At 35.8% G+C, this 43,508-nt stretch carries 34 protein-coding genes, 3 tRNA genes and 4 pseudogenes; 10 read left to right on the top strand and 31 right to left on the bottom strand.

Annotated features, from left to right (window positions below; all coding sequences use genetic code 11):
• Positions 1-155 precede the first annotated feature (155 nt).
• The 7 genes and pseudogenes from FC46_RS05870 to FC46_RS05840 all read right to left on the bottom strand — a co-directional run bounded on the left by FC46_RS05870 (position 156) and on the right by FC46_RS05840 (position 7,011).
• Entirely contained in the window at positions 156-1,322 is a 1,167-nt protein-coding gene (locus FC46_RS05870) for an MFS transporter (RefSeq protein ID WP_057798779.1), read from the bottom strand.
• 267 nt (positions 1,323-1,589) lie between these two features.
• Complete coding sequence (locus tag FC46_RS05865; RefSeq protein WP_057798777.1) at positions 1,590-2,213, bottom strand: NUDIX hydrolase N-terminal domain-containing protein; 624 nt, start codon at positions 2,211-2,213, stop codon at positions 1,590-1,592.
• 23 nt (positions 2,214-2,236) lie between these two features.
• Positions 2,237-3,052 (bottom strand): Cof-type HAD-IIB family hydrolase, encoded by an 816-nt coding sequence (locus tag FC46_RS05860; RefSeq protein ID WP_057798775.1) that lies wholly within the window; start codon positions 3,050-3,052, stop codon positions 2,237-2,239.
• A gap of 215 nt (positions 3,053-3,267) precedes the next feature.
• The gene (locus FC46_RS05855) at positions 3,268-3,732 is read right to left on the bottom strand and encodes a hypothetical protein (protein WP_057798773.1); all 465 of its coding nucleotides are present in this window, start codon (positions 3,730-3,732) and stop codon (positions 3,268-3,270) included.
• Positions 3,733-3,929: 197 nt separating this feature from the next.
• Positions 3,930-4,790, bottom strand: coding sequence for an aldo/keto reductase (locus tag FC46_RS05850; RefSeq protein ID WP_057798771.1), 861 nt, complete (start codon positions 4,788-4,790; stop codon positions 3,930-3,932).
• Between the two features lie 181 nt (positions 4,791-4,971).
• Positions 4,972-5,415 (bottom strand): flavodoxin family protein, encoded by a 444-nt coding sequence (locus tag FC46_RS05845; RefSeq protein ID WP_057798769.1) that lies wholly within the window; start codon positions 5,413-5,415, stop codon positions 4,972-4,974.
• A 179-nt stretch (positions 5,416-5,594) separates the two neighbouring features.
• Positions 5,595-7,011 (bottom strand): annotated as a pseudogene (locus FC46_RS05840) (FAD-binding oxidoreductase).
• Between the two features lie 277 nt (positions 7,012-7,288).
• On the opposite strand from FC46_RS05840, the gene FC46_RS05835 reads away from it, so the two are divergent.
• Positions 7,289-9,148 carry a glycoside hydrolase family 68 protein gene (locus FC46_RS05835; protein ID WP_083478021.1) on the top strand — a complete coding sequence of 620 codons (1,860 nt, stop codon included), beginning with the start codon at positions 7,289-7,291 and terminating at the stop codon, positions 9,146-9,148.
• A gap of 154 nt (positions 9,149-9,302) precedes the next feature.
• The gene (locus FC46_RS05830) at positions 9,303-10,829 is read left to right on the top strand and encodes a YfcC family protein (protein WP_057798767.1); all 1,527 of its coding nucleotides are present in this window, start codon (positions 9,303-9,305) and stop codon (positions 10,827-10,829) included.
• Positions 10,830-10,872: 43 nt separating this feature from the next.
• On the opposite strand, the gene FC46_RS05825 is transcribed toward FC46_RS05830, so the two are convergent.
• Both FC46_RS05825 and FC46_RS05820 read right to left on the bottom strand, forming a co-directional pair.
• Positions 10,873-11,520 carry a Fic family protein gene (locus FC46_RS05825; protein WP_236702297.1) on the bottom strand — a complete coding sequence of 216 codons (648 nt, stop codon included), beginning with the start codon at positions 11,518-11,520 and terminating at the stop codon, positions 10,873-10,875.
• 159 nt (positions 11,521-11,679) lie between these two features.
• Positions 11,680-12,123 (bottom strand): MerR family transcriptional regulator, encoded by a 444-nt coding sequence (locus FC46_RS05820; RefSeq protein ID WP_057798766.1) that lies wholly within the window; start codon positions 12,121-12,123, stop codon positions 11,680-11,682.
• A gap of 164 nt (positions 12,124-12,287) precedes the next feature.
• Here FC46_RS05820 and FC46_RS05815 point away from each other — a divergent pair, with 164 nt between their 5' ends.
• On the top strand, positions 12,288-13,760 hold the full coding sequence (locus FC46_RS05815) for an MDR family MFS transporter (protein ID WP_057798764.1): 1,473 nt from the start codon (positions 12,288-12,290) through the stop codon (positions 13,758-13,760).
• The gene (locus FC46_RS05810) at positions 13,760-14,341 is read left to right on the top strand and encodes a DUF4811 domain-containing protein (protein ID WP_057798763.1); all 582 of its coding nucleotides are present in this window, start codon (positions 13,760-13,762) and stop codon (positions 14,339-14,341) included. Before FC46_RS05815 ends, FC46_RS05810 begins: the two co-directional genes overlap by 1 nt.
• A 41-nt stretch (positions 14,342-14,382) precedes the next feature.
• Here FC46_RS05810 and FC46_RS05805 read toward each other — a convergent pair whose 3' ends face one another.
• On the bottom strand, positions 14,383-15,837 hold the full coding sequence (locus FC46_RS05805) for an SLAP domain-containing protein (RefSeq protein WP_236702296.1): 1,455 nt from the start codon (positions 15,835-15,837) through the stop codon (positions 14,383-14,385).
• A gap of 181 nt (positions 15,838-16,018) precedes the next feature.
• On the opposite strand from FC46_RS05805, the gene FC46_RS05800 reads away from it, so the two are divergent.
• Positions 16,019-17,959, top strand: a complete 1,941-nt coding sequence (locus tag FC46_RS05800; RefSeq protein ID WP_057798761.1) for a M13 family metallopeptidase — start codon at positions 16,019-16,021, stop codon at positions 17,957-17,959.
• Positions 17,960-18,033: 74 nt separating this feature from the next.
• Here the strand turns inward: FC46_RS05800 and FC46_RS05795 are convergent.
• The 9 genes and pseudogenes from FC46_RS05795 to FC46_RS05755 all read right to left on the bottom strand — a co-directional run bounded on the left by FC46_RS05795 (position 18,034) and on the right by FC46_RS05755 (position 28,743).
• Positions 18,034-18,833, bottom strand: a pseudogene (locus FC46_RS05795) (Cof-type HAD-IIB family hydrolase).
• Between the two features lie 249 nt (positions 18,834-19,082).
• A complete protein-coding gene (locus FC46_RS05790) occupies positions 19,083-20,066 on the bottom strand; it encodes an aldose epimerase family protein (RefSeq protein WP_057798759.1) in 984 nt (327 codons plus the stop codon).
• A 1-nt stretch (position 20,067) separates the two neighbouring features.
• On the bottom strand, positions 20,068-21,531 hold the full coding sequence (locus tag FC46_RS05785) for a UDP-glucose--hexose-1-phosphate uridylyltransferase (protein ID WP_057798757.1): 1,464 nt from the start codon (positions 21,529-21,531) through the stop codon (positions 20,068-20,070).
• A gap of 18 nt (positions 21,532-21,549) precedes the next feature.
• On the bottom strand, positions 21,550-22,713 hold the full coding sequence (locus FC46_RS05780) for a galactokinase (protein ID WP_057798755.1): 1,164 nt from the start codon (positions 22,711-22,713) through the stop codon (positions 21,550-21,552).
• 178 nt (positions 22,714-22,891) lie between these two features.
• Positions 22,892-23,156: pseudogene (locus FC46_RS05775) on the bottom strand (Txe/YoeB family addiction module toxin).
• On the bottom strand, positions 23,153-23,428 hold the full coding sequence (locus FC46_RS05770; RefSeq protein WP_057798753.1) for a type II toxin-antitoxin system Phd/YefM family antitoxin: 276 nt from the start codon (positions 23,426-23,428) through the stop codon (positions 23,153-23,155). The pseudogene FC46_RS05775 and the gene FC46_RS05770 overlap by 4 nt, the downstream one beginning before the upstream one ends.
• A 134-nt stretch (positions 23,429-23,562) precedes the next feature.
• On the bottom strand, positions 23,563-25,566 hold the full coding sequence (locus tag FC46_RS05765) for a beta-galactosidase (RefSeq protein ID WP_057798751.1): 2,004 nt from the start codon (positions 25,564-25,566) through the stop codon (positions 23,563-23,565).
• Positions 25,567-25,578: 12 nt separating this feature from the next.
• Positions 25,579-27,552, bottom strand: coding sequence for a sugar MFS transporter (locus tag FC46_RS05760; RefSeq protein ID WP_057798749.1), 1,974 nt, complete (start codon positions 27,550-27,552; stop codon positions 25,579-25,581).
• Positions 27,553-27,735: 183 nt separating this feature from the next.
• The gene (locus FC46_RS05755; protein WP_057798747.1) at positions 27,736-28,743 is read right to left on the bottom strand and encodes a LacI family DNA-binding transcriptional regulator; all 1,008 of its coding nucleotides are present in this window, start codon (positions 28,741-28,743) and stop codon (positions 27,736-27,738) included.
• A 175-nt stretch (positions 28,744-28,918) separates the two neighbouring features.
• On the opposite strand from FC46_RS05755, the gene FC46_RS05750 reads away from it, so the two are divergent.
• The 3 genes from FC46_RS05750 (at position 28,919) to galE (ending at position 32,812) form a co-directional block, all read left to right on the top strand.
• The gene (locus FC46_RS05750; RefSeq protein WP_057798745.1) at positions 28,919-30,802 is read left to right on the top strand and encodes a glycoside hydrolase family 2 TIM barrel-domain containing protein; all 1,884 of its coding nucleotides are present in this window, start codon (positions 28,919-28,921) and stop codon (positions 30,800-30,802) included.
• Entirely contained in the window at positions 30,786-31,745 is a 960-nt protein-coding gene (locus FC46_RS05745) for a beta-galactosidase small subunit (protein ID WP_057798743.1), read from the top strand. Before FC46_RS05750 ends, FC46_RS05745 begins: the two co-directional genes overlap by 17 nt.
• A 74-nt stretch (positions 31,746-31,819) precedes the next feature.
• Positions 31,820-32,812, top strand: coding sequence for a UDP-glucose 4-epimerase GalE (gene galE, locus FC46_RS05740; protein ID WP_057798741.1), 993 nt, complete (start codon positions 31,820-31,822; stop codon positions 32,810-32,812).
• A gap of 81 nt (positions 32,813-32,893) precedes the next feature.
• Here the strand turns inward: galE and FC46_RS05735 are convergent, their stop codons facing one another.
• The 6 genes from FC46_RS05735 to FC46_RS05710 all read right to left on the bottom strand — a co-directional run bounded on the left by FC46_RS05735 (position 32,894) and on the right by FC46_RS05710 (position 36,900).
• Positions 32,894-33,976, bottom strand: coding sequence for a M42 family metallopeptidase (locus FC46_RS05735; RefSeq protein WP_057798739.1), 1,083 nt, complete (start codon positions 33,974-33,976; stop codon positions 32,894-32,896).
• Between the two features lie 92 nt (positions 33,977-34,068).
• Positions 34,069-34,141, bottom strand: a tRNA-Val gene (locus FC46_RS05730).
• Between the two features lie 12 nt (positions 34,142-34,153).
• Positions 34,154-34,227: transfer RNA gene (locus tag FC46_RS05725), tRNA-Asp, on the bottom strand.
• 5 nt (positions 34,228-34,232) lie between these two features.
• Positions 34,233-34,319, bottom strand: a tRNA-Ser gene (locus FC46_RS05720).
• 212 nt (positions 34,320-34,531) lie between these two features.
• Positions 34,532-35,509, bottom strand: a complete 978-nt coding sequence (bsh, locus tag FC46_RS05715) for a choloylglycine hydrolase (RefSeq protein ID WP_057798736.1) — start codon at positions 35,507-35,509, stop codon at positions 34,532-34,534.
• 107 nt (positions 35,510-35,616) lie between these two features.
• Complete coding sequence (locus tag FC46_RS05710) at positions 35,617-36,900, bottom strand: ATP-binding protein (RefSeq protein ID WP_236702295.1); 1,284 nt, start codon at positions 36,898-36,900, stop codon at positions 35,617-35,619.
• Positions 36,901-37,334: 434 nt separating this feature from the next.
• On the opposite strand from FC46_RS05710, the pseudogene FC46_RS10025 reads away from it, so the two are divergent.
• Positions 37,335-37,520 (top strand): annotated as a pseudogene (locus FC46_RS10025) (IS110 family RNA-guided transposase); the annotation flags it as partial.
• 187 nt (positions 37,521-37,707) lie between these two features.
• Here FC46_RS10025 and FC46_RS05705 read toward each other — a convergent pair.
• The 3 genes from FC46_RS05705 to FC46_RS05695 all read right to left on the bottom strand — a co-directional run bounded on the left by FC46_RS05705 (position 37,708) and on the right by FC46_RS05695 (position 40,583).
• Positions 37,708-38,355: a CPBP family intramembrane glutamic endopeptidase gene (locus tag FC46_RS05705; RefSeq protein ID WP_057798734.1), complete on the bottom strand. Its 648-nt coding sequence runs from the start codon at positions 38,353-38,355 to the stop codon at positions 37,708-37,710.
• Positions 38,356-38,374: 19 nt separating this feature from the next.
• Positions 38,375-38,608, bottom strand: coding sequence for a hypothetical protein (locus tag FC46_RS05700; RefSeq protein WP_057798732.1), 234 nt, complete (start codon positions 38,606-38,608; stop codon positions 38,375-38,377).
• A gap of 202 nt (positions 38,609-38,810) precedes the next feature.
• Positions 38,811-40,583 carry an oleate hydratase gene (locus FC46_RS05695; protein ID WP_057798730.1) on the bottom strand — a complete coding sequence of 591 codons (1,773 nt, stop codon included), beginning with the start codon at positions 40,581-40,583 and terminating at the stop codon, positions 38,811-38,813.
• A 109-nt stretch (positions 40,584-40,692) separates the two neighbouring features.
• Here FC46_RS05695 and FC46_RS05690 point away from each other — a divergent pair, with 109 nt between their 5' ends.
• Positions 40,693-41,217 (top strand): TetR/AcrR family transcriptional regulator, encoded by a 525-nt coding sequence (locus tag FC46_RS05690; protein ID WP_057798728.1) that lies wholly within the window; start codon positions 40,693-40,695, stop codon positions 41,215-41,217.
• Between the two features lie 33 nt (positions 41,218-41,250).
• On the opposite strand, the gene FC46_RS05685 is transcribed toward FC46_RS05690, so the two are convergent.
• From FC46_RS05685 to FC46_RS05675, 3 genes are all read right to left on the bottom strand, one after another.
• Positions 41,251-42,630, bottom strand: coding sequence for an MFS transporter (locus FC46_RS05685; RefSeq protein WP_057798726.1), 1,380 nt, complete (start codon positions 42,628-42,630; stop codon positions 41,251-41,253).
• Positions 42,623-43,051: a MarR family winged helix-turn-helix transcriptional regulator gene (locus FC46_RS05680; protein WP_057798724.1), complete on the bottom strand. Its 429-nt coding sequence runs from the start codon at positions 43,049-43,051 to the stop codon at positions 42,623-42,625. Before FC46_RS05680 ends, FC46_RS05685 begins: the two co-directional genes overlap by 8 nt.
• A gap of 113 nt (positions 43,052-43,164) precedes the next feature.
• Positions 43,165-43,508, bottom strand: a 344-nt coding sequence (locus FC46_RS05675; protein WP_162253139.1) for an LPXTG cell wall anchor domain-containing protein, incomplete at its 5' end; no start/stop codon positions are given.

Raw genomic sequence — 43,508 nt, 5'->3', positions numbered from 1 at the left:
AGCACATATCATTGCCGAGCTACTTTTTCAATAGTACTTCAGTTTTTGACGCTTACACTTCACTTCTGAAGACATCGAAAATCATTAAGATAAAAAAAATGTTGATATTTCAATGCATGAAAGCACTGATATATCAACATTTTTCTTTTTATAAATTATTCTACAGAAGCAGTAACTTCTTGTCTTTTTTCTCTAAGAGTAACAAAGATAGCAGCAAAACTCACTACATAAGCGATAATGTTAATCATCCAACCCAGGTTGTAAGAACCAGTCTGGTCAAAGAACATGCCAACAAGATAGACAGATAATGACATTGCGAAGGCACCTAACATATTAATAATTGAGAGGATGTTACTGTAATCGCGGTTGCCGAACTGCTGACGGATTAAGTATGGTAATGCTACTAAGCAGAACCCTTGGCCAAGTCCTAAAATGAATGCGGAAGCAACTAATAACCCGCTAGTCTTAAATACAATGAGTCCGCCCCATCCTAATGCACCAAAAATGGTAAAAGCAAGTAAGACGATTTTTGCATTCAATTTATCCAATAAATAACCGATTGAAATCTTACCAACCGCTGCACCGATCATAACGCCGGAAACTACAGTTGCAGCTTGGACTGGAGAAATACCGATGTTGGTTACGTGACCAGAAATGTGTTGAACACTTCCTGAAACAAATTGCAAAAGAATCATTGCCAATACTAATGCATAGAAGATTGGCTGACGAATTGCTTGTTTCAAAGTTAAACCGGTGATTGCTGCTTCAGCTTTGTCTTCCTTAACTCCGTATGCAGGATGTTTTTCATCAGGTTCTGATTTAATTGAAAGAGCCATTGGAATCAAGAAAATTGCCAAGATAAGACTTTCAGCGATAAATCCTGATCTCCATCCGTTTCTAGTAATAATACCAGCAATAATTGGATTGAAGATTGTTCCACCAAACGCTGATAAACCTAATGAAATACCCATTACAGTACCCAACTTTTGATTAAACCATTTGCTGAGTAGAACAGGAATTGAAATTGTAATTGCGATTGGTTGGCAAATTCCGATCAAAGCCCAAGCTAAATAGAAATGAGTTAAGCTGTTTGCATATGTCATGCTAAACATACTTGCTGCAATAATGATGAAGCAGCCTGTTAATAGCCAGCGCAAGTTAACTTTTTCCATTATTTTTCCTGCGAAAATTAATGAAATTGCGGCCATTAAATTCTGTAAAGTTGTCATCAAAGCAACGCTTGATCTACCAACATGAAATTCATTACTAATTGGACCAAAGAAAAGACCGACTGTATTAACTAGTAAGCCAAACCCAATCATTGAAATGAAACAACAAACAACAAATACCCACCAGGGATAAACTGATTTTTTACTAAACACTTCTTTTCCAACTTTCTAATTTTTTACCTTACTAATTATATTTGAAAAAGTTCGGGAAAAAGATTAAGAAAGTTTAAATGTTAAAAAGTTAACAAAGTGTTATTAAAGATTTACTTCTTGAGCTATTTGGTAGTTCCGCGAATATAAGTATAAATCCTGCAAAAAGAAAAAGATAATCAACATTTTACGCCAATTATCTTCTTATAATTAATCAAAAATAGTTTGCCAGTTAGGATCTTTTGAAGCACGATAACACATTTCAATCTGTTCAGGAGTGTTACGATCAATTGATAGCTTTGGAAGATTATCTAAAGCAAAATAACGACAATCGCTAGTTTCATCATTTGCTTCAAATTCTCCACCAAAAACTTTGCATAAGTAGATAGCCTTCATAATCCCTGTGGCTAAAATAGGTTTGTTGTGTTTGTTACGGTCTTGCAAAGCAACTAACTTGATGGGCTCCACATCGCGGCCAGACTCTTCTTTTGCTTCTTTGATACAGTTTTCTTTAGTTGATAAGTTGGCATCACACCAGCCACCTGGCATTGACCAATCATCCGTTAACTTTTCATGAACTAAGAGAATCTTATCATTCTTAAAGATAGCAGCCCGAGTTTCAATCTTGGGTGTTTGATAACCTTCGTCGCCGCAAAATAAAGTCTTGATCTGTTCTTCTGGAATTCCGGTTCTTGCTGCCATCATTTGGGCCGCGATTTCACGAATCTGCTGATAGCGTTCCTTATCAAAAACATCATGACCGTACTTCAACCCATTTTGTGCAATACTTTGTAATTCCACTGCCCAATCAGTAAATTGATCGTTAGTTTTCATATTTTACACCCTTCACAAGAGAATTATTTATCTTCAGCCAAGTACTTTTGCAAAACCTTGAAGACACCATTTTCAGTATTTGCAGGTGCAACAAATTTGGCATGTTTCTTAACTTCTTCCATACCATTAGCCATGGCGTATGAATACTTAGCAAACTGCAACATTGCAATATCATTACCACCATCACCAAAAGCGATTAAATCATCGCCGGTCATGTTCATCTGTTCAAGTAGGCGTTTAAGGCCAGCACCTTTATTAATACCTTGAACATTGACATCGATAGCAGTATTTGCTGAACCAAATGCAGAAATCTTGTTTTCGTACTTATTGTTAAAATCATCTTCAATTGCCTTAGCATATTTTCTATCTAAGTCAAAGGTGATTTGAAAGATGTCTTCTTCTGGCATGTCGTTCCAGTTATCAACTTCAGCACTACGACCAGCAAAATAGGCTAAAAAGTCACGTTCCTCTTTTGGTACATCAGTCTTTAAGTAAGCAATATCTTTTTCAAAGACCATAGTTGCACGTGTTCCATATTTTTCACGAACGTCTTTGATTAAATTCAAGACATCTTGGCGCTCCATTGGATAACCAGCTGCATCTTTACCTTTAATAATTAATCTTGATCCATTTAAAGATACAAAGTCAATTCTGTTGGCAAATTCACCAAAATCCTGTTCTAAACGAGCATATGGTCTACCCGAAGCAACAATGAATTGTACATTTCTTTTTTCGAATTCTGTTAAGATCTGATCAAATTCTTCGTGATTAAATTGCTTTCTATCGTCTAAAAATGTACCGTCCATATCAACGGCAACTGCTTTAAATGGTAATGTCATTCCTAAATTTTCTCCTAACAAAAATATTCAATATATCTATTTTATCCTAAAAATAAAAGAATGCCTGGAGAAATTTTCTTCAAGCATTCTTTATTTAGATTATTGTTTTGTATTTATTTGAGGGGGATGAAATAGAGAATATTATGAAAACTAAGTTTGAGATTAATGTTTATTTTTGAGCATCAAAGTCCATGATTGCTGAAGCATAACCTTCTTCACTCGTTTTTACTCGGCTCTTTTTCTACTTTAATTTCTAAATACTTGTGACTACTGTCAAAATCAGGTCTAAATAATTCTTTTGCTGACAAAATTTTAGTTTTCATCCATTCATTACTTTCAAATTCTTCACCAGAATATGGCAGATAGATATCATAACTTTCACCGTTAATGGTTAAATTGATGTCAACAATATCGTTATAAGTTATGATACGCTCACCTAACATCATTGGCTTGCCATCTTTAGTAATCTGCATAGTTTCTATTTTATTGATTTGGTCATAGTCCAAAAGCATATAGAATGAATCACATGTCTGTGTTGTTTCAATGCCGTAATCACTTTGATACCTAATATCCGTTTTTATACCTTTAAAATTAAAAGTCTTGATATCATCCATTGGCAATTCAATTGCTTCACAGGTTTCAAAAACTAAATGAACTTTCTGAGTTTGGTATTGGTTCATGATTTTTTCTTTCTAAATTCATTTTTTAATTATCTACCAAAACCATATCTTATTTTTGTGAAAAATGCTATTAAAAATGCTTGATCTATGTTAAATAAATCAAGCATTTTTTCAATCAGATAAATTTTAATAAAAGCTAGGCTTTTCCCATGTAGTTGCTACTAAAATTGTAAACTTTATTCTTCTTCCTATAAAAATTAGTTACGTAAAGCCTTTAAACTTGCGCCAAAAATATTTTCAATTGCATTTGGATCACGGTGATCGAAGAATTGGCTTTCGTTTCTGTCTAATTCTGCCATCTTTTTCATGTCATCATCACTTAATTCAAAATCAAAAACATCGAAATTTTCTTCCATTCTATTTTTGTGAACTGATTTCGGAATTACAACAATGTCTCTTTGCATTAACCAACGTAAAATAACTTGACCATTAGCCTTACCATATTTCTTACCAATTTCAGCAATAGTTTCGTTGGTAAAGAGGTTGTGTTTACCTTCAGCGAATGGTGCCCATGCTTCAGTCACAATGTCTTCCTTATCATTAAATTTAACTTCGCTCTTTTCTTGGAACCAAGGTGAAACTTCAATTTGGTTAACAGCAGGCTTAACGTTGCTCATTAATTCAAGATTCTTAAGTTGATCTGGAGCAAAGTTTGAAACACCGATTGATTTAATCTTTCCTTCCTTTTGAGCTTCTTCAAGTGCACGCCAAGCACCTGCCACATCACCGTAAGGTTGGTGTAATAAGTAAAGATCGATGTAGCCGGTATTAAGTTTCTTCAATGAATCTTCGATACCTTCTTTTGCTTTTTCATAAGTAAAATGATCAACCCAGAGCTTTGAAGTTACGAAGAACTCTTTACGATTAATACCAGATTTGTTAATTGCCTTACCTACTGCTTCCTCGTTTGCGTAAGCGGCTGCGGTGTCAAACAAACGGTAGCCAACTTCAATTGCATCGCTCACAGCTTGTTCAGCGACTTTCAAATCTGGAACTTGGAACACACCAAATCCAAGTTGTGGCATCTTATTTCCGTCATTTAAAATTTTGTATTGCATAGATTTCCTCCTAAAAATAATGCTTAATTTCTCGTTTCTCTACAGTTATTAATATAATACTGAAATTAGATTGAAAGAATTACCAAACGAGTATGCTGTAATACGCTTCCCGTATAGTACTAATGTCGTGATTTACCCAACAAAAAAAGATAGAACTTTTTCATTTAAGTTGATTTTTAAATTATTTTCTAATTAAATCCGATACATCAGAAACACGATTGAAGACCTTAACAACATTTAGATCTTTTGCCCATTTCTTAAAGACGTTGGCATAATCACCTGCGGTCCCTGCATCAGTGTAAAAGCTTGCTACTTCACCTTTGAAGTCTTGAATTTGATTTAAGAAAGTATATATAGGTGTTGCGGGTTTACCTCCCCAGACAGGACTACCTACTAAGATTAAATCATAATCATTTGGATCAAAATCCATCTTGTTAATCTCTGGATAATTATTTTCAGCAATTTGTTTCTTAGAAATGTCAAATGTTCCATACATGTCTTCACTAAATGTGCCTGCTGGAACTTTAATTTCAATTTCGGTATTTGCTGGAATTTCTCTTGCGATTTCATCAGCTAAGCGTTTAGTATTGCCTGACCATGAGTAATAAGTGATTAAAACCTTCATTTTTTCTCCTTTCAAATTATGTTTTTTTCTTAAGCCACCTAATACTATAAGCGGGTTTGATCCAGATTGAAATTGAAAAAAAGGTATAGGCTTATACATCAGACGTATACTAACTAAAAAATCTTATTACAGCAGTAAAAAGCCACGCAAGAAAGCGTGGCTTGGAGTTTTATTCAAAATTATTTTTCTGGAAAAATCTTATCTGGATTAATGACATAATTTGCGGACATAATTTGGATCAAATAGTTCTTTCACTTTTCTGAGTAATTCAGTGTAATCTTCACCATAGAAATCTTCGTAAAAGTCTTTTCTGGCGTAGCCAATCCCGTGCTCACCTGACATATTACCGTCCAATTCCTTAGCGGTCTTGTAAAGTTCAGAAATAACCTTCTGCCCCTTCTTTTCAAATTCTTCCTTGCTATCACTATCTGAGCAAAGGTAAATATGCAAATTACCATCTCCTGCATGACCGAAGTTAGGAATTCTCATGCCAACTTCCTTTTCAAGCTCTTCAATACGATCAAGAACAATAGGAATCTTATTAATTGGCACACAAATATCAACTTCATCCATCATTGGGGTTGATTTTTGAATTGCTAGCAGAAGTTCTTCTCTTGCTTTCCAAATAAGTTCTGCGGTGTCACTATCTGCATCAAGTACAATTGCATCTGAAGCATCTAGTTTCTTTGTTTCTTCAATAATCTGATCAAGTTCGGCTTGAATTTCACTCTTAGTAAAGGCGTCAAGACCCAGAATGATAAAACCGTTCCCTTCTTTAATTGGGAATTCTTGGTTAGCGTACTTTTCCCACAAGTTCAATACTTCGCGTCCCATGAATTCTACCGTAGTTGGAACAACACCAGAGGCTAAGATCACTGGTACTGATTTGATTGCATGTTTTAAATCTGGAAATGGGATAATAGCGTTGATACTTTCTTTTGGCTTTGGATATAATCGTACCATTACTTCGGTGACAACACCTAAGGTGCCTTCTGATCCGATAATTAAATCTTTAATTGAATAACCAGATGAAGATTTAACTGCTTTTGAGCCAAATTTGTAGAGCCTACCATTTGTTAAAACAACTTTCAATTCGCGAATATGTTCACGAGTCACACCATATTTAATTGCTTTAAGTCCACCAGCATTGGTATTAACGTTACCGCCAATTGTTGCCCAATGCATGGCTGGTGCTGGCATGTAAACAAATGGCTTATCAGCTAAAAATTCTTGAATATCTTTTAATCTGATTCCTGCTTGAACTGTCATAGTTAAACTATCTGGATCATATTCAAGAATCTTGTTCATTTTAACCATATCAAGTGAGATTCCACCGTCAATAGTTAAGTTTGCGCCCATTAATCCAGTTGAGTTTCCTCTTGGAGTTAATGGAATATGGTGATCACTAGCATATTTCACCACATTTTGTACTTCTTCATTAGTTACGGGTTGAATAACTAGATCTGGCATTGCACGAACAGTTTTGAATTGATCATGATCCCAGTGCTCGGTTGGGTGAGTGATAAAACGCTCATCATCTGGGATAAATTTATGAAGTTCTTTGAGGTCTTCTTTACTAATTTTATTGTAATTCATGGTACGTCCTTTCTTTTTGAAAGCGTTATTTTGATAATTTAATTATATTCTTGCGTTTTAATACTTGTCAAATATAGTAATATTAAATAACTGGTATCATAATATCTATTAGACAAATGGCTTAATAATAATAATTTTTTGTTACGAGCTAATTTATGGCTATTCTTTTAATTACATTGTTTATTTTTTCTGAAAAAAATCTTGACAATGACTATTTAGGCTGGTATTGTAGGAATATTTAGAAAAAATCAAAAATAGAAACAGAGAATATACAATTATGAATAAGAAGAAAACCTTAGTCACCCTGTTATCAGCAAGTACATTGCTTGCCTTGTCTTTAACGTTAACTAACTCTACTGTTCACGCTGCAGATACTACTGAACAGAATTCTCAAGTTAACAATGTAAATCAAACTACTAGCAACATTGATTCAAATTCTACTAACTCTTCAAACAATATTAATCAAAATAATGACCTTGAATTAAGAACTGAAAATGCACTTCGCGCTGCCAATATTGCTCGCAGTTCTTTAACTCAAGAACAAATTTCAAACTTAAGTAAGATCAATTACGATACAAATAGTAAAAGTAAGACTGGTACTATTTTTACTTATGATCAATACCGTCAAGTTGCCCAAAACACGATCAACCGCGATTCTAGATACAGTGTTCCCTTCTTCAATGCTAAGAAGATGAAGAACATGCCAGCTACGTACACTCGTGATGCGCAAACCGGCAAGAAAGCTAAACTAGATATCTGGGATACTTGGGTTGTTCAAGATGAAAAAACTGGCCAAGTTGTTAACTACAACGGCTATCAACTTGCTATCGCTATGATGGGTATTCCAAGAAAGAACGATTCTCACATCTACCTTTTATACAACAAGTACGGTGATAACGAGCTCAAGAATTGGAAAACTGCCGGTCCAATTTTCGGCTTTGGTGCTAGTCCACTTGATCAAGAATGGTCTGGCTCAGCTACTGTAAACAAAGATGGCAGTATTCAACTATTCTATACTGACGTTGATACTCGTGAAGGTACAAACCACCAGAAGATTTCTACTGTAAATCTTGGTTTAGAAATTAAAGATGGTAAAGTTAGAATTGCTCGCCGTTCAAATCGTCACGTAATTTTTGAAGGTGATGGCTACTACTACCAAACTTACAGCCAATGGAAGTCAACAAATAAAGGTGCTGACAATATTGCCATGCGTGATGCTCATGTCATTCAAGTTGATGGCAAGCGCTACTTAGTCTTCGAAGCTTCAACTGGTACTCAAAACTACCAAGGTAAAGATCAAATTTACAACTGGCAAAATTATGGCGGTACTGATGCCCAAGCAATTAAGGACTTCCTTGATATTACCGGTGATGAAGATATGACCAGTCGTGCATCATGGGGTAACGCTGCAATTGGTGTTATTAGTTTGACTGATGATGAAAATAATCCTCAGCTTGACGATGTTTACACTCCATTAGTTACTTCTCCAATGGTTAGTGACGAAATCGAAAGACCAAATGTAATCAAGTTAAATGGTAAGTACTACTTATTTGCTACAACCAGATTGAACCGTGGTACTGGTAATGACTTATGGCTTGAAGCTAACAAGAAGATTGGTGACAATGTTGGTCTCCTTGGCTGGGTTTCAGATGATTTGCTATCTGGATACAAACCATTGAATGGTAATGCTGATGTTTTGAATTGTAGTGTTCCATTCAATTGGAGAACTGCAACTTATTCATACTACCCAGTTCCTGTTCCTGGACGTGATGATCTTGTTTTAGTAACTTCATACATGACTAACCGTGGTTATGCGGCTGGTTCTGGCAAGCGTTCTACCCTTGCCCCATCATTCTTAGTAAGAATCAATTCCGATGATACTACTGAAGTATTGGATGTTGTTACTAACCAAGGCGATTGGATTTATGATGAAACAAGTAGCAATCAAGATTTACTTGCAAGTAATATTAATGAGGCTCGTTTAAAGGGCGAACCTGATGCTCCTAAAGATGGCGTACTCAGAAAGCTCTTCAAAAAACAAAATAAGGCTAAGAAAAACGTCAAGAAACTAACTAAAAAACAAAAGAATAAAAAGTCAGTCAATAAAGTAAAAAAGCCTGCTAAGAGACATCATTAAACTAAGTAATCCCTCCTCTATTTTGAGTTGGGATTATTTTTTGTTTTAATTTCAGAAAACAATGTCAAAATAATTATTAATATGAAAAGAATTAACTTATAGGGCTATAATAAAAGTATAGAAATCGTTTTCATCAGTTAGGGGTGTGATCTAAATGAAAACGAAGAAGAAACATCAATTTCCGACAGCCTATACTGTTATTATCATCGTTTTGTTGTTAGTTCAGCTATTATCTTTTCTAATTCCTGCTGGTAATTATGCCACATTAGCTTATAACAGCTCTGATAAAGAGTTCGTAATCACCGAACCGAGTGGCAAAACCAAAAAAGAGCCTGCAACTCAACAGACTTTGAAAAAATATGATGTTCATATTTCGGTTAATAAATTCAAAAATGGAACAATTTACAAGCCAGTTGCGATTCCAAATTCTTACCAAAGGATCGATCAAAAAAAGCCAAACTTGTATCAAGCCGTTGTTCAATTTTTCACTGCTCAAATTCAAGGAATTGCACAAAGTATTGATATCATCGCCTTTGTTTTGATTCTTGGTGGATGTATCGGTGTAGTTCACGCTAACGGTGCAATTAACTCAGGGATGCAAGCTCTATCAAAGAAAATCCAAGGTAAACAAGTTTTATTAATCGTACTCGTGATGGGATTAATTTCTCTGGGTGGTACTACCTTTGGACTTGCTGAAGAAACAATGGCTATGTACCCAATCCTTATTCCAGTCTTCTTGATGGCAGGATACGACACGATGACAGTTCTCGGAACGATCTTTTTGGGAACCAGTATCGGTTCGATGATTTCAACAATTAATCCTTTCTCAACGATTATTGCTTCTAATACTGCCGGTGTTAACTTTGCTCATGCACTTCCTTTCAGAGCAACGTTATGGGCAATTGGCACAATCATTGGCATGATTTATGTAATTGTTTATGCCGAAAAAGTTCGTAAGGATCCAACAAAATCAGTAGTTTATGATCAATATGAATCGGATAGAAAGAAATTTTTGGATGAAGCAGATTTGAATAAGCCAGCTAACTTTACTTGGCAACAAAAATTAACCTTAATTATTTTCGCAGTTGCCTTCATTGTTATGATCTGGGGTGTTCAACAAAAAGGTTGGTACTTCACAGAAATTTCCGTTGTCTTCCTGGCAGCTGGATACCTAATGGCTATCTTTTCAGGTTTGTCAGAACATAAGGTGGTTCAAGCATTTGTTGGCGGAGCAGCTGACCTATTAGGCGTTGCTTTGACAATTGGCTTAGCTAGAGCAGTTTCAATTGTTATGGAAGAAAGTCATACAAGTGACACAATTATGCACTTCTTTAGTCAACAAGTTGCAGGAATGCCGCCACTTCTATTCATTTGGTTCTTATTCATTGTCTACATTATTTTAGGCTTTTTCATTCAGTCATCATCCGGTTTGGCCGTACTTTCAATGCCAATTATGGCGCCATTAGCTAACGTTGTTGGAATTGATCGGGCGAGTGTGATTGATGCATATAATTTAGGCCAAGGTTTCATTTCATTAATTGCACCAACTGGATTAATTTTAATGAGTTTGATGATGGTTGGTATTGATTTTGACAAGTGGTTTAAATGGTGTTGGAAACTCCTGGTCATCGAATTTGTCATGATTCTTATTGCATTGGGAGTTGGCTTGGTGATTTATTAGAAGAGTTTAGATATTTAAAAAGATCTCGAAATCGAGGTCTTTTTTATTTAAAATCATCTAGTCTGGTTAATTTTTCTGCATTCTTTCGTTCATTTTCTATACGTTTTAACAATTGTAGTCGTTCTTGCAACTCCGCAGTTTCATATTCAACCACTAAATTAATAAACTCTTTGTCATTCCCAGTTGTCTGTGCAACTTGTAAATCGTTCATATAAGCATTTCTGCAATCCTTGTCAGGCTGAATATTAATGATTAAATAGCCATGTTTAATCAACTCAAAATCCATTAACAAACGAGCTGTTCTACCGTTTCCATCTCTAAAGGGATGAATTGTAACAAACTTCAAATGTAAAAGGGCAGCAATTTTGACCGGATGATCTTTCCCTTCAACTGATTTATACCAGGTAATCAAATCATGCATTTTTTCAGGAATTTCTGCTGGTTCAGCATAATGAACATCGGGAACTCCATTTGGCCAGACGGGAATCTGACGATATTGTCCTGCAATAGCTCGTTTATTAGGATCATCTGAATAAGTTACTAAACGGTTAATATCACGAATTGCAATTTCATCAAGTGGGATTTTTCCTAAAGCTAACTCTTGGATATAATCATATGCCCTGCTCAAATCTAGTGCAGCAAGATAATCAGCAAATGGTTTGCCATGAACGGTTAATCCTGTTTCTAACAACTCCGCAGTTTCATATTTTGTTAAAGAGCTACCTTCTATTGCGTTTGACGATCAAATATGATCATATTTCTTTTTCAATTGCTTGAACTTCTTCTTTAGATAAAGTACGAAAAGTATTTATTTCGTCAAGTAATTTAGATAAATCGTCAAAATTCATTTTTATTTTTCTTTCACTTCAAAGTGCCGACCATTTTCATCAATAATTCCTAGAATGCGAAGCGCTGGATGATTTTCAGATTCCTTTAGATCTAATTCAATCTTTCCGTAGCCTTTATCAGCATCAATAATTTCAATGTCATCAAATGCACTACCAATCAATTCGCGAGCAATTCTTGATCTTGCGCGAGCTTCTTTAGAATTCTTCACTGCTGCATCCAGTGTATAACCTTTATCAAGTTGGTCTTTAATAAAAGCAATCAAATAAACTGTTGCCAAACTATAATGGCGAACACCAGATTTTTCATCAATTGGTTTAATGTAGCCTTTTTGTTCCCAATATCTAAGCTGACGTTGAGAAACGCCTAAACTACTACTTACTCCACCAATTCCAATTTCTAGATTTTGAAAAAGTTGACGAAGTCGTTCATCTCTTCTTGGTTCCATGGTTAATTTACCTCACTATTTGTTATCTAAATTATATTAGGTGATGTCATATTTTTCAACTTGCATGTAAAATTATATATCACCTTTGTAAGATTATTTGACATCGATGAAAATGAGGTTTATATTAGTTACCGATCTAAAAAATTGAAAAAGGAGGCCCGCACATGAATAAACAACCAATTGATATTCATGGCAAACAATACAATCGTAATCTATTAGTACTAGTATTGATCATCGGTTCATTTTGTACTGTTTTAAACGGTACACTCTTATCCACCGCCTTACCTTCAATTATGAAGGATTTCAACATTAGTACTGCCACAGCAGAATGGCTTTCAACTGCTTTTTTATTAGTTAACGGGGTAATGATTCCTATTTCTGCTTGGTTAATTAACCGTTTTGGCTCAAGAAAGATGTACCTAACAGCAATGTCGACGTTCTTCATTGGAACTGTCACTGCAGCTGTTGCGCCTAACTTCCAAGTGCTGTTAACAGGAAGAATCATTCAAGGATTAGGTGTTGGAGTTACCATGCCGCTACTTCAGACAATCATGTTGTCAATCTTCCCTGCTGATAAACGTGGTGCAGCCATGGGAACTGTCGGTATTGTTATTGGACTGGCGCCTGCAATCGGACCTACTTTATCTGGTTGGGTAGTTGATAATCTATCCTGGCGCTACCTCTTCAGCATTATCGCGCCTATTGCAGGAATTGTAATTTTAATGGCGTTCTTCTTAGTAAAAGACGTTCTGCCAACCAAAGACGAAAAGATCGATGTCTTTTCAGTTGCTACTTCAACCATCGGATTTGGGTCCCTTCTATATGGTTTTTCAGAAGCTGGTAACAAAGGTTGGACTAATCCTGAAATTTTGGCTTTCATCTTCGTCGGAATTGTCTTTGTAATTTTATTTGGAATTCGTCAATTGAAGATGGATGATCCATTTCTTGATATTTCTGTTTTTAAACATTTTGAATTCACACTTGCGGCAGTTCTTTCAGGTGTAACCAACCTTGCAATGGTTGGGATTGAAATGGTGTTGCCACTTTATATTCAAAATTTGCGCGGTGAGTCGGCTTTCCACTCAGGATTAATCCTTTTGCCTGGGGCTTTGATGATCGGGATCATGTCTCCAATAACTGGCCGCCTGTTTGACCGCTATGGTGCAAGACAAATGGCTATTACTGGGATGACTCTTCTTACTTTGGGAACCGTCCCATTCATGTTCTTAACTGAAAACAGTTCATTCTTGATGATCATCATCTTGTACGCAATCAGAATGGTTGGGGTCGCATTAGTTATGATGAACGTTACTACTTCAGGGATGAATTCACTGCCACTTGATAAAATTTCTCACGGTACTGCTGTTAACAATACTTTCAGACAAGTTTTATCATCAATCGGTACTGCGATCCTGGTTTCAGTCTTAACCACAACCACTAATAACAATATGCCAACTAAGTCCTTGCTTAAGACCATGCCACTTCAATACAGAGATGGAGCAATTAACGCAACACTTGACGGTTTCCATGCCGCATTTGCAATTAGTGTTCTCTTTGCATTCGTTGCCTTAATCCTTTCATTCTTCTTGAAGAAAGGCAACCGTGCTCGTGAAGCTTCAGAGGGGGTAGATCGTTAATGATTTTAATTATATTAATTTTGGCTGTTATTGCCTTCATTTACTTCAATGTTATCCCTAAAAAAGGCCACAGACCTCTTGCCCTCATTTCATTAATCATCGCTTCACTAAGTGTAGCTGGAATAGTTGCTCATGATTACAATCATTTTGGGATGAAAACTGAGACGACAACGGTAAGAAAAAATCTTGTTTCTTCTGCCGCTCCACAATTCCCCGTTCTTCTATATCAGCCTCTTGGAAATGGTACAGAAAAGATTTACTTATATAAGACAAATAACGCTGCCAAAAAGCCAACGCCTATCAAGACTGATAAATCTCATACTAGTGTTAAAACTGCTACTAAAGCTTCAGTAAAGATTAGTACTGAACGTTATGTATTCAGTAATGAATTTGATCACTTTTTGTTCGGCTGGTTTGGTCACAATAATGAATTGAAACATCGTGAATATACCTTTAATGTGCCAAAGAATTGGAAAGTTTTGTCAATCAAAGAAGCTAAGGCACTTCAGAAGAAAATGGCTAAGCAAGCTGCAATGATGAAACGAATGCAACAGCAAAGAAAAGCAGAAATGAATAAATAAATTGAAAAACGTGATGCGCTTCTAAAATGCATCACGTTTTTTTATCTATTTTCGGCAAAATCACTGGTCTTCATTGTTTCTGAAGAAATGATTTTATTATTTTCAAGTGTATTTGTGATAGTCAAGGTAAAGCTATTATCATTACCCTTTTCAAATCTAGCACTACCATACAGACTCTCTGTATCAGTGTACTTCGAATATACATTAATTACGAGCAGATTAATTGCCAACTTTTCGTTTGAAGTCAACTTATTTATGTTGTTTACCTTAACTTTGGCACCATCGAGTTCATTTTCATAAGTCTTAAGATTCCAGATTAAGTATTTTGCTTCAGCAGTAGACATTAACTTACGCGAATTTGTTTCTGTTTGTGCAAGCTTGACTGCTTGATCATAATTAAATCTCTTGTTAAAACTGGACAACTTATATTTAACCGAATCCTGGACTGTAGCTGCTTTATTGATTAAATCTTTCAAATCTGCTTCTTCCAATTCGGTAAGTGCAATCTTATTATTGTTTTCTGCTTCGTCTGCAGTGTTGATTGGTTTTAATCTTTCACCACCTGCAAAATCAACGTCGCTTGCCTTTACAAAGCTATCTCCAACGTTAACAGTATTTATTTTAATTACCTCAGGAAAACCAGGTGAAGTCTTCAAATTAGCCATCTTTTGATAGTGATCAGTCAAGTGATAATATAATTCACTCTTTTGTGTCTTATCATTATATAAGTACATCGCACCATTAACACTTAAATCTGTTTTATCACCCCAAGCATAATTACTTGGAGTGGACTCTTCACCATCAAACGAATAAGTTGGAATACTATTCTTATTTGTTTGAACGATCATTTGATTGCGTTCACAATAATTGATATCAGCAATATTTTGTCTTGGAGTTACATCTTTTGCCCAAATATAGTAGTCAGTTCCTTTAATATGGTAGGCAGATGGAAAACTGTTGGCCAGCACATCCATGCCACCTAATTGATCCACCGTTAATTTAGTACTTTTTTGATAAAATTTACCAGTAGTTAAAGCTCGGTTCTTAGAAGCCATGAACAATTGTTGCGTTTTTCTCTTCACAACAACAGTTGTTTGTTTAACAAATAGACTGCTTCCATCAATTGTATCGACGTTTGCTGTCTTAATATATTGGTTTTTACCAATTTGGAAGTAGTTATTGCCTTTAATACGGATCGTCTTTAATTGGAGTTTATCACTGGTTGAGTATTTTTGATAAAAATAAAGGTTATCTGCATCATTGTTGACAGTAGGCTTACCTACATACTTAACTGATGCGCCTTCACGCAGAAGCTGACCAGTACGCTTACCGGTTTTTGTATAAACATATGAATTATGGTTGAGTGTTAGTTTACCCTTCATGCTTTTCTTCACTACATAACTAGTTGCAGCTGAAACATTGTTACTTAAGCCTACTATTGGGGTAAGAAGCAATAAAGAAGTAGCCGAAATCATCAAAATTTTCTTGTATTTCATTTTTATCCTCTTTTTCTATGTTGAACACGTTTTCATTATATCAGAAGCACGTTGGGCAAAAAAGTTAGATGACTTGCTATGATTTTGCTTTAAATAATATTTCCAACTTAGTCATTTACTCATATTTTTAACAATAGTATAATTTCATTGACGGATTTTAATAGACAGAAAGGCATAATTTATGAACCAAGTTAAAAAAGTACGTGGTGGCATTGGTGATATTACTAAAGCCGATCCAAATGCTCGTATTCAAGATAATCTTTATTTAGCAGTCAACTCAGATTGGATCCTAAAATCAAAAATTCCGGCTGATCGTCCTGCAATCAGTGTTTTCTCAGATATTGATATTAAAATCGAAAAAGATTTGATGCGCGACTTAGCTAATTTTGCTGATAATAAAGAGCAATTGCCAGATATTCCTAACTTTGATAAAGCAGTTGCAATTTATCGATTAGCCAGAGATTTTGATAAAAGAAATTCGGATGGCGCAAACCCAATTAAAGATGATTTAAGTATTCTAACAGCCTTGAAGGATTTAAATGAGTTAAATTGGAAGCTTCCATTTTTATATCTACGCTTTACTCTCCCATTCAATTTCTTCGTTGAAGCAGATCGAAAAAATACCAAAGTAAATGTGCTCCACTTTGACCGTCCTGATCTTATCTTGCCAGATACTACTTCATACCAGAACGATGGCGCTGAAAAGTTATTAGACATTTGGAAAGAGCAAAGTATCGATTTATTAACTAAAGCTGGTCTTGAACAAGATCAAGCTGAAAAATACGCCATCGACGCTATCAACTTTGACGCTAAAATTGTTAAAGTTGCTAAATCGGCTGAAGAGCGTGCTGATGATGTTGCTTTGTACAACCCTGTCGCAATTTCAGACTTTGAAGAAAAGACTAAAACTGTTGATTTTGACCAATTCTTTGACAAGAGTTTTGAAAAGAAACCTGAACGTGTAATTGTTTACGAACCACGCTTCTTAGATAATTTTATAGATTTATTTAATGAAGATAACTTTGGCGAAATTAAAGCTTGGATTATTACAAACTTTATTAACGCTAACGCTGGTTACTTGTCACAGGAATTCCGTGAAGCTGCCTTCCCGTTCATACAAGCTTTATATGGTCAAAAAGAACTCCCTTCTCAAGAAAGGTCTGCATATTTAATTGCTAACCAGGCTATGTCAGAAATAGTTGGAATTTACTATGGTAAGACCTACTTTGGTGAAACTGCTAAAGCTGACGTTGAAGACATGATCAGAAAGATGATCGCAGTTTATGAAAAGCGGATTAAGTCCAATGATTGGTTATCTGAAGAAACTAAAAAGAAGGCTATTACAAAATTAAATGCACTTATTTTGAAGATTGGCTATCCCGAAAAAGCTGATCATATTTATGACTTAATAAAGTTTAATGAAGACACAAGTTTATATGTCAACCTCGCTGCTCAAAAAGCAATTGCTGTACAATATGAATTTGCAAAATTATTTAAGCCAGTTGATCGCGGCGAATGGGCAATGCCAGGTAATTTGATTAATGCCTGCTACGATCCACAAAGAAACGATATCACCTTCCCTGCCGCAATTTTACAAAAACCGTTCTACAGTGTTGATCAAGATCGCTCATCTAACTATGGTGGGATTGGTGTTGTTATCGCTCACGAAATTTCGCACGCTTTTGACAACAACGGTGCTAACTATGATGAATTCGGTAATATGAAGAATTGGTGGACCAAGCAAGATTATGCCGAATTCAAGAAGAGAATTAAGCAAGAAGCCGAATTATTCGACGGCATTGTTTATGGGCCAGTTAAGTTGAACGGTAAGCAAACAGTTAGTGAAAACATTGCTGATCAAGGTGGTGTTACTGCGGCTGTTGAAGCAAACAAGGGTGAAAATGGTGATATGCAAGACTTGTTCAAAAACTATGCACGAATTTGGGCAAGTAAAGAAACACCTGAAATTATCAAAACAGTTTTAGCTTTTGATGTTCACGCCCCAGGTCCTGAACGTGTAAATGTTCAAGCTCAATGTCAAGAAGAATTTTACAAGGCGTTTAATGTTAAGCCAACTGACGGAATGTGGCTTGATCCTGATAAGCGCGTTATTATTTGGTAGAAATTGAATATATGCAAAAAAAATCGCCAAACGGCGATTTTTCTTTTATTCAAATTTCCAATCAACTACAGATCCTAATACCTATTTTCCCAATCTTGATTAAGAACCGCAACGATTCCGTCATGATCATTATCTAGAGTTGTGGTGAAGCGATTCTTCATATCAGCTGGGGCATTGCCCATCAAAAATGGGTGACCTACTTCTTCTAACATCTCGGCGTCATTGTAATTGTCACCGAATGCAATGCAATCCTTTAATTTAACTTGGTAGTAAGCGGCGATTTTTTTAACTCCCCAACTTTTTGAAACATTCTTTTTCATTACTTCTAATAAATGTGGTGATGATTTTACAAAGCTCAGATCACGATATATTGAGGCTAATTCAAGACTTAATCGATCCAGCTCTTGGCAGTCACCGATAATTAAGACTTTATGTACACCGGCTAGTTTAGATATTTTTTCTAAATTAGTCTCTATAGCATCTACTTCAACAATTTTTCTTCATTGACAATATATTTGCTCTTTCTATCTTTACAGTACCAATTGTTATTGCTATATACATTCCAGACAAAAGCATCTTTTTTATCAACGTCATGACATAAATTGACTACTTCATTAGTATTAATGCGTGTTGAACTAATTGTTTTTCCAGCTTCATTCAAAACTAGCGCCCCATTATAAGCTACCATTGGACAGATTTTTGCGATTTGACCAGCTGCGGTTTTAATCGCTTGCGGCATTCTAGCAGACACCGGAACAAAGGCATTCCCCTTTACAACTTGTCCAAGTATTGCCTTACGAGTGTTTAAGGTTACCTTTAGATCAGAATTAATTAACGTTCCATCAATATCGGTAAAAATTATTCGAACAGGCATTTAATCTACCCCCTTTAATAAAAAAAGTGCCTACTACCCTCTGATGGGTAGCTGGGCACAATTTTTAAAATAATCCTGTTTTTCATATCATCAATTTTCTAGCGGTCTTATATGAATCAATGATAGGTATATATTAATGTTCAACTAAATTATATTCTTTTATTGAAAGCGGAGTCAAAGATAATGCCTGCAAATAATCAAAGCTATGGAACAAAAAAAGCCGCGAGAACGATCGCGGCTTTTAATTTATTATTCAAATTTCCAATCAACTACTCGCTCGAACTTCTCAAACGGTAGTAACGTAATCTGTCCTAAGTCATTGCCTTCAGTTGGTGGACATTGTGCTTCAAAAGTTATTCCATCATACTGACCAATATTATTTGCGACACCAGTATGATCAAAGTGATTTCCTGCATAAAGAACCAAAGCTGGCGCATTTGTTATAACTGTCAGCTTATGATCTTCTGAACTCAGGACTGCTGCAGGATTATTTCCGTTTAGGATAAACGGATGATCTAACCCATTTCTTAACTTAATCTGTTCATCTTCACTATGCAAGCTATCTCCGATTCGCTTATTCTTTCTAAAGTCAAAAGCAGTCCCAGCAACTTCTGCTATTCCGCGATTAGGCAATCCTTCTTGATCAACTGGCAAATAATAATCCGCATTCATTTGTAAAGTCAAATTTTCTGCGCGCTCACCCAGATTAAAGTAAGTATGGTTAACCGGGTTAAAAATAGTCAATTGATCACTAGTTGCATCAAGTCTGTAATGCAAAATATTGTCATTATCTAGTTCATAGCGAACGTGAAGCCTAAGATTGCCAGGATAACCATTATGACCATCTGGATCAAACAAGGTTAAATCAACTCTAGCAGTTTTACCGCAAAATGGTCTAAAATCCCATACCTGCATGTCAGTTCCAACACCACCATGAATGTGATTTTCACCATCATTCAAAGGCAATTGATGAATTTCGTTCCCATGCTTCCATTGGCCGCGGCGAACACGACCAGCAATTCTGCCGACAGTTCCACCTAAGAAGTTACGCTGCTTAGAATAATCTTCTGGCGTTTTTAATGACAGAACCATGTTTTTACCATCCAGTAGAACTTTCTCCAAGGTGGCTCCATAGTTTAATACTTTAACGGTCATACCGGCATCATTTTCAAGTGTAATCTCGCACAAATCTTTGTCGTCTTTACGACCATATTTTTCAAAGTTTGTCTTCATTTTAATCCACGTTTTCTAGCAATGAATCGATAAACTTGTTCCAACCTTTTTCGCCATCTGCATCATTCTTGAAAACCCCGGCATCTTGCAAAACTTGTTCGAATATTTCGACTAAAGCTTGTTGCATTACCGCTTCAACATTTTCAGCGGTAATCTTCTGACTAGCCTTGATTTCATCAGCCCATTCTTTATGACTATCAACCACTTCATTATCTTGATCAAGCCAGTACTTCTTCACTTCTTCAAGTTCGCTCTTAAGACGACCTGGCAGAATTGCACGACCCATAACTTCAATTAAGCCGATATTTTCCTTCTTAATGTGCCACAACTTCTTGTGTGGGTGGAAAATTCCAAGTGGATACTTGTCACTAGTGTTGTTATCACGCAAAACCAGATCAAGAACGAACTTCTTGCCTTCGCGGTGCATGATTGGAGTTACCGTGTGGTGACGAGTTGAACCTTCATAAGCATTAATTTGGCGTTCAGGATCTGAATAGTGGTCCCAGAACTTAATGATTTTTGCACCAAGATCGATTAAATCAAGTGAGTTTTCACTAATTAAACGCAAATCACTCATTGGCCAATCCACAATTCCAGCTTCAACTTCAGGATAAGAGTCGAACTTAACTTCTTTCTTAATCTTAGCCTTCATCATTGGAAATGTGTGGCGCCCACCTTGATAGTGTTCATGAGAAAGCATTGATCCGCCGACGATCGGTAAATCCGCATTGGAACCAACGAAGTATTGTGGCAGCATCTTTTCAATTTCAATCAAGTTAATCAAAGTTTGCTGGTTAATTTCCATTGGGACGTGCTTTTGGTCCAAGAAAATGCAGTGTTCATTGAAGTATGCATATGGTGAATATTGGAAGCCCCATGGACGACCAGCAATATTCATCCGAATAATTCTTAAATTACTACGAGCATTCTTGCCATAGCCACCAAGGTAGCCTTCGTTTTCTAGACAAAGTGCACATTGAGGATACTTCTTACCGGTAGCATGAGCAGCAGCGGCAATTGCCTTTGGATCTTTTTCAGGCTTTGACAAATTAATTGTAATTTCTAGGCCGTGGCCTTTCGAACTTGTTCCATCAAAGGCAATATTTTTAGCAATTGCTTCTTTCTTTACATAATTATTATTAACGCATAATTTGTAGAACCAATCAGTTGCTTTTTCTGGAGATCTCTCCATTTTCTGCCAAAAGATACTGTTAGTATTTGAAGGCGTTGGTGTTGTCAAATCGTACAATTGATCATTTAACACTTCTCTAGAAGTTACATCGTCAGGAATTTGATCATTTGCGATGGCTAAATCAATCAATTGCTTAACGGTCTCTGTGCCATTGTCTTCTTCATCATGATCTCCGACTAATGCACGAATGCGGTTGATTACATAAACTCGATCAAGGGGTTCATAAGTGCCGCTATTGATTACTTCCTCAGCAAATTTTTCAATTACTCTCATTATCTTGCCCTTCAAAAACTAAATCATCTTGCTACCATCAACGATTTCTGCATCGTAGAAGCTTGCATCATAGCCAATCTTGTCACGGTAAGTCTTACCGACATTCTTCTTGAATTCTTCAGCCTTGTCCTTCTTAACGATCGCAATTGCGCTACCACCGAAACCGCCACCGATCATTCTTGCGCCAAGAACGCCGTCTTGCTTCCATGAAGCTTCTGCCAAAGTATCAAGTTCCTTACCAGTTACTTCGTAATCATAATGAAGTGAAATGTGAGAAGCATTGATTAAGCGACCGATCTTTTCAAGGTCACCATCTTTCATTGCCTTAGTTGCACGGATTGCTCTTTGATTTTCACTTACCGCATGACGTGCACGCTTTAATTCTGTTTTATCATTAATTAAGTATGAATATTCATCGAAAGTATCGTTATCAAGTTCACCTAGTGCCTTAATGTCGAGCTTTTCTTGCAATTTGGTTAATGCATCATGACATTCACGAACGCGATCATTGTAAGCAGAGTCAGCTAAAGTGTGTGGTTTGTTAGTGGCCATGATAATGATTTCGTAATTGCCCAATTCAAGTGGTAAGTATTCATACTCTAAAGTGTTGCAGTCAAGGAAAATTGCACTGTCTTTTTTACCCATAATGCAAGCAAATTGGTCCATGATTCCTGAATTTAAACCAACAAATTCATTTTCAGTTCTTTGCCCCATTTTTGCCAAATTAACGCGATCAACATCAAGCTTGAATTCATCTTTGAGAATGATACCCATAAGCATTTCGATAGCAGCACTTGATGAAAGGCCTGAACCTGATGGTAAATTAGCTTTGATATATAAGTTGAAACCGTGATCGATATTATCGTATTTTTCACGTAAGTAGGTGATCATCCCTTTGAAGTAGTTAGCCCAGAAGCGTTCCCCTTTTTCAACAGTGGTATCGTCAATATCGAATTCTACGATATTGCCATTGACGTTGCCTGAGAACAAGCGAACCTTCTTGTCATCTCGTGGACCGTAGACACCATAGACACCCAAGCTGATTGCTGCTGGGAAAACGTGACCACCGTTGTAGTCGGTGTGTTCACCGATCACATTAATTCTACCTGGTGAGAAAAATACGTCTTGCCCCTTTTCGCCGAAAGTTTCTACATATTCTTTAAGTAATTCATCTTTATTCATTTTATGTACCTCAAAAATTGTTCTGTAATCGTTTTCAGTTTCTAGTATATACTTATTACCCTTTTTAGTAAATAGTTTACTACAATAAATAAATTATTTAATTGCGAACAAAAAATATAGTCCCAACAATATTGTCAGAACTATATAACAAATACATATTAAATTTAATCTTTCTAGTCTAATGATCTCCGTAATTATCTTTGCATGAATAGGCGATTATACTACCGTCAGAAACTGCATAAATAATCCTATCTTTACTATCAATTTTTCTTGACCACAAACCTGATAAATTATCCAGTAACCTTTCTGGTTTACCAATTCCTTCAAATGGATGGCGTTTCATATCTTTAATTAATTTATTGATCTTCTTTTTTTTTCTTATCACCTTGTTTTTGCCAATAAATATAATCATCCCAACCTTCATCTGTCCAACTTAAAATCATGATTTAGTAACCTCGTTGGGATCAATTAAATCATGTTGACTTATTTTTCCCTCTTTCACTTGTTTGCGACCGCGATTTATTTTATCCATCAAGTAATTATTAGACTGGATTGTTAGTGTTTCAATCAATGAATCATAATCATCTTTGCTCAGTATAACAACATTATCCTCAGGATCTTTATTTGTGACAATTAGCGGTTCACTATCTTCATTAACTTTTTTAAAATAATCTTTTAAATTCCTTCTAAAATTACTGTAATTCACTGCATCCATTTTGCTCACCTCTTAAATTGTACAACATATTGTACACGATTATTAAAACTGACGCAAATTCTTTGCCTTAAAAAAATAAAGCCAGACATTTGTCTGACTTCATTTCATTCATCTTAGAGGGGGAGAGTTTCATTTTATCTGCTTAAGACCTGGACATCCCAACCTTTCATATCTTTGCGAGCTTTCTCGCCTGTCAAAATATCCTGATATTCAACAAATTTACCAGGCAAGCTGCGCTTTTCGTTACTCAAATTCAAAACAAAGTAAAGTTCCTTGCCATCTTCAGTAATACGTTTAGTAACTTCAAGTTTATTGCTGTCAGCAACCAATGATTCAGCGCCAGTTTCCATAATAATATGGTTGAATAATTGCGTTAACCCTTCGTGATTCAGCTTTGTGCCAACGTACCAAGCTTTACCTTGTCCAAATTTTTTTTCAGTAACAGCGGCAGTTCCGGTATAGAACTCACTTGAATATTTTGCCAAAACTTTGGCATCATTGGGATGAATCAAGTCGCACATCAAACTAGTTTCATAGTTTTTACCATTCATTTCAACGGTAATCTTTTGACCAGGAACTACTGCATCGCTTTCTTCAACCCAAATTCCAGTAACTTCCTTAAGTGGACCCGGATAGCCGCCTAAATATACGTTGTCACTAGAGTCAACCATCCCTGACATATAAGTAGTTACAAAGTTGCCACCTTTTTCAACATAATGATTAATCTTCTCATCAAGACCTGACTTAACCATGTAAAGAACTGGTGCAACAACTAAATCGTATTGACTAAAGTCATCATCTACACTAATGACATCTGTCGGAATATTACGCTCATAGAATTGGCGGTAGTAATCCAAAATTGAATCTACATAATTCAGATCTTGCGTGATTCCGTCAACAAATTCATAAGACCAAAAGTTGCTCCAATCAAAGACAATCGCAACTTTCGCGTTAACCTTTGATCCTAGAATCGTTGGGCCAGCCTGCTTCAACTTCTTACCCAAATCTTCAAGTTCATGGAAAACTCTTGTGTCAGTTCTTTGAGAATGGGCAATGACTGCACTGTGGAATTTCTCTGACCCGCCAACTGCTTGCTTTAATTGGAAAAATTGAACTGTGTCAGCACCATGTGCTACTGCTTGAAGTTCAGTTGCTTCCATTTGACCAGGACGTTTAAGTGGACTATATGGTTGCCAGTTAACTGATGAAGGTGCAGATTCCATGAGCATAAATGGTTGATGCTTCAAGCTTCTCATCAAGTCATATAAGAATGCTGGCAAATATTTTGGAGCGTCATAAGTTGGATAACTATCATAAGAAATAATATCTTGATCCTTGGCCCACTTCTGATAATCAATCATCTTATTAGGCAAACTGTGAAAGTTAGTTGTTACCAAGACATCTGGAAGTGCCTTCTTGATGATTTCTTTTTCCATCTTATAGAGATTTTGTAAGCTTTCTGATTGGAAACGAAGATAATCAATTGAAAGGCCAGCTACGATAGTTTCTGTTCCTTCTGGACCCCAAGTATCACCTAATTCATTTGGAACTACAATTTCATCCCAATCATAAATTGTGTGGCTCCAAACATTCATGTTCCAAGCTTTGTTCAGAGCATCTAAAGTCTTGTACTTATTTTTCAACCAATCACGAAAAGTATTTTGACAATTTTCACAGTAGCAATTGCCGCCATATTCGTTGTTCACGTGCCAAACTGTAATGTGTTTATTATTCTTATAGCGTTCAACTAACTGTTCGACTAAGTTACTAGCAAGTTTTTGATAATTTTTGCTATTAGGACAGAAGTTATGTCTTTGACCAAAAACATGGCGTCTTCCTTGATAATCAACCCGCGCTACGTCAGGATATTTCTTAAACATCCATGCTGGCATTGCGGCAGTTGAAGTACCCATGACAATATCAAAATCAGCATCTGACAATTCTTGAACAATCTTGTCTAATTTTGAAAAGTCATACTTCCCTTCTTCTGGCTCAAGCAATGCCCAAGAAAAAATATTGATCGTGGCAGAATTAAGGTCCGCCTTTTTGAAAACTTGAATATCTTTAGACCAAGTATCTTCTGGCCATTGATCGGGATTGTAGTCCCCACCATAAAGAAATCTTGATAATTTATTCATTTTAATTCCCCATTATGCTAAAGCACCATTGCTATTTGTGACTTCATTAACTGCATTTTTATTAGTTGCAGATTTTTGCTCAACATCAACTATCTTATCACCATGCTTTACATCTTCACCCGCATTAATCGATGATACAGAATTAATTAACTTTGGCTGAGTGTAAAATACAACAACAGTATCTTTATAACCATTCTTCAAAGCTAAATCTCGATCGAATTGGAGAAGTAAGTCACCTTGCTTAACATTTTGACCATCGTCGTAGAAAGTTTCAAAGCCTTCGCCGCGCAGGTTTACTGTTCCAAGACCGACGTGAACTACCACTTGTAACCCGTCCTTTGAAACAATTTCAAAAGCGTGTTTTGTTCCGAAAGTGAATTTAATTTGACCATCAAATGGTGCGTAAATATTACCTGTACTTGGATCAATTGCGAAACCTTTACCAGGGAATGGCTTACCATCTTCATCGATAACTGAAGAAATCTTCATCAACTTACCATCTGCTGGTGAATAGATCGTTTCGCTCTTTGTTTCTACTGCAGGAGCAGATTGTTCAAGCTCACCTTCAGCAAGCTTAGTCTTTAATTCTTCAACAACTTCAGCGTGTTTCTTTTCACTCAAAGTTACTTTAGTTGAGAAGACAACAATTGATAAGATGGCCAAGATCATAGGGATATACAAAGCCATCATGTTGAAAGTACTGATGTCATGGCTGGTCATATCAGCTGCAGTTGCTGAACCGGTCATACCAGCAGCAATTGCAACATAACCAACTAAAGCATTAGATACAGCACCTGTAAACTTATCGATCATTGGACGAACTGCTAGAACAACAGCTTCATTTCTTTGACCATTATTAAGTTGCCCATATTCAATCGCATCAGTTAAAGTTAAAACAGTTACTAATTGAGCAAAGTTGATATTTAGAAGAATTAAACCTAGATCCATCAAAACAATATTATTACGACCAAAGATGAACAAAATGTATGCAAGTACCATGCTAGTTTGACCTACAATAAATAGCCATCTTCTAGGAATATATTTATTCAAAATTGGAAACAATGGACTGATAAATAATCCTGTAATCGTTGCAATAATTCCCACTACCCAAAACTCATTTGGCTTACCTATAACAAATTTGTACATATAGAACATAACTCCGTTGGTAATTGTGTTAGCAAGTGAGAAAGTTAAATATGATAAACTTGGCCAAAGGATTTGATCATTATGGAAAATAGCTCCAAATACTTGTCTTAATGTAGTCTTTTGATTAGCAGAGTTTCTGATGATGTTGTTCTTTTCTTTAGTGCCAAAGCAAACGATTAAGGCACAAATAATAGCAAGAGCTGAAATCACGGCTGCAAATGCCAACCAACCTGGTGCTCCCTCTTCGTGTTTACCAGTTACCGCATAAGTTACAGCTGTCACTAATGGAACAACAATGATTGTTAAACCATTCCAACCAATCGTTCCTGAGAAAGCTCCAAGAGAAGTATAGAGTCCACGTTCATGTGAATCTTCGCTTAACGCGGGGACCATTCCCCAATATGATACATCTGATAAAGAATAGAAAATATCAAAACTTATGTAAATAATTACAAAAAGGATTGCGAATAAAATCCAGTTTGCTTGAGCTAATCCAAAAATACCTGTAAACAATACTAGCAATAATACTGCACTAACAACGGTACCAATCAAAATCCACGGTTTAAACTTACCCCATTTTGTCTTCGTATTATCAACGATATTACCCAAAACAGGATCAATAACTAATTCAACAATTCTAATTAAAACCATCAAGCCAGTAATTAAACCGATAAGTTTATCAGCAACTGATTGTTCTAATCCACTAAACATTCCACTAGTAATGAAAATAATAAAATACGTACTCATTACTCCGTAAAAAGCTGCGTGTCCTAAATTGCCTAAACAGAAAGATATGTAAGAAATAGCTTGTCTTCCTGAAGACTTACTTGCGTTATTCATAATATTTCCTCCCAACGCACTGAAACCGTTTACAAATATAGTATAAATTATTTAGTGATTTTAGTAAATCAATTTATCAATGCACACTTGGAAATTTACTAAATATAAAAATAAAGAAGAATGCTATAAATAAGCATTCTTCTTTCAAAATTTAAAAAATAAAAAAGTTATTTACTAATTTTTTTACTCGGGCTCGGGAATAAAACTTTTACGAGTAACTAACTTAGTATTCATTTTCACATCAATTCTAGCGCGCTTAGGATTAATAATTAGGTGATTTAAAGTATCTAAAGCTAATTCAATCATCTCATGTTGATCAATATTGTAAGACGACAATGGGGGTGAAACATATTTAGCAACACTGCTATTATTGATGCTTAGTATTGCTGTATCATCAGGAACATTGATCTGTTCTTCATTAAATGCTTGGAGTACCCCTACACTCAAAGTATCTGACGCTATTAAAAATGCATCTGGTAAATCATCATTAAGTTCTCTAACTACTTTTTTTCCTAAATCATAACCATTTTTAACACTAAAAGGACCCGAAACAAACAGATAGCTTGGATCTAGTTGTAACATCTTTATGTAATTTTCAAAAGCGACAGCTCTGGGATCCTTTTCCTGAATATGATCGTGCTTTGGGCCAAAACCACCAATAAAGCCAATCTTTTTATATTTATTTTTGACAAAAAGATCAATTGCTTTTCTAACAGTTAATTCTAAATTAGGTCGAATTGAGTCAAACAATTCCGGATTAGGATTAGTATCAATAAAAACACCATTTGGAAGAACTTTATAAAGTTCTTCATATTTCTTATTCTCTATTGGTTCAGAACCAACCCCAATGAAGCCTTGATACAAATGTGCTTTGTTAATCAATTCATCAACTTCATAAAAAGTCTCCATTTTCATTGATCGTTCTTTAATTGTTTCAGTTAAAGAATGTTTTAAAGAAGTAAAGTATTCATCTTGAAGTTGTTCTTCATGTTTAGCACGATAAAGTAGTGCAATTGTTGGCTTAATTTGCTTTTGTTGATGATTTTTCCAATAACCTAGTCTGTTAGCAATTTCCAAAATCTTATTTTTAGTTTCTGCGGTAATTGAGAGATCTGGATCATTATTTAGCAAGCGGGAAACAGTTGCTGAGGAATATCCAGACTCCAAAGCGATTTCTTTTATAGTTGTCATATTAGTCGCCTTTTCTAATTAATCAATCTTTAAATATTTTGATTATATTATCTCACAGATTCTAATTATTTTGTCTTTTAAAATAAATAATTTACTTTTAATTGGTAAATGTTTTATTTAAGTGATATAATAAAAGCGTTTTCAATATAAGAGATTTATAGAAACTAGGTTCAATATGAAAGCAGATCTTAAATGGCTTGATGACCCTGAAGTTTTCAGAGTTAATCAACTCCCCGCTCACAGCGATCATCCCTTCTACAAGAATTATCGCGAGTGGCAACAAAGAAAAAGCAGTTTGGTTCAAAACTTGGACGGCAATTGGCAGTTTAAATTCTCCAAGAATCCACAAAGTCGACCAAAAAATTTCTTCAAAGAAGATTTCGATTCTTCTGATTTTAACAAAATCGAAGTTCCAAGTGAGATTGAATTAAGCAATTATGCGCAAATTCAATATATTAATACTCTCTATCCTTGGGAAGGTAAGATTTATCGTCGCCCTGCTTATGCTCTAGACAAAAAAGATAAGCAACTCGGCTCCTTTAGTGAAGGCGAAGACAATACTGTTGGCTCCTACATCAGACACTTTGATTTAAATCCTGAACTAAAAGATAAAGACGTTCATATTAAATTCGATGGTGTTGAACGTGCAATGTATGTCTGGCTTAATGGTCATTTTGTCGGTTACGCTGAAGATAGCTTCACCCCTTCAGAATTTGATCTGACGCCTTTTATTAAGGAACAAGATAATGTCTTAGCTGTTGAAGTTTTCAAGCACAGCACAGCTTCATATCTTGAAGATCAAGACATGTTTAGATTCTCTGGAATTTTTCGCTCAGTAGAATTACTCGGTATCCCTTCTCCTCATCTCGAAGATTTAGACTTACAGCCTACTGTTAAAGATAATTTTCAAGATGGAATCTTTAACGTAAAGATGTCTTTTCTTAAACCAACCGGGTCACTCCATTTGATGGTAAAGGATATTGACGGTAAAACATTGCTTGATAAGACTGCTGAAATTGATGAATCAGTTTCTATCAATAATGAAGAATTCAAAAATATTAATCTTTGGGATAATCATGATCCTTACCTTTACCAGTTATTGATCGAAATTTATGACCGAGATGGCAATCTTGTTGAATTCGTACCATACCAATTTGGCTTTAGACGAATTGAAATTAGTGATGACAAAGTTATTTTACTTAACGGCAAGCGCCTTATTATCAACGGTGTTAACCGTCACGAGTGGGATGCCAAACGCGGTCGCAGCGTAACCTTCTCAGACATGAAGCAAGATATCGCAATATTTAAAGAAAACAACATTAACGCTGTTAGAACTTGCCACTACCCAAACCAAATTCCTTGGTACTACTTGTGTGATCAAAATGGTATTTACATGATGGCTGAAAATAATCTTGAGTCCCACGGAACTTGGCAAAAGATGGGACAAGTTGAACCATCAGATAACGTTCCAGGGGATGTGCCTCAATGGCGCGAAGCAGTAATTGATCGAGCTCGTAATAACTACGAGACCTTCAAGAATCATACATCAATCCTCTTCTGGTCACTCGGTAACGAATCCTATGCTGGTGAAAACATCGCTGCGATGAATGATTTTTATAAAGAGCATGATCCTTTTCGCCTAGTTCACTACGAAGGTGTTGTTCATCGCCCTGACTTAAAAGATCGCATCTCGGATATTGAAAGTTGGATGTATTTACCACCTAAAGAAGTTGAAGAATACTTAAAAAGCAACCCAGCTAAGCCATTCATGGAATGCGAATACATGCATGATATGGGGAATTCAGATGGTGGAATGGACTCTTACATCAAGCTGATTGATAAGTACCCACAATACGCCGGTGGCTTTATTTGGGACTTTATTGATCAAGCAATTTTGGTTCATGACCCAATTACCAATCAAGAAGTTCTTCGATACGGCGGTGATTTCGATGATCGCCACTCAGATTATGAGTTCTCTGGTGATGGTTTAATATTTGCTGATAGACAGCCAAAGCCAGCAATGCAGGAGGTTAGATACTACTATGGTTTACACAAATAAATTACAAATCATCTACGGCGATGCGACTTTTGGCGTTAGAGGTGCAAATTTTCACTACATCTTCAGTTATGAAAAAGGCAGCTTGGAATCTTTAAACATTGACGATAAAGAATGGCTCTACCGCTGCCCTACTCCTACATTTTGGCAAGCAACAACAGATAATGATCGCGGTAATCAATTTAACTTGAAAGCAGCCCAATGGCTGGGCGCTGACATGTTTACTAAATGCACTAAGATTGAAGTGTCGGTAGACGACTACAAATTTGATGACCTGCCAATCGCTCCATTTAATAATCAATTCAGCAATCATGAAGAAGCAGACAAGGTCGAAGTTACTTTTTACTACGAAACTTTAACTTCTCCAAGTACTGAAGTAAGAGTGATCTACAGTATCGATCATGATGGCGAAATTACAATAACCATGCACTATTCTGGTAAAAAAGGCCTGCCACCATTACCCGTAATTGGATTACGTTTGGTGATGCCAACTAAAGCAACTGGATTTGACTATACCGGCTTATCAGGAGAAACTTATCCTGACAGAATGGCTGGTGCAAAGCGCGGCAAATTCCACATCGATGGCTTGCCAGTTACTAGATATCTTGTCCCACAAGAAAACGGAATGCATATGGAAACTGAACAAGTTGAAATTCATGCAAATTCTTCCTTGAACAATGCCCATCAAACTGGTAACTTTAATTTATTGATACGTCAAAACAATCAACCATTTAACTTTAGTTGTTTACCTTATACTGCTGAAGAATTAGAAAATGCCACTCATATTGAAGAATTGCCTCCAGCAAGAAGAACAGTTTTAGTAATTGCTGGTGCAGTCCGCGGAGTTGGCGGAATTGACAGTTGGGGTGCTGACGTTGAAGAAGAATATCATATCGATCCAGAAAAAGATTATGAATTTTCGTTCAAAATAACCAATCATAAATAATTTATCTATTTAGTAAATATTTTACTAAATTATGTGTTATACTTAACTTGGTTCGAAAAGCAAAGGAGAACAATATGAAAGTTTTAGTAATTGGTGGTGCGGGTTATATCGGCTCACACGCTGTACGTGAATTAGTTAAGGAAGGTAACGATGTTGTAGTTCTTGACTCACTTTACACCGGTCACAGAAAAGCAGTTGACCCTAAAGCCAAGTTCTACCAAGGTGATATCGAAGATACTTTCTTGGTTTCTAAAATCTTGCGTGATGAGAAAATTGACGCAATAATGCACTTTGCTGCTTACTCATTAGTTGGTGAATCAGTTAAGAAGCCACTTAAGTATTATGATAATAACGTAAGTGGGATGATTTCACTTCTTGAAGCTATGAATGATGCTGGTGTTAAGTACTTAGTATTCTCTTCAAGTGCCGCTACTTATGGTATTCCTGACAAGTTGCCAATCACTGAAGAAACTCCACTTAACCCAATTAACCCATATGGTGAAACCAAGATGATGATGGAAAAGATCATGGCTTGGGCTGATAAAGCAGATGGCATTAAGTACACTGCCCTTCGTTACTTCAACGTAGCTGGCGCTTCAAGTGATGGTACCATTGGTGAAGACCACGGTCCCGAAACTCACCTTATTCCAAACATTTTGAAGAGTGCCCTTTCTGGCGATGGTAAGTTTACTATTTTCGGTGATGACTACAACACTAAAGATGGTACTAACGTCCGTGACTATGTTCAAGTAGAAGACTTAATCGATGCCCACATCTTAGCTTTGAAACACATGATGGAAACAAACAAGTCAGATGTCTTCAACTTAGGGACTGCACATGGTTTCTCAAACCTTGAAATTTTGGAAAGTGCTAAGAAAGTTACCGGCATTGATATTCCTTATACTATGGGTCCACGCCGCGGCGGTGATCCTGACAGCTTGGTTGCTGATTCAACTAAGGCTAGAGAAGTTTTAGGCTGGAAGCCAAAGCATGAAAATGTAGACGATGTTATCGCAACTGCTTGGAAGTGGCACAAGAGTCACCCAAAGGGTTACGAAGATAAGTAAGAATAAACAAATAATCTAAAATTGCAAATGATACAAAAAAGGAAGATCTCGAATTTGAGGTCTTCCCTTTTTGCTTTTAAATTAAAACTTCGTAAAACTATCCAACTTTTCTTGATCAATATCACGAATAATAGCAGTAGCCAAGTCAACTGAAGCCTTGAAGTCCTTGTAACTACTGAAGCAGTATGGTGAGTGTTCATAACGAACCGGAATACCGATAACAATCGTTGGAGCACCATTTTCATAATAAATTGCAGCGCCATCTTGTCCACCGCCAGTACGAACTGAACGGGTATACGGAATATTATTCTTATCTGCTAAATCACAAGCGTATTGTTGGAATTTAGGATTTGGTAAAAATGTTGTATCCATATCACGTAGCATTGGACCGCGATTTAAGCCCGTTTGAGAAAGCCAATCTGGAGTAAATGTATCATCAGCTGGGCAGCTTTCAAGAACGATACAAAGATCAGGCTTAACTTTTCTTGCAGTTACGTAAGCACCGCGAAGACCTACTTCTTCTTGACTTGATAATGCAGCAACTACGTCAAAATTAGTTTCTTCACCCTTCAAGTTGTCAAGAACATCAATCATTGCACCAGCACCGAAGCGGTCATCGAAGTCTTTTCCAAAGAACAAGCCAGATCTTTCGTTATATTCACATTTCACATCGACAAAGATTGGACAACCGGTGTCAATCTTGTAATCATTAATGGTTTCTTCGCGGCTGCTTGAACCAACGTCAATTGACATATCAGCAACTTCTGGAACATTATTTCTTTCAGCAGCTGTCATGAAGTGAGGTGGCTTAGTTGCAACAACACCAGGGATGTATTCGCCATCGCGGTTTCTAATTTTTACTCTTAATGCAGGAATATTGTACTTTACCCAGCCGCCAAGTGGAACGAACTTGATTAACCCATTAGGACGCACAGCTTGTGTGATAAAGCCAACTGCATCTGAGTGGGCATCAAGTTGGATGACTGGACGATCACCTTTGTTTTCCTTCTTTGACGCATATACGTTAAGCATGCCATCAACTTCTAAATCAGCAGTTTTTTCGGCATAATTAGAAAACAACTTTACAAATTCTTCTTCAAAGCCTGAAGTTGCATTAGCATCTGAAAATTCTTTCAGCATTTCGATTTCTTGTGCTTTTTCCATGTTTGTCTCCTTCTCGTAGATCACTTATCTTTAATTCTACTAGAAAAAGATAGTTATAGGCTACTATGTATAAAACTTTAGGCAAAAAAATATGGAGGATACAGGGCTCGAACCTGTGACCTCCTGCTTGTAAGGCAGATGCTCTCCCAGCTGAGCTAATCCTCCATAAATATAAAACGGTCCATATGGGATTTGAACCCATGATCTCCTCCGTGACAGGGAGGCGAGATAAACCACTGCTCCAATGGACCAAACAAGGAGAATGTGGGATTTGAACCCACGCACGACAAAGCCGCCTAACGGTTTTCAAAACCGTCCCCTTCAGCCACTTGGGTAATTCTCCATGACTTTTAAACTGAACATTTAATATAATACCGGATTGAGAAAAAATAGCAAGTCTTTTTTGTAAAAAAATCAAAATTTATTTTCAAATCTAATATATTATTAATTTAACATGACCAAATATAAAATTTACAAAAAAAGCCTAACTGTTCGATACAAAAAAGTATTGAAAAGCTAGACTATTTTTGGTTTTATTAATAATCTTAGGTTCAATTAAGAAATATAGTTGATGTCTTGCTTTTTGAACAAGTCATAACAAATCAGATCTTCTGCATCCAGATTTTCTTTATACATGTCTACCGCATTAATACGATTATTATCATAAGTAGTAAAGTACAAAATCCCCTTGTCCAAATTCATGCAGTCAGTATACATTGTATATTCATAACGATTGTTTTCAACTTCATCTAAGCCTTTGGCTTGTTCTACAGAATGTAAGATATGGAAGTAATTAGTAACATTTTCAACTTCGTCTTTCCCCTTTGGTGCATGTGATAAAACGAAGGCAGCTTTAACAAAACGTGAACTTGAGTCCATCCCACCTGGTAAGTGATGAGTTCCCAATCCCCTACTGTAAATATTAACATCAACATTCGGAACTAATGTATTTTTAGGATTAGACGGAGTGACATCAACGTAATCACTCAACTTTGTTAATTGACTTGGAAATTCTGGATTGTTGGTTAAAACATTAACTGGATTATCGTAAACATGTAAACCAGATTTAGTTGATTCTACTACGATACTCTTACCAGTTTTATCACTAAGAATCCAGTGCAAATCTGCAGCAGGATAGTTGCTAGAAAAACTAACATTTGAAATACTTGCGTCAGCTAAAATTTCTTTAACCTCTGCAGTGCTTTCACAATTGCTTAACAAATATGGTATTAATTCAAAAGAAGCTATGTTCTTCTTACCTTTAATTTGTGGGAAATAGTAACCCGGTCCTTGGAAGTTCAAACCTGCTATGCCTAATCCCTTTTCATTAATTGCATCACACAATAATGGATAATTATCATTAACTACTGAAACACCAATGAAAGCGTAATGAGACTTTTGAGCAGGCATATCTCTATAGTTAAATACGTAATTTCTTGGTACGATAATCACCTTTTGACCATAATCGATTTCATAATCAAGATTGCGACCAAAATAATGATCGGTAGAAGTATAACAAATCGATGTACACATATTAATTCAACTTCTTTCTAAAAAAGTTCATACATCCTTACATGGCTATTCTACTACTGAACTAGTTAACTAACAAAAGGTTTGATTGAAACAATCTAGCTGTGATTTTAAATTTCCGAGTTAGCTGCTTTCAATAAAAACTTATACAATGGTACTACTTCAATAGTTTTACCATCACGTTCAATTGTTTCTTCTTCAGCCTTTGTCACAATTACTAATTTTTCTACTTCTTTGAATGAATCAGCTAATTTAATGAGATTGTCAATTTCACGTTCGCGTGCCATCCCACTAATCGTCCACGCTACTTGAATCGCCATTTTCTTTTCTGGAACATAAAAGTCAACATCGATTTTTGTTTTGGAAGATTTTAAATAGAAAAGTTTATCAAAATATTTATTACGCAACGTAACCGCAACCATATTTTCTAAGAGAGCTGGATTTTTATCGATTAGAAACAAATTTAAGATGCCGTTATCGGTAAAGTAGAATCGTGGCATTCCTTCTCTTTCAGAAAACTTTGAAAAATAATTCTTGGTTGAAAATAAAAGATAGGCTTTTTGAGCATATTCAATGTAATCAATAATTGATTGTCGACTTGTTGAGCTAACAACCGATTTCACCGAATTGTATAAATTAGAATAAGAAACCTCATGCATAACGGTTTCCGCAATCTTTCTAATTAATAAACTCAAACTTTTTTGATTTCGGATTCCATTTCTAACGATAATGTCTGCCAAGAAGACATTCTTATAAATATTTGTCAGGTAGTTTCGCTTATCTTGAAGATGAATTGCTTCTGGTAATCCACCATAATTGAGGTAATCGTTAGTGGCAGCTATGACTTGACCAACCTCTTTTGTCTTTAATAGATCTCTACTAGTATGTGAAATTTCCAAGGACTTTAGATATTCATCGAAATTAAACGGCGCCACGTATTGTGTCATGTAACGACCACCTAGTCGTAAAATAATATCTTGTCCTAAAACTTTCGAGTTACTACCAGTTATATATACACGCTCGTGCTGATCAGCCAATCTTCTGGCAAAGCGCTCCCAACCATCTACATTCTGAATTTCATCAAAGAAAAAATAATGCTTCTTAGTGGTGAGTTGATTAGCAGCAATCAATATATTATTAAAATCTTGCAAAGTAAATTCTGATAAACGTTCATCCTCAAAGTTAATATAAATGATTTGTGACCAATCAGCTCCTTGATCAACTAATTCTTGAGCACGTTCAAATAAAAGTGTTGACTTTCCTGATCTTCTTAAACCTACTAGCACATAATTAAGACTATTTTCAAAATGATAGTCTCGTACTATTAGATCTACATTAGGAATAGTATCTTGTCCTTCAGCGATAATTGCTGCTAAAATATCAGAATTAATCATTTTCTTCACCTTCTAAAGTTTATGATAGTTATATTTTAGCATTTTTGTCATTTATAAGTTGCAAAAAGCACTGAAAACTATCATTTATATTTTCAAAAAAACAAAAAAATAAAAAACTCGACTTCAAAATCGAGCTTTCATAATATTTATTTTTCAATCACATATCGGAATGGCAAACTTGAAATATACTGATCTTTACCAATTTGATACATATTATAGTTTGAAATCATCTTATTTCCTGTGACTTTAACAATTTTTTCTTTAGTTATATTGAGAGTTTTAACCACTTTACCATTGCTATTGAAGATTTTGACGTTTTGGTCGCCCTTTGGTAAATAATATTGTTTGATTAACTTGTTGGAATTATTATATAGCTATTTATTTGCATGTAAAAACCAATTTTGAAAACAAAAATAACCAGCGCAGCTAAATTTAAACCTTGTCATATAGCTGATTATTATGAAAGCAAAAAGCGATTCTCCCAAACCAAAGGGTTCAAGAAAATCGCCATCGCTTCAATTCATAAACTGATTAGAACTATCTATGCCCTAATCACCAAGGATCAACTATATGATTACAGCGTAGCCACACATAACCAAAAAGACTTTTGCCGTAATTAATTGATCAAGTTCATTATACTCTCAGTCTATTAAAAACTACAGTTGTAATAGGCTTATTTGTCATACAATCCAGGAAAAATAAATTGACCCTAAAAAAGCTATCTAAGATAAATATCTAAAAATATCGGTTCTAACCCTAGACGGAGCTTGACTTTACGTAGAAAAAAGCAGATTTTTAATCTACTTTCTATTGAAATACCATTGGTAAAAATACAATTAAATCATAAATTATATGAGCAATAATTGCTGACCAAAGGCTATCAGACTTGATCCATAACCAAGTAAATGGCAATCTTCCCAAACCAATCGGAAGCATCATTTGATATAGATTCCAGTTGTAGGTTCTGAAGTGTAATAGACCAAATAACAATGAGCCAATGATAGCAGCATAGAGCCAAGAACCGCGATCACCAATTTTTTTATGAATTAGTGTGTAGAACGGAAACGTTAATGATGCTGTGATGATTTCCTCACCTATTAATGATACAGAAATCCAGAACAGTCGAAGCAATTTATCACTCTGTGATCCATTACCTAAAGCTGAATTGGCAACGGTTGAAGAAAAAAGTGATAAAACATAAGCTATAATCAATGTAACTATTACAATTGGTACAATTTTCCACCAAGAATTTTTAGCTGGCTTTTCAAAAATCAATGGAATGATCTTGGAGCTATATTGTAGATAAAGTGCTAATAAGCCAAAAACTATGAACACAAAATATGGTAAAATACTCGGCAATATATGACTAGTGCCTAAGAAAGTTGCCAAGAGTAATACAATAATTGAAAATGGTGCAAGTTTAGATAATTTAGCTTGCTTTAAAAAATTTAACAATACTTTTCCTTTCAATCTCCTACAGCATATTATGCCTTTTCATTCTTTGTTCAAAAATACCGTTCACTAAATCGGCCATTTCTTGCTTTTGTTCAGCAGTTGGTTCTCCTTCTTCGAATACCTTGTACAAATCTGTATGCTCTCTTGCAATTAAATTGCAAGTTCCTTCAGTCGCATGTTGTCTGAATTTTTCTGGAATCTTTTCTAAATATTCAGGCTTAACCAATGCAATAATTTTTTCGTTAGTTGTCATTTTTCAAATCCTCCTATAAGGTTAGAGTAATTTTACGCTTATCAAATCAAGTTTTCAATGAATTAGGTTTCCTAATATAAAACTTAACTTTTTATATTGAATCATTTGTTCATGAGCTTTGTAGTACTATTTTGGTGTGTTCAAAAGCAAACAAAAAAAGAGTAAATTTTGTATTTACTCCCCTTTGTTAATTTACTTAATCCTACATCAAATGATATTCTTTAAGCATATCCTCAATATACGTTCCCTTAACCTTCTTCAAAATCCCCTTTAAAGCGACTCTTTCAGGCATTGGCAAATTAATATCTGCTAACTTCTTTCTATCATTCAAGTAGTACATTGCATTCAACATCATTCTGACATCATAAACTGATGCAAATACTTCTGGAACACCGCGGTCAATATCAAGTAAAGTATAAACAGCTTCCATCGCTGTTCTAACAGAGTATTCGGTGGTGAACACTGTATCTCTTTCAGTCTCAACAAAATTCCCGATAAAGGCTAAGTTTGCGGAATGCTTTGGTACCACATTAGGACGATCACCTAAAGCACGTGGCATGAAGTAACTGGTGATATATGGCATATGATCTGGGATAGTTGTTGCAGCCATTGCCATTGATTGGATTTGCTCATCAGGAACCCCCATATGGTAGAGCCATTCTTCGCAAAGTTCAATCCCGCTACAATCAGGCATCTTCTTTTGAACGTAGTTACCTTTCTTGTCAGAATATAAACCATATAGCCAAACAATTAGTTCATTTGGTTTTTGTGCATGGAAGTGAGGCTGACGACTGATCGAGTAACCTAACAGCCAGTTAGAATCTTTAATTGTAGTAGGACCACTAGTTACAATTGAACCAGAATGTGGATCTTTCTTATTTACCTTTTCAATATAAGGGACGATATCATCATTTTTGAAAGTAACGGTAGCCGAAGTTACCCAATTAGCTGCTGGAATATTTTCGCAGAATTTCTCAGGATGACCAAAGTCACTATCTTGAGCAGCTAAATTCTTCCATAATTGCCAACTTGCACCAAGTTCATGCTTCTTTGGAGCTGGATGATCATTGTCACCATAAGTGGTGCTTTCAGTAATTGAACCATTAGTTACGAAGACTAAATCATTTGAAGATAATTTAATAGTCTTATCTTCGCCTTTTTCATTCAGCTTGATCTCAGTAGCAATCTTTTTATCTTCAGACCGGTTCACAATAATATTATGAACGATTGTGTCATAATGGAAGATAACACCATGATCTTTTAAGTAGTGAACCATTGGCAAAATCAGTGATTCATATTGGTTGTACTTAGTAAATCGTAGTGATGATAAATTCTTTAAAGTTCCAACGTGTTGAATGAAGCGCATCAAGTAACGACGCATTTCCATTGCACTTGCCCATGGTTCAAAGGCAAACATTGTTTGCCAGTATAGCCAGAAGTTTGACTTGAAAAATTCATCATCAAAGACTTCATCGATCTTTACATTTTGGAGTTTATCTTCAGGTGTTAAAACAAGCTTGAAGATTTCTTCAACCGCCTTCGGGCTTAAGAGCAAATCCCCATCCGTTGGCATTTCTTGACCACGCTTCTCAATCACGCGAGTCTTTGAATAACTTGGATCTTTGCGATTCAAGCGGTAAAATTCATTAAGAACACTTTCACCCGGATTATCTAAAGATGGAATTGATCTAAATAAATCCCACAAAGTTTCAAAGTGTGGCTCCATTTCACGACCACCACGAATAATGTAGGATTGTTTTACTTCATTATAAATACCATCCATACTCCCACCTGGAAGTGATAGTTCTTCAAAAATGTGGATCTTCTCACCTTTCATTTGACCATCGCGAATCAAAAAAGTAGCTGTAGCTAATGATGCAAGACCAGAACCAACAATATAAGCAGATTTTTCATCAACATCTTTAGGCTTTTCTGGAGTAATGAATGCCTCATAATTACCATTACTGTAATGCATAAATCAACACTTCTTTCATAATCGTTACACTTGTAACCATTTACAGTTATAATGTTAGTGTAAGCGGTTTTATTTGTCAATTATTTGAAATTAGAAAAAGATACAAAACATGAATAAAAAAAGTTTACAAACAAAAGAAAAAATAGAAAAAGCTATGTTTTCGCTATTAACTACCATCTCCTATGATCAGATCTCAGTTGCTGAAATTGCTAAAGAAGCTGATGTTTCAAGAACTGCTTTTTACCGGAATTATGATCAAAAAGATGATGTTCTTAAGAAGTTTATTGATGAACAATATCAAATTTTTATTGCTGACATCGAAAAAAATAAGCTTTTAACTCTAATGGAAGAGCTAAAAACTTATTTATCGTACTTTAAACGAAATCCACATTTAATGGAGATACTTTTAAATGCCGGTTTTGAAGGTGTATTGTTAAATCAACAAACAATTTATTTAAAAAAGTTGATTCAAACTAGACACCCTGAACTCCAACTCCCTGATTATGCATATAGTTTTCAATCAGGTGGAATCTATATGACTCTAGTTTGGTGGGTTAGAGAGGACCATTATCAAACCCCAGTTGATACTTTAGTCCAATATATTCAAAAACATTTGGAATTTAATACTAAATAATCATTTTCAATTTATCATCTTGTGTTTTGCTTACTATTTTTGGTTTTTACCAGCAAATCTTATGAAAGTGGCAACAATAATAATGGCTAAGATAAACAATAAGATATAGGCATGTTGCGTTCCAATTCTAGTACCTGATGCAAGAGAAGAGTATTGCTTTTGACTAATTGTTACAATTGCTGAAGTAATTGAGGTTCCAACTGCCCCAGCAAATTGTTGCGTTGTATTCAATATTGCATTTCCTTGCGCGGATTCCTTAATATCAATGACTGATAGCGTATCGGTCATCACATCGCCAATTGCCATTCCCATGCCTGCCATGTAGATGATATAAATCAACATGATAAAGGTATTACTCATTTGTGCGGTAAATAATGAAAAGATGGCAGTTTCTACAAGCATCATGCTAGTTCCGATTAAGATTGGTTTACGTGCACCGTAGATATCGAGCAACTTCCCACCTAACGGACTCATTACAGCTCCAGCTATTCCCGCTGGTAGAATGATCAACCCAGCAATCAAGGCATCATTGCCATTCACTTGTTGAATAAAATTAGGTAGTAAGAAGCCATTTCCGAGATTAAAAATTTGAATAAGGAAAAAGCCTAACACGTGCCCTGAGAAGTCCTTTTGCTTGAACAAACTTAATTTCAAGATTGGTTCTTCAATTCTAGTTGACCGCCAAATTAATAACCATGCAAACAAAATAGCAATGATGATTGGTAATAATACTGTTAAGAATGATCCAGTTCCTAAGTTACTGAAGCCAAAAATCATACTGGTAAAGAATACCGCAATCGCTACAAAACTTAGCTTATCAATTGTCACTTTACGTAAAGTGGAGCCTTGTTGAATTCCCCAAGTACCTAATCCTAGGGAAATAAGTACAATTGGAATTAACAACCAGAAGATTGATCGCCAGCCTAGACTATGCAGAACAACTCCTCCAAAGGTTAGTCCTAGTGCAGGTGCGATCCCCGTGATCATGTTGCCGAAGCCCATCATCATTCCTATTTTATGTTTCGGTACTTGCTCAAGAATAATGTTGAACATTAGGGGCAATGCAATCCCTGTTCCAATCCCTTGGATTACTCTTCCGAAAAGTAAAATCCAGAAATTAAGTGCCGTAGCGTCTATTAATAATCCAATTAAGAATAAAAAGTTTGATACAAGAAACAAGCTTTTTGTCTTGTAAGTACTCTTCAGCGCAGCTGAGATTGGAACAATGATTGAGACAGCCAGTAATGCAATTGAAGTCATCCATTGAACGACGTTGGTTGATACATGGAAGTCGCGCATTAAAGTCGGAAATGCGACATTCATGGCGGTCTCTACTAATACCCCACAAAATGACATTAATCCAGTTGCAATGATGCTTGCATAAACTTTTGGTGAAATTGTATCTTTATTCATTATCTTTCCCGTTTTTGATATATTCTAATACTTCGATTGTTGCTGATAGTTGCTCAGGACTGAAACGCTGTTGCAAATCTGCATTATCCATTTTTATCTTGGCTTTGATTTTTGGTACTAAAGCTTTTCCTTTGTCTGTTAAGGAAACCAACTTTTGGCGTTTATCATTTGCACTAGTGATACGCTTGACTAGATCGCGCTTCTCCATTCGCTGAATCATGACCGTAACGGTGGATCTTCTTAGGTTGAATTCTAATTCAATTGAATGTTGTGAAGTGGTCTTGTCTTGTTGATCAGAGATGAAGTCGATTACGCTTACGCTCATTTGCCCACCAGTGATTCCGAGGCTCTTGGCAAAGCTATCGCGTTCTCGTTCACTTTGAACCAAAGCTTGTTTAAGTAATTTTTTAATTGATTTCATGCATCCTCCATTTAGTTAGATAGCTAATATATTATAGCAAATGATTTGTTAGCTAGTAAACAAAATTTCAAAATAAAAAGAAGACGACATGCCGTCATCTTCTTGAAAATTATTTAATTTCTCTTTTTACGCCTAATTGCTAAACCGAAGATCCCTGCTAAAGTTGCAGTTACTAAACCAACAATTGTGGTATTAAATGTGCTTTTTTCACTTGTTTGCGGTAATGTTGGATCATTCTCGTTCAAGTCATTCTTATTAGCAGATGAAGTTTGAGATTGAAGAGAAGTAGTAGTAATACCCTTTGCTACATTTGATTTTACTGAGTTAGAACTTGAAGCTTTCGGATTGACTAAATCGTTTCGCTTGGAAGTTGATTCATCGTTAATTTTTTCAGAAACACTGTAAGCGTCAAAAACTGAAGTATATTGAAAAAGCAGCTTGGCAATGATATGTATCA

This window comes from Lactobacillus kalixensis DSM 16043, from assembly GCF_001434335.1.
GTDB lineage: Bacteria > Bacillota > Bacilli > Lactobacillales > Lactobacillaceae > Lactobacillus > Lactobacillus kalixensis.
The sequence above is the reverse complement of the archived record's forward strand: the minus strand, read 5'-3'. Positions and strand labels throughout refer to the sequence as shown.

What these genes read in the sequence shown, in the direction of transcription:
- FC46_RS05750 (WP_057798745.1), top strand. Translation starts at nt 28,919, where the DNA reads ATGAAAGCAGATCTTAAATGGCTTGATGACCCTGAAGTTTTCAGAGTT.
- FC46_RS05695 (WP_057798730.1), bottom strand. Translation starts at nt 40,583, where the DNA reads ATGCATTACAGTAATGGTAATTATGAGGCATTCATTACTCCAGAAAAG.
- FC46_RS05710 (WP_236702295.1), bottom strand. Translation starts at nt 36,900, where the DNA reads ATGATTAATTCTGATATTTTAGCAGCAATTATCGCTGAAGGACAAGAT.
- FC46_RS05855 (WP_057798773.1), bottom strand. Translation starts at nt 3,732, where the DNA reads ATGAACCAATACCAAACTCAGAAAGTTCATTTAGTTTTTGAAACCTGT.
- FC46_RS05735 (WP_057798739.1), bottom strand. Translation starts at nt 33,976, where the DNA reads ATGGAAAAAGCACAAGAAATCGAAATGCTGAAAGAATTTTCAGATGCT.
- FC46_RS05860 (WP_057798775.1), bottom strand. Translation starts at nt 3,052, where the DNA reads ATGACATTACCATTTAAAGCAGTTGCCGTTGATATGGACGGTACATTT.
- FC46_RS05850 (WP_057798771.1), bottom strand. Translation starts at nt 4,790, where the DNA reads ATGCAATACAAAATTTTAAATGACGGAAATAAGATGCCACAACTTGGA.
- FC46_RS05810 (WP_057798763.1), top strand. Translation starts at nt 13,760, where the DNA reads ATGATTTTAATTATATTAATTTTGGCTGTTATTGCCTTCATTTACTTC.
- FC46_RS05690 (WP_057798728.1), top strand. Translation starts at nt 40,693, where the DNA reads ATGAATAAAAAAAGTTTACAAACAAAAGAAAAAATAGAAAAAGCTATG.
- FC46_RS05700 (WP_057798732.1), bottom strand. Translation starts at nt 38,608, where the DNA reads ATGACAACTAACGAAAAAATTATTGCATTGGTTAAGCCTGAATATTTA.
- FC46_RS05800 (WP_057798761.1), top strand. Translation starts at nt 16,019, where the DNA reads ATGAACCAAGTTAAAAAAGTACGTGGTGGCATTGGTGATATTACTAAA.
- FC46_RS05820 (WP_057798766.1), bottom strand. Translation starts at nt 12,123, where the DNA reads ATGGAACCAAGAAGAGATGAACGACTTCGTCAACTTTTTCAAAATCTA.
- galE (WP_057798741.1), top strand. Translation starts at nt 31,820, where the DNA reads ATGAAAGTTTTAGTAATTGGTGGTGCGGGTTATATCGGCTCACACGCT.
- FC46_RS05785 (WP_057798757.1), bottom strand. Translation starts at nt 21,531, where the DNA reads ATGAGAGTAATTGAAAAATTTGCTGAGGAAGTAATCAATAGCGGCACT.
- FC46_RS05845 (WP_057798769.1), bottom strand. Translation starts at nt 5,415, where the DNA reads ATGAAGGTTTTAATCACTTATTACTCATGGTCAGGCAATACTAAACGC.
- FC46_RS05870 (WP_057798779.1), bottom strand. Translation starts at nt 1,322, where the DNA reads ATGATTGGGTTTGGCTTACTAGTTAATACAGTCGGTCTTTTCTTTGGT.
- FC46_RS05755 (WP_057798747.1), bottom strand. Translation starts at nt 28,743, where the DNA reads ATGACAACTATAAAAGAAATCGCTTTGGAGTCTGGATATTCCTCAGCA.
- FC46_RS05680 (WP_057798724.1), bottom strand. Translation starts at nt 43,051, where the DNA reads ATGAAATCAATTAAAAAATTACTTAAACAAGCTTTGGTTCAAAGTGAA.
- FC46_RS05760 (WP_057798749.1), bottom strand. Translation starts at nt 27,552, where the DNA reads ATGAATAACGCAAGTAAGTCTTCAGGAAGACAAGCTATTTCTTACATA.
- bsh (WP_057798736.1), bottom strand. Translation starts at nt 35,509, where the DNA reads ATGTGTACATCGATTTGTTATACTTCTACCGATCATTATTTTGGTCGC.
- FC46_RS05815 (WP_057798764.1), top strand. Translation starts at nt 12,288, where the DNA reads ATGAATAAACAACCAATTGATATTCATGGCAAACAATACAATCGTAAT.
- FC46_RS05790 (WP_057798759.1), bottom strand. Translation starts at nt 20,066, where the DNA reads ATGAAGACAAACTTTGAAAAATATGGTCGTAAAGACGACAAAGATTTG.
- FC46_RS05765 (WP_057798751.1), bottom strand. Translation starts at nt 25,566, where the DNA reads ATGAATAAATTATCAAGATTTCTTTATGGTGGGGACTACAATCCCGAT.
- FC46_RS05865 (WP_057798777.1), bottom strand. Translation starts at nt 2,213, where the DNA reads ATGAAAACTAACGATCAATTTACTGATTGGGCAGTGGAATTACAAAGT.
- FC46_RS05685 (WP_057798726.1), bottom strand. Translation starts at nt 42,630, where the DNA reads ATGAATAAAGATACAATTTCACCAAAAGTTTATGCAAGCATCATTGCA.
- FC46_RS05745 (WP_057798743.1), top strand. Translation starts at nt 30,786, where the DNA reads ATGGTTTACACAAATAAATTACAAATCATCTACGGCGATGCGACTTTT.
- FC46_RS05805 (WP_236702296.1), bottom strand. Translation starts at nt 15,837, where the DNA reads ATGAAATACAAGAAAATTTTGATGATTTCGGCTACTTCTTTATTGCTT.
- FC46_RS05830 (WP_057798767.1), top strand. Translation starts at nt 9,303, where the DNA reads ATGAAAACGAAGAAGAAACATCAATTTCCGACAGCCTATACTGTTATT.
- FC46_RS05780 (WP_057798755.1), bottom strand. Translation starts at nt 22,713, where the DNA reads ATGAATAAAGATGAATTACTTAAAGAATATGTAGAAACTTTCGGCGAA.
- FC46_RS05770 (WP_057798753.1), bottom strand. Translation starts at nt 23,428, where the DNA reads ATGGATGCAGTGAATTACAGTAATTTTAGAAGGAATTTAAAAGATTAT.
- FC46_RS05835 (WP_083478021.1), top strand. Translation starts at nt 7,289, where the DNA reads ATGAATAAGAAGAAAACCTTAGTCACCCTGTTATCAGCAAGTACATTG.